This is a genomic window from Vibrio sp. 10N.237.312.B06, from assembly GCF_041464685.1.
Lineage (GTDB): Bacteria > Pseudomonadota > Gammaproteobacteria > Enterobacterales > Vibrionaceae > Vibrio > Vibrio tasmaniensis_A.
In genome coordinates this window covers 1-52,411 of sequence record NZ_JBFSPI010000029.1, presented here as the reverse complement: position 1 = coordinate 52,411, position 52,411 = coordinate 1, and the positions used below count along the sequence as shown (strand labels likewise).

Here is a 52,411-nt window from a genome sequence, read left to right as displayed (position 1 = left end):
GCTACCGATGTATTGTTGAACGCGAAATGTACAGCAAAGATCAACACGCCCTAGTTACAACCAAAGAGCCAAAAGAATGTTACGCGTCTATTAGCAGTAAAATGTCTAGAAAAATAGCAGTAAACTGTTTAGAGAAACGACAATAAAAAACGCCGCCTTACACCTTCCCCTAAAGAGGGTAATGTAAGACAGCGTTTTAGAAATCGAATCTTGAGGTTTTGCTCTTTGTTACGTATCTAGCAAACTCAATTGATTGGCAAATTAACCGAAGATCTTGCTCCAAATGCTTGGATTACGCTTCTCATGGTACTCTTCACGAAGGCCGTCAATAGTACGAAGTTCCTGCTGTGCCGACTCTAAGTCACCTTGGTCTAGCTTCTGCTCAATGCTATCCAATGATGCACTGATCTTTTTGAAACCTTCCATGAAGTTATCTTCTTTCTCTATTGGGTAAACACCCGTTTTGAGCTCTGCCACTAGCGTATCTAAACGAACGATAGGCTTTTGCATCTCTTCAATGCTTTGAGCTTCTGCCGCTTGTTTGAACGCAAGCTTCATTTCTTGCATGTTTTTCTTAAGGTCAACATTAGCAAATGCGTTGCCAGACAATACTGAAGCAGCGATTAAGCCAGATAAAAGGATTGAGCGAGTTTTCATTATTTCTCCAAGTGAAGCGGTGTCTTTGAAGTTAGAGCCATCATTATTGTACTGTGGCACTTCGACTTTATTATTTTCGGCTAGTGTATACAAAAATCCGTCGGGCACAAAAATTGATTGTGTCGAAATGCAAACTAGCTAGCTAATTACTGACAAGTACCGGACAAACCATCACTCAAATACCGAAAACTCGGCAATCGATTGACGACCACGTAATACCAAAAAGGCTAGGAATTGCTGTGGTGAATGGGTAATCACTTTACTCGAATCCACGCCCACCTCACCAAGTAGTGAAGACACGAGATCCAACCCACCCACATCTATGCAGAAATGCGCATCGCTACCTGTCGTAATAAACGCACCTTTCGCTTTAGCAATTCTTGCGATCTCGTAACAACGATCAACACTGCCAACGCGGCTATTGCCTTTAAGCGTGGTGTTATTAATTTCGATTGCTACGTTATGTTCCGCCGCACATTGAATCACAACTTCAAAATCGAAATCAAAATTTGGGTTGCCTAAATGACCAAGTGCATCAACACGACCGCCTTTAATCACATTCAACAATGCTTCTGTATGAGTAGCAACATCCGACGGGCGAAAAACGGGCTCGTGGAAGCTGGCAATCACCCAATCTAGATTCTTATCCACACTCGGATGAATGTCGATTTCACCCTGTGTGTTCATGATGTTTGACTCGACACCTCGAATAATAGCGACATCTTCAATAAAACGAGGGAGCACACGTTGGTTACTGAAGAACCAATAGTGTGGCGCGCCCGGCATAGACTCGGAATGGTCGGTCGTACAAAACATAGCTAAACCGTTTTGTTTTGCCGATTTTGCATTCTCGATCAACGTGCTGTAAGCATGACCACTTGCGTATGTGTGGGTGTGGGTGTCTACTTTTAGTTCCATGAATCAATGCCCTCTTCGCTCGGTCAAAAAACGTGCTTAAGAAATGAGTGCTTAATAGCAACAATTCGACCAGTTTATCAGCTGAAAGTGACAATTAGCACCCAAACATAAAGGTTTATTGCTGGTTCATTTACACGACACGGGAATACGTGGCTAACCAGAAGACGCTGACACTTTTCTTATCTAAATAAAATCGAACAGACTCGGTAATTACGCCAATTTTTTGCAACCTACCCAAGTTCGTCAATACTTAAACCAGTCTACAAACTGGAGTGTTAGATGAGAAGAAGACGATATCCGCTGAGTATCCACATCACTAGCCTTTTCTTAATTTTGACCACTCTTGTCGGTACCGTACTGATTTCGATAAGTTATCGGCACTCTCAAGAACTGCTTTTAGGCACCGTGCGCGAAGTCAGTAATGAACATCGCGATAAGCTGGAATCGGTATTTAAACAAGCTATTGCCCCAGTCATCACAACCTTAAACGTGATGGCAGTGAGCCCGTTTGTTGCTCATCAAACCTCCTCCGTCGAAAAAGAATCTTGGCTTGCTTTGGTCGATATCATCTTCAAACAAAATACCAATTTAGTTGCTCTGTTCTATGGCTCTGAAGATGGCGATTTCCGAATCTTTCGTCCTCTGAGTTCCATTAAACAGAGAGCCGACAACAACGCTCCCGCGAAAGCGACCATGATGATCAGCAGCACCAATCTAGATGGTGAAAACTTTATTACCTTTCTCGATGGCGCACACCAAGTGATCAGTACCCGACAAGCCGAGAGTAAGTTCAACCCCACGACTCGACCTTGGTTTCGTAACGCAAAGCCTGACGGCTCAATACAACTCTCTGAGCCCTACCTGTTCTATTTCTTGCAAACCAATGGCATTACGCTTTCTAGACGTTCATTGGATGGCAAGCATGTCGTTGGTGCCGACTTCACGTTGAAATCTCTCTCTTCCCAGATCAGTGAATTGGCCTACTCTCCGCAAACCCGACTCGCCTTGTTCGATCAACATTTCAATCTTCTCGGCCAACATCAACTTGATCTATCGATTCCCAAGCTTACCTCCCAGCCTAACAACACAAGTAAAACTGAGAAAACGAATAACCAAACGACGGGGAAACTCTCTGGCAGTGAGCAAGACCAAAGCTTCTTTAATGTGCCCAAACGTGAACAGTTGGAAGCATTGAAAGCATCCGTCATAGCCCCACTTATCTCCGACGAGGAGAAATTAAACCTCAACCTAAAAAACGTTGAATACAACCTAAACACTTGGGCATTAACACTAACGCCTGTTGAGCTCACTCAGAATGTCACTTTATATTTGGCAGAGGCTACGCCACACAATGAGTTGCTCTCTGATCTTATCTCGATGCGTGACAAGCAAGTCGCCGTCGCGATTGGGATGTTGTTCATCTGCTTCGCTATCGTATGGTTTGTTGCTAATCGACTGTCTCAGCCGCTTAATACGCTGATGCAACTCACCGACAACATCGCTCGATTTGACTTCAGGCGTACTCATTATCCCAAAAGCATGATTCAAGAAGTGGCTAACCTCGCCCACTCGATTGAGCTGATGGAACACACGCTTCATGATCTTATTACGCTACTTCGAGACACGGCAGGTAATCAGGAGTTTTCGATCTTAGCTAAGAATATTGCTCATCAAAGCTATTTGATTACCAAAGCAGAAACCATCGTCCTCTTCACTCAATCAAAAGAGAAAGACGTGTTTGATACGGCAGCTAACCTTGCCATTCTCCCTTTTAAAGCCGACATCAATGACTTCATCAAACACACGCCTTGGTTGCTGTGTCAGCTTAAGTCTGGTGAGACGATCCATTTGAACCGAAAAGACAATGTTCTCAACTATTACCAAGATTCGATCTTCAATTCAGATCTGTACCTGTTTCCACTATTGAACCGTGAGAAGTTGTTGGTAGGTATTGTTGCAATTGGCTATGAAAGACCAATCACCAAGATGCAGGCAGACAAGCACGCCTTCTTACGAGAGCTGCTCAGTTTTGCGGAAATAGCCAAAGACAACATTGACCAAATGCAGCAACAGAAAGACATGCTTAATGCCTTTATCGAGTTGATTGCATCAGCGATTGATACCAAATCACCTTACACGGGCGGGCACTGCCAACGAGTGCCTGAACTGACCAAATGGTTAACTCAAGCCACCATAGACGACGGCCGTTATTACCCGCAATTCTCATTGGATAGTAAACAGTGGGAAGAGTTAATGCTCGCCGCTTGGCTTCATGACTGCGGCAAGGTAACCACACCCGAGTATGTCGTAGACAAAGCGACAAAACTTGAAACCATTTACGACCGAATCCACGAAGTACGAATGCGTTTCGAACTGTTAAAACAACAGGCTGAAACCGACTACTGGAAAGCTATAGCGAACGGAGCGCTTCAAGAGGATCAGCTTAAGATCCTCGAACAAAGCTTGTCAGAATTGGATGAAGAATTTGCCTTCGTTGCTGAATGCAATCTCGGTGGAGAGTCGATGACGGACGAACAACTAGAACGCTTAGACCGAATAGCCAAGCGCCAATGGAAACGCACACTCGACGATCAGCTAGGGTTATCTTGGTCTGAAAAAGAGAGATTCAATGAACAACAAGACACGACAAAGAAGAGTGAAGCTGAGCCAGCAAGAAAAGACCAAATACTACCGATTATGGAACCGCTACTTGCTGATAAACCCGAACATAAAATACCGTGGGATAATGGCTTTAGCCCTGCTGATGTATGGCAAGAAGCGTTTGTGCTTAAGCCAGGAGAAGTCAAATACAACCAAGGTGAACTGCACAATTTGAAAGTTCGTCGTGGCACGTTAAACGATGAAGAACGCTTCATGATAAACGACCATATCATTCAAACCTTCACCATGCTCAACAAGCTACCTTATCCATCTTATCTCAAGAACATTCCTGACATTGCCAGCGGACACCACGAACGTATCGATGGCAAGGGTTACCCGAGAGGCTTAAGCGAAGACCAGTTACCTTTGCCGTCTAGAGCGATGGCCATTGCCGATGTATTCGAAGCGCTCACCTCCAGTGATCGCCCATATAAGAAAGGCAAACTCCTAAGCGAATCACTCAATATCATGACCGACATGGCCACCAGCGGTCATATCGATCCAAAACTGTATTTGCTGTTTTTAGAAAACAAAATCTATGACAAATACGCTGAGCGATTCCTAGAGACTAAACAGCGTTGCGAGATTGAACCAAACGAACACATCGACCGAGTAAAAGAGTACATTCGTTCATTGTTCTAGGCTTTTGTCTGTAATCTTCAGCCTCAATGTTTAGCTTTTAACGGCAGAGTCCAAAACCGCAGCATCTGCTACAACCACAGCAGATCGAGGTGTTTGCTTGGCTTTTGCTTTGCTGTGTCTTTTAGCCAATAGAGTATTGGTTATGCTCGCCACGACTATCAAATTGATGCCGATTAACTGCTGAGATGAAAACACGTCATCAAAGAACAAGCTCTGCCATAACGCACTGAACAGCATGTTCGTGAAAATTAGGGGAGCCAACTGAGAACCGCTGTCTGCCAACTTGTACGCTTTCGAGCGGAAGATTTGCGTGTTAATAGTAAATAGAGCCAATCCAAAAGCGCCAAGCCCAATCCAGCGTAAGCCTTCAAAAGATAGCAGAGCCGAAAAGGTTCCATTGCCCGCAGCACTCTCAAGCATATCTGGATCCGCAGATACTGAAGTAAACACAACCATTGGTATCACAATGATTGCCGCGACCAAGAACGTCCACGCGTTAAGCTCTGCGGGTGTCAGGCTAGTCTTGGACGCTCGATACAAACTCACTTGTGAACCCGAATTAAACACACCCGCCAATAACCCTAGCAACAACGCTGGCCTAAAGAACTCTGAACCAAATTCAAACTGCGACCAGTCCCCAGCCATCATCGCTACGCCGACAAAGGTGACAACTAAACAAATCACTGTGGTTGTATGAATTTTGGTTCCAAACATTAATTTTTCTAACAAAGGAATGAACAGAGGGCCAGTGCTGAACAACACCACACCTTCAACCAGCGTTAGGGTTTGCAAAGACGTTAGGAAACACCACTGGCATGCCACCATAAAAATCGCACGCATCACTAAAGGTTTCCACATACCGAGTGAAGGTTTCGTGATTTTGTACAACATCAAAAATAGGAATAAAAACAGACTGGGTAACAAAAAACGCACGAAACTCAATAATGAAACGGGCATTGATACCGATAGATACTTGGCCATTAAGCCACTTAAAGACAAACTGAACGTCGACAACAACATGAAAGCCGTCGCCTTGGTAATATCAGACATAATTACCACCTCCTATGACAGTTATTTTAGAGGCGTGACGTGATGAAAAATAGCGAGTATTATTAACCACAACTGTAAGGAAAGCTTACCAATGAAGAAACTCGTTCCACTTAAATCCGTTTATGCTTTCATTGCTGTCGCCGAAACAGGCAGCATGACCGAAGCCGCTCGCGTGTTGTACGTCAGTCATTCAGCGGTAAGCCAAGCGATAAAATCATTAGAGCAACTGGTCAATAAGCCGCTGTTCCAACGTGTGGGTCGTCGTGTTGTTCTAAATGCCGCAGGTAAGCGATATTATCGAAAAGTCGCACCCGCACTGGAACAAGTAATAGAAGCCACAGAAGAACTCGCCAAAACGCCTAACGACCACCGCATCACCCTCAACATGGTGAACTCACTCGCCATGCACTGGTGGATCCCGCGAGTCTCGGAATTCCAAAGCTTTGCCCCCTCTCTTGATATTCGTATATCCACGCTAACGGGCACTTTCGACATAGAACAAGAAGGTGTGGACATCGCGCTGGTGCACGGTAAACCGAGCGAGTGGGACCGATATTACAGCGAAAAGCTCGGTGACGATGATCTGGTATTGGTGTGTAGCCCAGCACTATTGAAAAACCAAATGGGATTAAGCGTTGAACAACTGGTGAAACAAAACCCAACCATTGGTGTCTTCAACCCAAGAAGACAGCATGACTGGCAAGTGTGGTGCGATCATTACCAAATACCCATGCCGACGTTCCACAGTAACTTGACGTTCGATGTCTCGATTCAAGCCGTACAGGCTGCCATTCGTTCGCTTGGTGTATTAGTCACTCACCGCTTGTTTGTGAAAGATGACATCAGCCATGGCATGTTGGTCGAAATTAGTGAGCCAGTGGCTAACCCCCATCAAGATTTCTATTTCGTTTGTCCAAAAAACAAATTAAAACAAGAAAGTGTGCTAAAACTGAGAACATGGTTGAGGCATGAATTCACACGCTCAGAGACAAAACTCAGCGAGTAACTAATCATCAAGTAACAAACCAACTAGTAACAACTCATCTAGTAACCAACCATCTAACTTACAGAGGCCATTATGATTATTACCACCACTCAATCTGTTGAAGGCAAACGCATTGTCGACTACAAAGGGGTTATCGCCGGAGAAGCCATCCTAGGGGTTAACGTATTCAAGGATATGTTTTCAGGTATTCGCGACTTCGTCGGTGGACGTTCTGGCACCTATGAAAAGGAACTGGAGAAAGCACGTAACTACGCATTCAAAGAGCTGGAGCAGAAAGCGATTGAAGCGGGTGCAAACGCAGTGGTTGGTGTCGATATCGATTATGAAGTCTTAGGAACAGGTAATGGCATGTTGATGGTATCAGCCAGCGGCACAGCGGTTGTCGTCGCTTAATCGAATCTGAAATCATGTGATTCAATAAATGCTTATTCCAACGTTCGGTTTGTTTATCACCAGAAGGTTGGAATAAGGATAAGCCGTGGCTGAAGTGAATTTAACTCGTTCTGCCTTCTTGCTCAGAGATGATCTCATCAAAAGAGGCAATTCGAGCGAGGAACGCCCCCTTGTCTTTCGGTAATATAGAGCTTGCCAAAGGCAGGTCAGCCTTCATCGCGTCGACCGCCCTTCCACGTACCAACACTTCAAAATGTAAGTGAGGCCCTGTTAAACGGCCTGTTGCACCCGACAACGCAATTTCCTGCCCACGCTTAATCTGTTGCCCTTTCTTAACCAAGAATCGACTCAAATGCAGATAACGAGTTTTGTAAACACTGTTATGTTCTATCACTATGTATTTCCCTGCGTATGGATGGTCACGAAGTGCCACAACCCTACCGTCTCCCGTTGAATAAACGGGTGAACCCACAGGTGTGGCGAAATCAGTACCATTATGCGGCGATACACGTCCAGTCACAGGATGCTTTCGGAATGGGTTGAATGATGAAGTGATTCTTCGGAATTGTTTGTCTATTGGGTATCGATTGAAAGCTTGTTCAAGGCTATTTCCTTCTCGGTCATAGAAACGTCCATCCGCAGCAAGAAAAGCCGCCACTTCCCTATTTCGTAGCTTGATAGAAACCCCTTGCACTTCAGTCTTACCCGTTAAGTGATCTTCCGTGTATTGCTCTTTAACCAAAACATTAAAGCTGTCGCCAGCTCTGAGATCTTTGGAGAAGTTAATTTTATCTTTCAGCGTTCGAGTGATATTGGCTATCTGGGCACTGGTTAAACCGGCCTTGTAAGCTGACGTGGAAAAACTACCCTGCACCGCACCTGCGTACAGTTTTTCTTTCCATTCCCCAGGAGTCTCGATGAACTGATAACTAAAACTACCGTCATCATTTTCTGTATAGACAGCTTGTTCAACCAAGCTCTCATGGTAAATCAATTCGACTAGCTGTTTAGATTCACTATCCAACAACAACTCTAGATGATCACCAGGCTTGATCGTGTCCAGTTTCAGTGATTCTAGATCGGCCTCAAGTATCTTTTGAGCCGTTCCGTAAGGGAGTTTCCAAGAGGTAAATACATTACTGAGTGTATCCCCAACTTTGACAAAATAATGAACTCTTACCAGAGAACTTGGCTCAACGTTTGAATTCGATGGCTTCTCATCCGCTGAAACCGCACCTTGGTAAGGTGTAATTTTGATAGCGATGTCTTCTGGTGGTTCAGGAGAAATAGAAAGATATAAAGCAAGTGAAAATGCGCTGATAGCAGTAACAATCAGGCCAGTACGGAGGAACTTCATAAAAATACTTAACGGTTATTACAATGAATCTTTCAAACGTTATAACATAACAATTCATTCAATAAAATAAGCGAAATGTAAGAAACCGTTCCGTAAAAACGATTAAAAGCATAGTGAGCGTACGAAACTCACCATGCCATTAAATAATTACTCTTCACAAAGCGCTTCAAAACGATCTAAGCCGCGTAGCATCTCAAAATCTGGCTCTTCAGCTAGCAACTCTCGCATTGAGCCACTGGCTTCGATAGAGCGCTCTAAGTCGTCGATTGCCTGACCTTCAGCACCTAATCTTGCATACGAACAAGCTCGTTGGTACAAGGCGTGAGCATTTTGATCATCCACTTCCAATACACGGTTACATAAGCTCATTGCCCAATGGTATTCCTGCATGTCCATTGCGGCATCAGCTTTATAAGTGAGCGCCTCTAAATCACCAGGGCGGACTTTTAAGATCTCATCGTAAATTTCAATTTTTTGCTCGGCGGTTTGAGCATTTTGCGCTCTCAACCATAAGTTGTGTATTTCATTGATGATTTCAATTTCTCGGTTGTTCTCTGAGATAATTCGAGTCTTACGCTTTAGATCCCTTTCAAGAACGTTAAACTTCTTCTCGTACTCTTGAGCGATAGAATTCAATCGCTGGTCAGCCATCTCTTTGGTTGTGTGCTTGAGTTCTTTAAGCGATTGCCACCCAACTAATGCGATAAGTGAAGCGACACCCGCAATAATGTAGAAAAAATAGGTTACAGTCACGTTGGCGTAATTCAGCGATTTGTCCGCCACAGCGAGCTCACGGTCGGTCATCTGAATAGTCAAACGTCTTTCAAGATCTTGTTGGTCCATTCTTAGCTGCTTCAATTCATCCAAGATATAGCGTTCCATCAACGGTCGATCTAAATAGTCCAATTCTGAGTACTCAACCTCTTCGCTTGCAAAACTCATCGTGCTGAACACCGAGATAACTGCAATCAATAAGATTCGAAGCATTATACATTCCTTATATATTTTATCTTTAGGCTAACTGTATCTTGTAATAGTCATACAAGCTAGGAAGTCGACAAGTTTGGCTTATTCGTATTAGTTAATAGTTATTTATAACTCGATAGTCACTCACTTCTACAATCGACTCTTTCTACAATCGATTCCTCCAACCACCGACTCTTCCAACAATCCTGCATAAATTCCATTGTGTGCTATCAGCTGTCGATGGTTACCTTGTTCAACAATTTCACCCTTTTCCAACACAAGAATCGTGTCTGAGTGACGAACGGTACTCAAACGGTGTGCAATCGCAATCACGGTTTTTTCCTTAAACAGACGCTGCATTGCTTTTTGAATCAGGTCTTCGGTGATTGAATCCACCGAGCTAGTTGCTTCATCAAGCATCATCAGTTGTCCACCTTGTGCAACCGCTCTAGCGAACGAAATAAGCTGCGTTTGCCCCACAGATAGGTTGGATCCGTTCTTTTCTAAATGGAAGTCATAGCTTTGTGGCAATTGTTCAATAAACTTATCGGCGTACACATAGCGTGCTGCTTGTTCAACCTCAGTTCTAGATAGATGCGTTTTGCCCAGCGCGATATTGAATTGTATTGTCTCTTCAAACAAGTGCACATCTTGCATCATCATTGAGAACAAATGAGCAGAGTCTTCGCTTGAGATCTGCGACAGCTCTATTCCATTCAACAAAATGCTGCCTTCATAGTCTTGGTAGGTTTTAGAGGTCAGACGCAGAACCGTCGACTTACCCGACCCCGTCGAACCCACAAGCGCGATTTGATGCCCTTTCTCCAATACAAACGAGACATTCTTTAGAACATATGGAGAGCCGTCTTTGTAACGGAAGCTCACGTTCTTAAACTCTAGGCTCACAAACTGTTCGAGCTGTTTTTCAACCTTGTTAGATGGCAACAGGTTGCGTCCTTCCTCTTCAGTCGGCTCAACAAACAACTCTTCAATATGGTCAAACGCTGCAAATGAACTCTGAATCGAAGCGATCTGCGAAGTAAAGTCACGGATCGGCACAAACACTTTCTCTAAGGTGTTGATGAACGCAATCAGCACACCCAAGGTGAGAGCCCCTTCTATCACTTGCTCCGAGCCATACAAGATCATAATTGCGATGGTGATAGAGGTGATGCCGGAGATAAACGAGAACAAAATCGCATCGTATTTATTGATCTTCTTCTGCGCTCTTAAAAACTCATCAGTATAGCCCTGATAGCGTTGCTCGACTTGCTCTTCCGCTCGGTACATCTGAACGGTTTTCATGCCAAATAAGACTTCTTGTAAAAAGCCAATACCGCGAGCCAGCGAAGAACGAGTCACCTTATACAAAGCACGAAGTCGGTTTCTCACATACACCGTCAAATACATCACCGGCGGCATTATAATCAAAACAATCATCGTTAATTGCCAATCAATGAAGAACATCATTACCAACAGAGCAATGGTGTTAATGCTGTCCTTCACTAGACCAACAACCGATTGAACAAACGTCTCGCCGATGGTTTCCAAGTCGCTGGTGAGTCGTGAAAGCGTGACGCCTATCGGTGTGTTATCAAAATAGCTGCGCGGTAGTTTAAGTACTCGATCAAACAACACTGAACGCATGTCAGTTATCGTGTATTGCCCGGTTTTACGCAGGTTGTACGAATAGGTGGTATCCACCACATAGCTCGCCACCAGCACGGCAACGAGATAGAAGACGTATTCGAGCAGACCATCCATATCCCCATGACTCAGGTGAACATCGATCACTTGAATGATCAGCCAAGGGAACAACAAGCTCGTGATGACAGAAAGAGGAAGCATAGCGATGCCCAGAATCGCAGAGCCTTTGTATTTCTTAGCAAACTTAAAAAAGTGCTTGAGGTACTTGAGATCAACACCTTTTAACATGCTGCTGCCTCCGTTTCATTCTGCTGTAACTGCCATGTATCGTAATAGTAATCGCACGTTTTCAATAACGTCGCGTGGTCGCCCTTCGCAATCACCTTACCTTCGTTCAACACGATAATTTCATCCATATATTCAAGGGCATTAACACGGTGTGAAACCACAAGTACCGATTGATTTTCCAAGCGCTTAAACAAGCCCTCTAAAATCTTACGTTCTGTTTCATAGTCGACAGCCGATAGAACGTTGTCCATGATGATCAGGTCGGTGGGTTGCAATAAAGATCGAGCAATGCTCAAGCGCTGTTTCTGACCACCCGACAACATGATCCCTTTCTCACCGACTAAGGTTTGGTCGCCATGCTCAAAACGTGTAACGTCATTGGCTAACTGACTCAGTTCTAAAACCTCATCAACCTGACTCTTTGCCAAGTCAGTATCTAAGCTACCGAAGCGGATATTGTCTTCGACGGTTGCAGAAAACAGATAAGGGTCTTGCGTCACGGTTTTCACGTAACGGCGCAAATCACTGCGTGAGAAGCTAGTGACATCTCTTTCGCCTAGGAAAACTGAATCTTCTGGTACATCCAAGTGATGGTTCAAGCAATTCACTAATGTCGTTTTACCCGCTCCGATTCCGCCTAGCACACCCACTTTCTTACCTGCTGGAATGTCAAAGCTGATGTCATCGAGAATCAGACGCTCTTCACCTGAATAGCTGAAGCTGAGGTTGCGAATAGAAAACGTTTTTCCCTTCAGAGATTCAACATCTAACTCAGTGAGCTTATCTTCATCAAGGTCTGGAATTTTTGCATTAAGAATGGTTTGTACACTTTGAATGCCGACCATGCCACGCTGATAAATGGTCGCGATTCTGCCAAGCTGCATCAATGGCATTGCGAGCAAAACCGAGTAAGTCAGAAAGGCAGTAATCTCACCAAGTGTGAGTTCCTGTCTCATTAACATGTAGCCACCGAGCCCAAGAATGATGATTTTCATCAGGTCATTGGCGTAGTCGAGTACTGGCATAAAGAAGACTTGAATACGTGTAATTTTAAGGCGGCATTCAAGTAATAACTGATTCAGCTTTTCAGTTTCAGCTTTCACCCAAGGTGACATCTGCTGGCTCTTAATCAAATCAATCCCAGACAGGTAACTCATTAGCTGAGCAGACAAGTTTTGTAGACGTTTCATGTGCTCTAAATGCAGCGTTTTCATACGCTTGAAGCCCACCCGAAAAATCACAAAAGCGATTGAGATAGGAATAATCGAATACAGTGTGAGTTCTGGCGATATACGCCACATATAAAGAGGTGTCAGCGATAGCGCGAGTAACGCATTGAAGAACTGAAGAAACCCCACACCAAACATCAGTCGGATGCCGCTAAGGTCATTATTCATGATTGAAATTAGTCGACCAGATGCAAAGCGTTCATGAAAGCTGCTCGGTAAGCGATTCAGCTTTTGTAGAAGTGTACTCTTTAGTGCTGCTTCTGTAATTCGCCCCGGATTAAGCGCATAGATACGAGACAGAATTCTCACCACCACCATGGCAACCGACATGCCGACCACGATCCAAACATAGGTTTGAAGCTGCTGATGGCCCGCTGTTGAAGCATCCTCAATAAGATCGATGGCAAGTTGGATATAACGAGGGATCTCTACCTGTAACCAGTTAACGAGAAAAATGAACACAATCGCCAGTAAGTACGAGGTGTGATTCATGCGTAAATAGTGGGCAACAAACTGTCTTTTATTCATAGTCTTCTTTGTTTAGGGCAGGCTCACCGAGTTTTGGTGATTTCGTAAAGCTAGAAACGAGCGTCACTTAAGTAAAGATACACCTAAAACACCGGATTGATAATATCACTCCATTCATTTTATACAGGTTATCTCAGGTCTCGATGTTAGAAAAATTCACAACAAAAGCGCCTAAAACAACGTTACCGCCTAAATAGCGGTAACGTTGTTTGGTAGAAGATAAAGATTAAAGAATCACGTCTACATTATCGTCCTCAATATTTACAAGGAGTTTCACTTCACTTCCCATTGCCGACGGATACCAGACTTCAACCCATACTTTATCTACATGATTGGGTAAAAGGAGAGTTGCAGAGAACTCAATATCTTGATTGATTGGGCTCCTCAGCACTTGTGAGGTGTAATCGACAACATCACCATTGAACTCTGTATAAATACTCATAAAACCTCGAGAACTTTGCGAGCTTGCTACGTCAACGTTTACAGACACTTCTCTCTCCGTAGAAAAATCAAAACCTTCCGGTATAGATAACTCAGATGATTTAATAGACTGCGGTATCACTACTGGAGCAGGTGTCACCACGTTATTGCTACCAACGGTCGAATTACTCGGAGGAGTGACGGAGACCGGAGCCGTAGTATTGCTCGGAGGAGCGACAGTACTTGGAGATGAAGCGGTACTATCACCTCCACCTCCGCCGCCACAAGCTGAAAGGAATACAAAGCCTACACCACTCAAAATTAGTTTGATTGTTTTCATAAATCCTCCTGATTAATCTTCCGTTGACCAAGTTTTGTTGGCGTTAGGGTTTTGGTACCACGTTGGTTTTGAAGCACCGCCTGATGTAGCCCACTCAGCAAACTCGGGGTACACCTCACTAACATCAATGTATTCTGATGGATGATTCCAAGGTGATGAAATTAAGATACCCCAAGGCATGTTTTGTGTCGTTCGGTAGTATTTATCACTAGACGGGTCTGAATCATCTTGTGCAATACCATAGAAATCACTCACTAACGTGCCACGCGACGTTGGTGGGAAGTCCGCAGTATGGATTTCTAAGTCTTTCCCCGGCGATGTAGAGAAACTGTCACCATGGTAATAACCCGCGCCCGCACCAAAGATGAATGGGTCGAAGCCACTTAATGGCATCAGTGAACTCGCTGTGGGCTCGCTTCCAGAAGCAAACGGCAGAGAAATACTGAACGTCATTTGGTCAGCTTCTAAAGTCGGACTACAAGAAGGATTAGTACGGTGGAACATACACTCACTGTTAATCGGCAGATCATTTTTTAGGTTCAACGACGCGACAACAACGAGGTCTCCTCCTGGCGATGCAACACTTTTGTCTTCACCCGTAAACGGCGAAATATTTACCCGAGTCGCGCCATTCTTTTGCACTCGAGCCGTTTGAAGATCGACATCTGACTCATCGAAGCCATCAAGCTTCCATCCCAGTCCATTACCATAAGAAGCACCGTAGGCCATTATGGTTCCCGTAATATCCATTCGAAGCACTGCGTCCTCTTTACTTAAAATGGTGGTGCGGTAGTAAACCACAACGTCATTTAAGTCGAAGTCACCAACTTCTGGCCAATTATCTTCGAAGGCCGCTGTATAGTAATTCGAATGTTGAACCGTTGTGCCAGGATCCGTAACGTTAAACACGTAGTCCTCAACTTCACCATCACCAACATAACCGTCACTCGGAATGTTAGGGCTACTCGCTAAACGGAATCGAGTTTGTACGCTCCCAACGACAGCATCATCACCCACTCGAATAGGGACGACTTGGCTTCCATCTACAACAGAATGATTTTTTAATATCTGCTCGTCATCCTCAAAAGATCCATTCATATCCCAGTCAGCCCAAGCTTGCAGATAACCACTCCCCACAATGTTGACATTAATTAAACTGTCTAAGCCGACTTCAAGGTTCGTCAACAGTGCAATCCCGTCATCATCATTTCCGCCAACGTCCAAATCATCGCCGTTGGATGATGTGCCAGGTTGGCCATCTGTATCGGCATCAACACTAGCACCTAAGTACAGCGTGGAAGATATCGCATGCTCAGCACCGTTACTCGCCTGCAACGTTCCATAACTATCAGGAGCGTCACCAAAATCAGATTCATCTGAACTTTCTATTGGCGTAGTAAATCCAGATAAGTCCCAGTTACCGTCAAATGCCGAGAAAATCGGGTTGGGGAAACTACTGCTACTGCTCGTAACCGTTTCAAATTGTAGAGTTACAATCGAGGTATTCTTGTAGGTGAATTTTACAGCACCGGAGGTGTCGGTTTCCGAATAGTTCGTACCTGGCCCGGTGAATAGAACCGACGTTCCATCGGCACTCTCTTCCGCCGTCAAACTCGCGCTAGCACTACCAAGTTGATAACTGTAGAAACCTTCACTTTTAAACACTCTTACTTGCTCCGACTGCACGGGTTCGCCATCAATGTCATAGCCAATCATGTCAAATTCGGGAAGTGTATAAGGCACTGAGAACGTACCTGAGAGGCCATCCGTACCATCATAAAATTCAAAGGTATAGGTTAGACCTGCAGAGCCCGCAGAGTTAGTTTGCTAGAGAAAACCAATATCTCCTGAGGGTTGTGTTGCACCTACTTTGTAGTTGGGAGCATGAAACAAAAATGTCGCATCACCGAACACACTACTAGACACTTTGGCATCTATTGTTTTTCCATCATGTGTACCAACATTGAGGAAGTGCATCGAAGATCCATCATAGGTTGGCCCAGCCCACGAACTGCTGCCGTTCGTCGACTCTACATGATTTGAAAAGTCCAGGTCTACCGTCGTTGCATAGACAGGGGCACTGGCAACTGCCGTCATAAGATAAATAACTTGCTTGTATTTCATAGTAAACCTCGACTTCTTCTTCGCATGAGCGATTTCCTTGAAAAGTGTGTGAACTCTGAACGGCAAGTTAAAGAAGCGTCTCAGTTAACTCTGAAACAAACTATTCGCATCTTTGTTGATTATGTTGATGCCGATAAAGCGAGCTGCTTAATACAAAGAAGCAAAAGAGAAGCCAAGTTTCCGATCGTTTTAAAACCACCGTATAGTATTGAAAAATAAGACTTATTTTTCTAAATTAAAATTACAGTCTGAATGAAACGATCTTTTCTTCAAAATAAGAATCAATTTGATGAGAGGTTAGTCAACTTGAAAGTCTGTTAGATAAGGAAACGTTCTATGCTGGTTGGAAACGGATAGGTTGTTTACGGACTGGAGGCGTTTTGCTTAAAACTAAAATTACGATGGGTTAGCTCAACTAAAGGAGGGAGGAATTATTGTTGGTTCATGATGAGCAAAACTGTTTAAAAACATTCTACTTTTAAACAGTTTTGATTTATTAAAAGGGTTACAGCATTTCCTTTGCGATTAGATGCAGTAAAAAGGTTTCGCGTTCAATACTCATTCCCTTTTTAGGGCTCTCGGCCATGGTCTTTTCGTTGTGAGCGATCGCTTCATGGATATTCATCCACACCGGTTTCATCCCGTTTTTCACTTCGTAGTCTTCGTAAGCTGTTTCGCCAAGCTCACGATCAATCTTGCATGAGTAGCAGTAAGAAATCATGTGCATTATATCCGCGTCATCTTTATACCAAGGACGAAACTCTTCAAAAATACCGAACGGTTTAATACTGTGAATGTTCTTCGCACCCGTTTCTTCTTCAAGCTCACGGACCATACCTGCGATCACATCCTCACCGTCATCCAAACCACCACCAGGAATGGTGTAGTCGTGATAACGCTCTGTATAAAGCATCAAAATGTCTTCGCCATCTAACACAATCGCACGTGCAGCATTGCGCTTATATACCGTCTTATTGTCTAGGTGATCGATATCAGGGTGAATAGTGGTTTTTAGGTGTCTCATGATTCTGACTGCTCTACTGAATTTGGCGGCATCATATCATAATCATCAATAGATTCGACGCTCTCCGTCCCCTGAAAGAACACATCACCTCTGCTTTTGATCGCTGTTCACCCACGGCTATCTAGTAGAAATAACCATCAAGTAGCGCCTTATTGACGGAGGCCGTTCCTGTCAGAGCACCAGCTATGCCAGCATGATCAAACACTCAAAAAGCAGTTAAAAATAGCGAAATATCAACCTATTTCAATATCTTGACCAAATTAGAACAACCTTTTCTGAAATCTAAAATATACTAGTTTCATAGAGCTTCTAATCTGGTTCTGTAGAACTTAACGCATTCGATTATAGAGTTATCACGTAGGAGATAAACATGAAGAAAATTGGTTTGATGGCTATATTTGCCGTTGTGTTGGGCGGTTGTGCAAACGACTATGCAGAATATAGCGAAGGCCAACGTGTTTCAGTGGCTAACCCTGCTGCGGTTTATTGTGTTCAACAAGATGGTGAATTAGACACCGTAACTGAAAACAATCAACGCACTACTTATTGTGTATTTGATGACGGTGAGCGTATCGAGCAGTGGGAATACTACCGCAACAACCATGAGCAAAAAGAAGAAAGCTAAGCTGCGACATCGTGAACTATTGACGTCACACCTATACACGACGTTAACCCTTCACGAATGCCACCCAATCAAATCACATGACATTAGGTAAACTGTTCGCTATCGAGCGGTCGGTTTACCTTACTATACACATCAACTTTACATACACATCACCTTTATACACAAAGCACCTTTTGGCTACCTACCTGTATGACTAATATTGGTGTTTTCGCTATCTCCACCAGCGATGTGTGTGATCTGATTCTGGATCTAAATAACGATTCAATAAAGTCAGGTTGGTATCGAGCAATGCTAGGTACTCCCTAACTTTTTCTATGCCGATTCCGACTGGGGTATTTTGGATGCAGGTCTCCAACACTGGAAGCAAGCTTTCTACGATATCAAAATGAGATGAACGCCCAACTAACTCCTTTGCCGCTAACAAGGCTTCCAAAGACAACCTTTCTGGCTCTCGTCTTACTGAATCCAAATCCCTCTTAAATGCACCCACAGAGACACCTTCAAGATAGACTCGGTAGGTCGTCAGAGCATCCATTAACAGAAACAATTGCCCTTGCTCTGTTTGATGAGGGTATGGCACTGCGACATGAGCCTCTCGCTGAGGATCTATTTGTAGTTTCACCCCAAGTGCAGAGCACTTCTCGACCAAAACCTTAAGCAAACCTTGCTCGTCCATCAGTGATTGAATCTCGAAGATACGTTGTATGTGGTAGTCATTAGAAACGAACGTCACCTTCACACGCTGCCCGCGTGTAAACAGCCCACTTTCAATCATATCTGAGGCCAAGTTTTGAATGTTCTCAACCGTATTTGTCGAATGCTGCTCAAGTAAAACCGCCCCTATGGGAAACGGATACTCACGTTGATTTTCAAGCTCTCGAAAATACTCGTGCATCACATCGGCTTCAGAAAGGGTTTGGCCTTGTGTCACCCCACCACAGAACGCCACAGCCGTTTGCTGGTTCGACTCTTCAGCCAAAGGCCCAGCCAGATACTCAACTAAAGCATCAACTCGACTGATTCCTTCATTAGTCAATTTATTCTCATTAAGTCGCTTACCTAGCACAATAAGGAGGTGAATAATGCTCATTTTATGTTCAAGTCTCGTTTTAGTGATTAGATGGAGTGAATTATGTATACAATACTTATTAACAAAAGTATTTTGAAATTCTTACATGTTGCTCTCAATAATGCTCACTATTGATAGCAACATCTCGGGTCATACAAGAATAGACGTGTCGCTTTAAAGCAAACATAGCACGCTCTTGTATTTCATCGCTCTATGCTTGCTCAACACGAGTTTCAATAAAAGAGACCTTTAAAGCAAAGAGCCAGCTCAATCGAATAACTGTTTCAGCCAAAGAACTGTTTCAGCCAAAGAACTGCTTCACCCAAAGAACAGGTTCACTCACAGAAGTGGAACTAACGAAATACAAATTTTACACAGAGTTCGTTCATCGAACCGTCTTCACAGGAAGTTACTATGCTGTCTATTTTTGATATCTACAAAATTGGGGTTGGACCGTCCAGCTCCCACACAAATGGACCAATGATCGCTGGGTTTAACTTTACCCAAAAAATTGATGCTCAGCTTACACAAGTAGAGCGTATTCAAATCGACTTATACGGCTCGTTATCATTAACGGGTATTGGTCACCATACAGACAGAGCAACCTTATTAGGTTTACTCGGCAACCGCCCCGACACCATTAAAATTACCAGTGCTAACAAAGCAATGCGTAAAGCAATTGAAGATAAGTCTCTACTGGTTAGCGGTAACCATGAAATTCACTTCGACGTAGAAAGCGACTTGCTGTTCCATAAAACCAACCTTCCGCTGCATGAAAATGGCATGACCATCTCTGCTTTTGACGCAAGCGGTAGTCTTTTAGAGATGGAAACCTATTACTCTATTGGTGGTGGCTTTATCGCAACCGCTGATGAGCTACAAAATGGCAAGCAAGAAGCGAAAACGCAAGTTGAGTTCCCTTTTACTTCTGCTGACCAGCTACTTGAATTATCAGAGCAACAAGGACTTAGCCTTGGAGGCTTAATCCTGCGTAATGAAGTGTCTTTCCAAGGTATGGATGCGATTGACCAGAAAGCCGACCAAATCTGGAAGGTGATGTCTCTGTGCATGCAGCGAGGCTTCGACACTGAAGGCATCCTTGATGGCGGTCTAGAAGTGACGCGTCGAGCCCCTGCTCTTTTGAAAAAGCTTGAGGCCAATGCTTCGATTGAAAACGATCCAATGGAGATCATGGATTGGATTAACCTATTTGCCTTTGCTGTTAGTGAAGAAAACGCTGCGGGTGGACAAGTCGTAACATCGCCAACTAACGGAGCGGCTGGCGTTATCCCTGCGGTACTAATGTACTACCACCGCTTCATCAAAGAGCTAGACACCAAGCAGTTGAAAGACTTTTTAGCAGTCTCTGGCGCTATTGGCATCTTGTACAAAGCCAACGCTTCGATTTCTGGTGCAGAAGTGGGTTGTCAGGGCGAAGTTGGCGTATCTTCATCAATGGCTGCAGCAGGCTTAACCGCCCTACGCGGTGGTAGCAACGAACAAATCTGCATCGCAGCTGAAATCGCTATGGAACACTCACTAGGTATGACATGTGATCCAATCGGCGGGCTTGTTCAAGTGCCATGTATCGAGCGCAATGCAATGGGCGCAATGAAAGCCATCAACGCATCACGTATGGCGCTGAAACGCACCAGTAAGTGTCTTATCTCGTTAGACAAGGTTATCGCAACCATGTACCAAACAGGTAAAGACATGAACAAAAAGTACCGTGAAACGTCCTTAGGTGGCTTGGCCGTGATCCACATGGCTCCTCCTTGTGAATAACCGCGAATACCAATCACAGTAAGTAAGTGATCATAAATAGCGCAGGAAAAAGGCTCAAGAACAAGGCGGCTCTTCTCGATAAGAAGTTTCGATAAGTAGTTATTGAGCGTTTTAACAAGCTAGGATGACCAGCTATTTACTACGATTGGTATAAAACACGAGTCGAGAAAGCCGCTGTAGAGACGGCATTCTCGTAAACGTCGTTTTCGATACCCAAACATAGCCAGCCACCAAGCTGGCTTTTTTATTGGCTAAAATCCAACAGCTAATTGAAAGTGATACTCACTTGAATATTTTACAAGATTACCACCTGTAACTTTCCGTTCTTGGCTCGCGAATTAGCAACAAATAAATCTGACCGACATTTACATAACCATCCACTAGCAAAATCTAATATTGCACATTTAATGCATGAGAAAAATGAATCGCCCGATAAGAAAAGATATAGAGAGCAAAGTAACGAACACAGCAAATGTTTCATTTTATGTATTGCTATTAATGATATTATAATTGGGTAATTACACTACAAATCAACACAAATTTGAGAATAAAATAATGTGGAATAGATTAAACAAATCAATGATGTTCTGCCAAATGATGTTCGGACTTTCGTTCTATGGCGTCATGGTGATCTTGACTCGCTTCTTCCTTGAAGATCTGAACTACAACGAAGCCGACACCATGATGGTTGTTGGTGCTTTCTCTGCAATCGGACCGCTATTTGCTATCGCAGGCGGTTTCATCGCCGACAAATTTTTAGGCGCATACCGATCATTGACCATTGCCTTTCTCGGATTCGCAAGTGGTTATGGTCTACTGGTACTCGGTGCCGCAGCGACTAATGTTCCAATGGCTTTATGTGGTATTGCTTTAGCGAGTTATGCGCGTGGTTTGATGTCCCCTTCTTACCCAAGTCTTTACAAACGCACGTTCAAAACTCAAGAAGATTTCGAAAATTGCTACCCAATCAACTACTCAGTAAACAATATTGGTGCTCTATTAGGTCAATACCTGTTCCCAATGCTAGTGCTAGTTGTCGGTTTCCACGGTGGCTTCCTTCTCTCAGGTGTTCTAGCCGGTGCTGCACTTCTGATGATGCTCTTTGTTCGCAAAGGCCTTGTTGAAGCAAGTGCTGAAATCGACCAAAAACCAGTTAGCACGAAAAACTGGGCTGCGTTCCTCGGTCTTTCTGCTGCAATGATTGGCTTGGTATTTTTCATGTTCTCTAACATGGATATCGGCCAGAACATTGTGTACGCAATTGGTGGTGCAGCGATCATCTACTTTGTCTCTTTGATGATGAAATCGAAGAAATCAGACATGCTGAAAATGGGTACTATCTTAATCATCACATTCCTGACGACATGCTTCTTCGTGTACTACGGCCAAATGATGACGTCGATGACAATGGTAGCGATCAACACAATGCGTGGCGCTCTACTCGGCTTCATCCCTGTAGCCCCAGAAGCTTCAATGGCAATGAACCCACTTTGGTGTATGGTTGCAGGCCCTATTATTACGGGTATCTTCTCTAAGCTAGAAAAGAAAAACATTCACTTCTCTACCGCAACCAAAGTAGGTTTCTCTTTCATTCTGACGGCGATCGCTTTCGGTATCTTAACGATGGCAGTAACGACCGTAGGTGAGGATATTCTGATTCGCCCTGAAGTGTTCTTAGCAATCCACTTCTTCCTGGCATTTGGTGAAGTTATTGTTGGTTCTATGGTTGTAGCCTTCATTCTGTCTGTTGCACCTAAGCACATCGAGAACTTCTCAGTAAGCTTATTCTCTGTAGCAATCGCAATGTCAGGCATTGTTGGTGCTGTATTCTCAACGTCTATTGCACTTGAGAAAGGCCAAGAGATCACACAAGAGATCGTTCAAACGGTTTACGGTGATTACTTCCAAATGCTGACTGTTCTAGCGGTTGTAATGGTGGGTATCGCAATGGCAGCATCGTTCATTATTCGTAAGATGCTAGACGCAGCGAAAGCCGCAGATGAGACGATTGAACTAGAGCAAGCAAACAGCTAATTCTGCTCACGTTAAATAGCTATAACACTTCAAGCCCTCTAGTTTTCTAAAGGGCTTTTTTGTCGGTATGGATGCCAGGGTAAATAGATTGGTGATTCAAGTTACGTTGCGCTGTGTAAATCAAAGTAAATGATAACTATTAGTATTGAGTGTTTTTTAGTTCAGGATTATGATGTCGGAATCAAAACCTAAGAGAGCCTTATATGAGCAAGCCTAGCCCTATCACATTAACTGTTACTCAAACCTCAACCATTACACCGAACATGCAGCGTATAACGCTTAGCGGTGAAGGATTAAGTAAGTATCCAACCGAATGTGCCGGCGGCTACATCAAGCTTTTGTTCTCGCCACTCGGCACCACTGATTTGAGCCAACTGAACGAAGGTGAGCGCCCAACCATGCGCACTTACACCATTCGTCAGTACAACCCTTCAGAGAAGTTTATTGAGGTTGATTTCGTTCGCCACATCACTACAGATTTGCAGTGTGGTTTTGCAGCAAGGTGGGCAATGAGCGCGAAAGTGGGTGACACAGTTTCAGTGGCTGGCCCAGGTTTAATTCAAGGACTTAACCTAGAGTCAGACTGGTTCTTCTTAGTTGCAGATATGACATCCCTACCTGCGCTTTCTGCAAAAGTAAAATCGCTTCCAGAGCACGCCGTAGGTCACGCCGTCATCCAGATCAATTCAGCAGCAGATAAACAAACGCTTGAAGCACCTAAAGGTATAAAAGTCACTTGGTTGATTGAAGATGAAACTGAAGAAACACTTTCACAAACGGTTCGCAATTTAGAATGGTTAGACGGTCAGGTTTCAATTTGGGCAGCGTGTGAGTTTGAAAGCATGCGCGAGCTGAGACAATACTTCCGCAACGAAAAAGAAGTCGCGAAAGAGAACATCTACATCAGCAGCTACTGGAAACGTGGCGTCACTGAAGACGGCCACAAAGTGTTGAAGCAACAAGATGCTCAAGCTTTAGCGGGTTAAGTCTGTTACTACATACATCTTTTTGCCAGATAAATAAAAACGCCCTTAGCGAAGTTCATCTCGTTAAGGGCGTTTTAGTTTGAATCCAATGAAGAGCAAAGCCGAAGTGTAAGATTAAATACTCTCTCCCACTTCAATCTCGTAACCGAGATCCAGCTTCGCCACCCATTCTTTGTTGCCTTGTAGACGCGCTACAACTTGCTGTGCAGCGACTTTACCGATCTGCTCCCTTGGTGTTACTACAGTCGCTAAACGCGGCGTCATCGCCACTGTGATGTCGTGTCCGTGGAAACCCGCAATCGCCATCTTCTCGGGAACTTGAATACCACGTCGTACGCATTCGTAAAAAGCACCAATCGCTAAATCATCGTTGGTACAGAAAATACCATTCACTTCAGGGTGCTTATCAAGTAACTCACCAATCAGTTTTGCGCCTAAAGTAAACGAGGACGCGTCTTCCGTTTGCAGCGTTACTGGCGTTTTGTCGGCTTCTTGCATCGCATGCTCATATCCCGCCATTTTCAAGCGAGTACGTTCATCCATTCGAGCAGCCAAATAAGCGATATTGGTACGCCCTCGATCGAGCATGGTTTTAGTCATCGCTCTAGCCGCTTCAAAGTTATCAAAGCCCACTGCTTGTTCAATACGGGGAGACACCGAATCCATAATTTCAATCACAGGGATAGAAACAGTCTGCAGCATTTTACGCGCTCTATCAGTGTGCACATTTTCTGAAAGGATAATCGCATCAACGTTGTAAGAAAGCAGTGAAGCGATGCTCTGCTCTTCCAGTTCAGCGCTATAGCCATAGTGGGCAATCATGGTTTGGTAGCCTGCGGGCGCTGTGACTTGTTCAATGCCACGGATAACTTCAGCAAAAACTTGGTTGGTTAACGAGGGAACCAAAACACCAATCGCATTGCTTTTTGCATTGGAAAGAATGTCTGGCGCACGATTAGGAATATAACCTAGCTCGTCTACTGCAGCGCTGATCTTATCGCGCAGAGCTTCTGATACCTGTGAAGAGTCTCTTAGGCAGCGACTGACGGTCATTTTGGTGACACCAACTAGGTTGGCAACATCTTGTAATGTGGGACGTTTTTTCTTACTTAGCATACTGACAGCATCATGGTTACGATTAATGTTACTGGTAACATAGTAACGAATTTCGACTACTTTAGAAGAACTAAACACCTAAAACTTGATATCAGATCATAAACACACACGTCGCTTTGCCACCAATAAAACTAACAATTCTTATTTTCGAAGACGATGGTCAATAAGTTCTCAACTTACACTTGATGTGTATATTACGTATTAAAAACCCCAACCTTGGATGATCAAGATTGGGGTTTCGTCTAACCCATTGCAATTGCGTACATAGCCAACCCCTATTAAGAGGCAGTAGCCTGTCTCTATTGGCTATCTAGTCTATTGGTTATCTAGCAACCGATGTCCATCAAGAATGCAAGATCGCTGTCCGCTGCGAACGTTTCAGCAAGTTGACCATGCTTAAAGAGCTTCATTGGCTTGCCTGTCGCGGTGTGGTACGTTAATTTTCCTTCACACACTTGCAGCATCGTCCCTTCAGGGATACCAACAACGACTTCACTTGGGTTCATGCACAAGAACTCTTCAATACGTTCATCACGTGTTTCGCCCATATGCCCAGAAATGGATGCTTCTATATAGTGAGGGTTAATCTGAAATGGCACAAAATTAAGCGCAGGCAAGATAGCAGCACTGACAATTGGCATATCATTAGTAGTACGGATCGTTGGGGTTGCGACATTTGTTCCCGCACTCCAACCAATAAACAGCTTACCTTTGTTGATCACAGCATCACGCATCGGTGTTACCAAGCCTAGGTCGTGAAGCATACGGTTAAGTACCCACGGATTACCGCCACTAATGATGATACCATCAACCTCTTTCAAGGCTTGCACTGGGTCTTCGGCTTCATGAATACTCACCACTTCGCAATCATATTCATCGAACACTTGCTGTAATTGCTGCGTGCGATCCGAGTATTGCCCTCGAATCATTGCGAATGGAATAAACAACATTTTTTTAGGCTGAGTCTTTTCCATCATTGGACGAATCCACTCTTTACCATACTCCAAAAGTGATGTGTCACCTGGTAACTTACCGTTACTAAATAGCATTACATTCATTACAACCTCACTACAATTTGCAAATTTACTATATATTATTTTGATATTCTCTTGAACTACAGCACTTGCCGCTTTCAAAGACTCTACGGGTAAGTATTCATAAATTGAGGGGAAGTAATGTGCGCCAGTAAACAAGTTCGGAAAAGGAATGACCTTTTGAGATAAAACAGTTCCGTCATAACCATAACGCGAAGGAAGTGTACGCATTTCTATTCCAGTATTATTGGAATAATCGAAATCATTAAACATCTTTTCAATTTGGGGAAAACTTTTCTAAAACAGCCATGAAGTAATCAAGGGAATCTCTTATCCCCACAACCAAAGGTGCGCAACCTATGATAGTCATGTTGAGATGATGGTCATACGTTATGGTGGCGTCAGTAGTCAATAGATTTATTCAACACTGTTGACATGTTTGTTTTGGTTTAAAACGAATAAAAATAACGCCCTCTTATTTGAGGGCGTTATTGATTGTTTAAACGTTCACTTTTACTTCAGTTCTTGGAGACTGACTCCAAGTCACGTGAAACTTTTCAGCTTCATCTCTATCGACTCGCGAATAAGTATGAGAACCAAAATAGTCACGTTGCGCTTGCAGCAGATTTGCAGGCAACACCTCACAACGTAATGAGTCGAAGTAACTCAGAGCAGAGCTGATTCCCGGCATCGGCACACCATACAGAGCTGAGTTCGCTACCGCGATGCGCCAAGCAAGCTCGCGCTCTTTCACTTGTTTGATGAAAGCCTCATCAAACAACAGGTTCGCTAGCTCACTATTTTGTTGGTAAGCCGATGTGATACTTTGCAAGAAAGCGGCACGAATAATACAACCAGCTCGCCAAATCTTAGCTATTTGAGTGAAATCGAGATTCCATCCCTCTTTGTCTGACGCTGTTTTCAGTAAATCAAAACCTTGCGCGTAAACAGACAACTTGGCGCAATATAGAGCATCGTGAAGCTCAGAAATAGCCTCTGTTTTATCCAGCTGACTGGCATCAGCAATACTGCCTTTTAGAAGCTGACTACCTTGAATACGTTGTGATTTTTGACCGCTCATCGCACGTGCATAAACCGCCTGTGCAATGGTTGGCGTTGGACAACCTTCTTGCAGGCTGTTAACTGCTGTCCACAAACCCGTGCCTTTCTGCCCTGCTTTATCAAGCACAACCTCAACGAACGGCTTACCCGTTACAACATCTTCTTGTTGAAGAATATCGGCACTGATTTCCATCAGGTAACTATTAAGTACACCGTTGTTCCATTGTTCAAAGACTTGTCCAATCTCTTGAGCTGGTATTTCAAGCACATCACGCATGAACTGGTACACTTCGCAAATAAGCTGCATGTCGGCATATTCAATACCATTATGTACCATTTTCACATAGTGCCCTGTACCAGAAGGACCAACATACGCCGCGCACGCTTCACCCGCTTCAAACTGAGCAACCGGTAGTCCATTCGCATCCACTTTAGCAGCAATCGCTTCCCACATCGGCTTTACATACTGCCAAGCTGATTGGTCGCCACTCGCCATCAGCGCAGGGCCAACACGAGCGCCTTCTTCACCACCAGAAACGGCGGTGCTAAAGAAGCGCAGTTTGCCTTTGTAGCTCACTTCACGCGCCTCGGTATCTGTCCAAAGGCTGTTGCCTGTATCGATAACAATGTCGTCATTTTCTAAGCCAGCATCAAGCAAGCTATTGACGACGATATCGACAGGTTTTCCAGCAGGAACCGACAAAGCGATTACACGCGGCTTCGCGAGCCCTTGCAGCACATGCTTAAGGCTAGTCCCTTTTGTGAACTGGCCTTTACCAGTAAACGATTCATTAAGCAGCTTTGCTTCTGAACTAGCGCGCTCAATGTTGTCTGTATTCAAATCAAAGCCAACAACGTTAAAACCGTTATCCAGTAGGTTGAGTGCGAGGCTTTTGCCCATCACTCCTAAACCAATCATCGCGATGTCGTTTTTTAACTGAGTCATGGTTTAGCCTATCTGCTTAATTTGTTTGAGTGCACTTTCTACTACCTGTTCGACATCTTGTGAGATATCAACAAACAACGCATCGGCTTCATTCGGTTCAACCAAGGTTGCGAATTGGCTTTTCAACATTTCTTGACCATTGAAGTAATGGTTCTCGCGCGCTTTATGGCGGTTCCAAATGGTGTCGAAGCTACCTTGTAGGTACACGATAACTAAGCCTTCATTGTTCTTTCGTAGAATGTCGCGATATTGAGGTTTCAATGCAGAGCATGCAATCACAGCACTTGGCTGCTCAATGTATTGCTTGTTGAGTGTTTCTAGCCATCCTTGACGATCTTCGTCAGTCAGCGGGATACCTTGACGCATTTTTTCTACATTGCTTTGCGGATGGAAGTCATCGCCATCAAAGAATTGAAGCTCTAAAGCCTGTGCGATACGGCTACCAATTAGGCTTTTTCCGCATCCAGATACGCCCATCACGAGTATTTTTTTGCTTTTCATAAGGCAAGCCTTCCCTAAGCCCCAACCAAAACAGGGGCTGACAATCAAATCTAATAGTTAAACTTGTGTTGCTATTGATAGGTTCCTGAACGTTAAACTCACTCAGGAACCTTCGCTGTTATTGCCACCAAAGCGCGAGCTGAGGGAAGATAATAACCAGTGCCAGAACCAATACTTGAAGTGCAATGAACGGCAGTAATGAAGAGAAAATCTCACCTAAGCTGATGTCTTTTGGTGCTACTGATTTCAAGTAGAATGCCGCAGGACCAAATGGTGGTGACAAGAACGACACCTGCATGTTTAGACAGAACACAACGCCGAACCATACTGGGTCAAAACCAAGGCCAGTGATGATTGGAACGAAGATTGGCATTGTTAGAAGTGCTACACCTACCCAGTCAAGGAACATGCCTAGTACCAACAAGATAGCCATCATGATTAATAGCGTTACTGTCGCGTTACCGCCACTGAGCGCAAGGATGGTTTCTTCAACAAAATCAATACCGCCCATCAGGTTGTAGATACCAACCAATGCGCTTGCACCGATACCAATCCACATGATCATGCCGCAATGGCACTCTCCTTCAACATGTTGAAGTTCAGTTCACCACGGATTAGCGCACTAATCATGATGCCAACTACACCCAAAGCAGACACTTCTGTTACTGATGCGATACCGGTGTAGATACTGCCCAAAACCGTTGCGACAGAAAGCAATGGGAAGAACAGAGCTTTGAAGTAGCTTGGCTGATTGGCAATGTCTTCTTCTGTCTCATCATCACTTGGAATTGGCGCAAGAGAAGGGTTTAGCTTACAACGAATCAGCACGTAGCCGATGTAACAGCCAGCAAGAATAAACGCTGGTAAGAATGACGCTTTAAACAGGTCGCCAATCGATACGCTGGCGGTCATACCGTAGATGATCAGTACGATACTTGGTGGAAGCATGGTACCAAGTGCGCCACCCGCACAGGTTGTACCGATAGCAAGCTTACGGTCATAACCCAAGCGAAGCATTTGTGGCAGAGCAAGAATACCCAGTAGTACCGTTTCACCACCGATAACACCTGACATCGAAGCCAATAGAACCGCTACTAATAGCGTTTGAACTGCAACACCACCACGAACCTTACGGCCGACAGATTTCATTGCATCAAACAGATCACGCGCGATACCCGAACGGTCTAATAAAGCCGCCATCAATACGAACATCGGAACAGCAAGGAAAACATAACCAGAAGCAAAGCTGTAGGTACGGCTTGCGATCAAAGGCAGGGCATCAGGACCAAACCAACACAGAGTGAAGAAAATCGCGACAAAGCCTGTTACGAACGCTAGCTGCATACCGGTCAGTAGCAAGCCAATCATCATAACCAGCATGAGCAAACTGCCCCATGCGATACCAATAGAAGATAAATCAAACATCGTCATTCTTCCTTAGACCCATCAACTCTTGGATTAGGTGCAATACAAACTGGACAACAAGAACACACAAAACGACAAAGATCAGGCCTTTCAGCAACGCTGGATAAGGCGCGTTTAACACTGAGCCTGATGTTTCAAGGCGGAATTCACCCCAAGGTGCAAACCACGCTTCTTCCGCAGTGAAATAAGCCGCGTAAGCGAGCATGCCAGCAAAGGCCAAACCAACAATGTGGTGAACAAGATTAAGATATTTGCGTGCTTGATTAGACACTGAATCGTAGATAAGAACCACACGCACATGCTTATTCGCAGCAAACGCGTAGATACCACCAATAATAAATAAAGAACCACCGATGAAAGAAGCTGTTTCATGTACCCATGTGGTCGGGGCATCGAATGCGTAACGCATCACAACTTCATAAAATGAAATCAATACAGTAAAAATAAACAACCAGCTAACGAGATTACTGAACTTTATAACAAAACGATCAAGCGCATTTCTTGGTTGCTCGTCGTTTTCAGCTGGGGCGTGGGGGATTTTATCGGTCATGAGCCAAATTTCCTGGGAGAATACGGGAGAGCAATGCCCTCCCCCGTCAGTTGCCTAAGTTTAAATTACAGTAAGCCGTTTTCTTCTAGGAACACTGTTACTGAAGTGTAAACTTTTCCTGCGTTATCAGAACGCTCGGCAAATACTTTCCATTGGCCTTTCGCGATTTCACGGAACTTCTTACGTTCTTCTTGTGACCAGTCGTGGATAGTAATTTCAGGATTCGCTTGAGCTTCTTTAAGCGCAGCTTGGTCAGCCATTTTCAGCTGAGTTGTCATGTCGTAAGAGAAGTCACGCACTGATGTTTGCAGCATTGTTTGTAGATCAGCTGGCATCTTGTCCCACTTCTTCTGAGATACAGAGATATCGATAAGCGGCAATGAGTGGAAGCCAGGTTGAACTGGATGTGTTGCAATATCGTTCATGCCCGCTTTTTGGTTGGTAGAAAATACCGTGTAGTCCGCAGCATCAATTACGCCTTTGCTTAGGCCAGTAAATACTTCAGAACCCGGCAGGTTTACTGGAGTCGCACCCGCCGCTGCAAATACTTGTTGAACTAGGCCCTCAGGCGCACGTAATTTCAGGCCTTTAAGATCCGCAACACCATCGATTGGCTTTTTAGAAATGAAAGATTCAACACCCGTCGTAGAAGCACCAACAAACTGAACGCCGTAAGGCTTGTACAGTTCGGTCATTAGCTCATTACCACCACCGTAGTTCATGTACTGAAGCAGTTGTGTTGTGTCTGACCATGCACCAACCATGTTACCGATAAGACCAAATGCTGGATCTTTACCAGAGAAGTAACCTGTTGCTGTGATGTGACCATCTAGGATGCCCATTTTGATCGCGCCTAGCGTTTCTGTGTGCTTAACCACAGCGCCTACAGGCAGAAGATCGATATCAATACGTCCGTTAGACATCGTCTCTACGCGCTCAGCCCACTTCTGCTGAACTTTGAAGTTCAAATCACCAGATGGATCTGAAGATTGGATTTTAAGTTTAAAGTCTGCAGCCATTGCTGAAGTAGCAAATAGACCAGTAAGGGAGGCAGCAATCAGCGTTTTAGTCAGAGCTTTCATTTGGGTATCCTTATGAGTTTCACAGAGTCCGGTTTGTAATTATATGTTACCGGTAACGTTGAGGTGGATGTTACCGGTAACTTTACAGCCTTGTCTATGAGAAGGGTCACATCTTTAACATTAGTAAAACGTTTGCTATCAATAAGAAAAATGCGACTGAAAAGTCACATTATAGGTTGGAGGTAGGATTTAATTTCTTTTTAAATCAGTGAGATAACTAAGCCAGTAATGATAAAAACGACGCCTACACCACGTGTAACGTGCCACTTTTCCTTTAAAAAGTAGATCCCCATCACTACGCCGAAGATGATACTTACTTGCCTAAGTGCAACAACCAAGCTGACGTTCTCTGTCATAGTCATCGCAAATAACACCAAACCATAAGTCGAAGCCATCATGATGCCAGCAAGTGTTGCTCTTTTACGCAATAACCAAGCATTATGAAATTCGATTCTTTGGTTGGTTACGAATAACCAAACACTCAGCGGAATCACAATCGCCCAAAACTGAATGCCTAGGTAGAAAATCGCGGTGTGCTTGTTTGTGATAATAGATGTGCTTAACGGTTCTAATAGTAGTAACGCTTCTTTATCAATGATGGAATAGCCTGTGGTACCAATAGCGGCGATCAACGCCCACAGCACGCCAAGGTTCAGATACGCTTTTAACCTAAGATCTGAAAACTGCTTAAGTGGTACAAACAAGCAGCCTAAGGTTATTAAAGTGAACCCAATCCATTGATTCGCTGACAATTCATAGCCGATCAACACCGTGCCTAAACCCACCATCAACACAGGCAGTGCTCGTGCCATTGGGTAAATCACACCAATATCAGCTTGTTTATAGGCCGCGCCTAACCCAATCAAATAGACGATTTGACAGATCCCACTCAAGAAAACCAGTTGCCAGAATGGAAGTGAGATATTTGATAGCCCTACACTGTGAACATACCAGAGCAAGTAAGGTGTCAATATCGCTGCGGCGGCAAAGCCAGAGGCTAGGAAGAAAGACGAACCCGATCCTTGATTAGATTTACCTAGAACGTTCCAACCCGCATGAAGCAAAGCCGAAATAATCACGATTACAATGGCAGAGAATTCCATTTCAATCCTAAATTATTGATCAATTAGCACAACGGCTGACAACAGGTGATAAAAAAGGCCTCCGAATAAGAGACCTTTGGTCGTTTCAATTGGGCGAACCTGCATAATTGCAGATATGCCAGCATTCTAAATGTATGACTAGCGCTCGAGCTGTGCTATCGACTCAATACTGATCGCATCATGACGCCAATACTCAATATCGCAGTCAATCAAATCGCCGTTCTGATTGTAGTTAACACGCTCAACCACCATAGCCGGAGAACCAGAAGTCGCGCGCAGGGCTTGCGCGGTTTCGCCAAGCAAAGACGTTGTGCTCACTCGGTAACGGATCTTCTGATACACCACACCAAAGTGCTCGCGGTAGATGTCCGTCAACGATTTCGACAAGTCATAATCAAGCAAATTAGGGAACAGCTCAGGTCGAATGTAGTTGGTCACATACACAACGGGCCTGTCTTCAAGATAACGAACTCTGTCTACTCGATAAACATCTGAGAACGGTTGTAGCTCAAGAAGCCTAGTCGCCTCCTTGGTTGCTAACATGCCTTTCGCTGCCACTAATTCTGTTTTCGGCTTACGATTCTGCGACAGAGCCATATTAGTGAAGTTCAGCGTTTGTGTTGGATCGTAGCGCAGCGGCGCTGGAGAGATAAACCAACCACGGCGGTCTTCTCGATAAATACGCCCTTCAGCTTCAAGTGAAGACAGCGCTTCACGCAACGTTACTCGTGTTGTATCAAACGATTCAGCCAGTTTGCGCTCCGCAGGCAGCTTCTGTCGTGGTGTTAACATGCCCGACTCTATCTGCTCTACGATGACATCTTTGATTTTTACGTACTGCACTTCATTTCCTTCTATTCTTGTTCTTGTCGTCAGCCACTCCTTGGCCAACTGCAATATAAAATGGTTCGCTAGCGTTTACGCCAAGCTTGGGTGCGCTTCTCGAATAACTTGTTGATTAACATATGAATCAACTTCGCGCTCGCTGCCGATATCATGATCATCACCGCCATGGCGGCGGCTGCACCGGTTTGCCCCGCATCGTCCATATTCAGTACTGAAACTGACGCAGGTATCGTATCGGTAGAATACAAGAATACTACCGCAGATGTCGTGGTAAGTGCATTAATAAACAGGTATGTCGCAATATCTAAAATCGCAGGCAAACAAACCGGAACCGTCACTTTAAAGAACAGCTTGTATTGCGGTAGGTTAACCGACGCCGCCGTCGCTTCTATTTCCTCAGGCAGCTGTTTTAATGCGGTTAACGCTGTCATGTGGCCGACTGTGTAGTAGTGAACCACGGTGTTAATCACCAAGAACGCCATCGTGCCATACAAGAAGTTGAGTGGGTTACTCAAATCATTGAAGTAAAAGATATACCCCAAGCCCAACACCATACCCGGAACAGCCATCGGTACCACACTGAGCATCTGCATTGCTTGACGAACAGGACCAAATGCTCTGCCTTTCTCAATGCAATATGCACCAAGGAAAATCAACACTGTACCGATAATAGCAGTCCATGCACCCAGCGTTAGAGAGTTGAAAAACGGCGTCCAACCATAAGTACTCATTTCTGCGAAGTTGTAGTTATTCAAGGTGAGTGCTTTGTTCCAAGGCCAGAACGTGACCATAGAACCGTATATCGCCATGCCTAGCACGATAACCACAGCAGCAGAGATGATGGTGCAATAGAGCAAACACACGCCATCACGTAGAGTGTTTGGTTCAGGTTGGTACGCGACGGATCGAGTATCAAACAAGCTCTTCTGTTTCTTTTGAACCCAGCGATCCACAGTAAACGCAAGCAACGCAGGCAATAGCAATAAAATACTGGTCACTGCACCCATAGAGAAATTCTGTTGCCCTACCACTTGTTTAAAGATGTCAGTCGATAGAACGTTATAACTGCCACCAATCACCTTTGGCACACCAAAGTCACAAACCACCAGCGTAAACACCACGATCAGAGTGCTGATCAAACCGTATTTTGCCGCAGGTAACGTCACCATGAAGAAGGTTTTTAGCGATGAGGTATTGAGTGCACGTGCCGCCTCATAAAGACGAGCGTCAGAGGTTCTCAATGAAGTAGTTAAAATCATTAAGGCATGTGGAAACGTCCAGAATATCAGGCCCAGTGAGATACCAATCAAGCCGTACACCGAATTGCCACCCAAGACTTCCTTTGCGATACCTTGGTTACCAAATAAGAAGATCAAACTGATGGCAGGAAGCAACGACGGAGCTAGAATCGGCGCTGAACCCAACACCTGAAAAAGCCCCTTAAAAGGCATGCATGAACGAGTCAAAGCATAGGCATAGCCAAACGCTAATACTCCCACGACAACCGTCACTAACAACCCAAGCGTGAACGTATTGCCTACCGACTGCCACAGGCTCTGCGAAGCAAAATACGTTGCGAAATTCTGTAATCCTACAAATTCTCCGTCTGCATTCTGAACGCTTTTTTTCAACATTGCCCACAGTGGCATCAGGATAAACAGCGTCATGACAACAGACAAAAAGGCCAACAGCCCAAATAGGATTACGTTGTCTTTACTTAATCGAGCAAGAAAAGGCTGTACTCGTCGTTGAATTAGCAGCTTAGATTGCATCATTTGAGTCGATTCCATGATTATTTACGCCGCCTCGTCTTTCATCACTTGCAGGCTTTCCGATGGGTAAGCTCTCAGGCCTTCTTGGTCAAACGCCACATAACGAATATCACTGCGACGCAGCTTCAATCGGTTGAACTCTTTGACTGATACATCAACGATGATCTCTTTCGCCGTTGAGTCATGTTGCAATTGACACTCAACACGATAAAACGCCCCTAAGAATTCGCTTGATACGATTCTCACTGGCAAGGATTCACTAAAACGATCAACAAACTGGATTTGCTCTGGACGAACGGCAATATCGAAAACATCACCCAGATTTGGCGTGAGGTTATCCAAACCCGGCAACGGTAGCATCGACTCAGCAATACGTATCTTGCCTTGCGCTGCGACAGAAGCTTGAATGAAGTTCATGCTGCCAACAAACTCAGCTACAAAACGACTGACGGGTTTTTGGTAGATCTCTTGTGGAGCACCGACCTGCTCGATAACACCATGATTCATCACGACAATACGGTCGGCCATCGTTAGGGCTTCATCTTGGTCGTGCGTCACCATAATAGTGGTGATACCCAGCTTACGTTGCAGTTGGCAGATCTCATCACGCAGGTGTGTTCTTACCTTCGCATCCAACGCAGAAAGCGGTTCATCGAGTAACAACAAGCCTGGAGACAACGCTAATGCGCGAGCCAGAGCAACACGCTGCTGTTGTCCACCAGATAGCTGATTGGGGAATTTCTGACCAGACGTTGGTAAGCCGATAGTCTCTAACCAAGACTCAACCGTCTCAAGGGCTTCTTTGGTCGACATCCCTTGATTCTTCAAACCAATTGCGATGTTTTCTTCCACAGTGAGATTTGGAAACAAAGCGTAAGATTGGAACACGATGCCAAAGTCGCGCTTTTCTGGTGGCAAGAAGGTCGTATCATTACCGTTCTGCTCAATAGAACCTGAAGTTGGCAAGTCTAGACCTGCAATCGCACGTAATAAGGTGGTTTTTCCACAGCCGGACGGGCCAAGAAAACAGACGAACTCGCCTTTATCTATCGATAGGGAGATGTCTTTTAACGCTGTAAATTGGCCAAATTGCTTTACAACGTTTTCAATATTCAAATAAGTTTGGTTGCTCATACTACAGCACTCTCTATGTGGTATATACCAAATTTAAACTGAGAATGTTGCAGTTGAGTGACAAATTTATAGTAGCTAAATGACAGTTATATTGCAGATATAATAAGCATTAAAGATTGCTATTTGTTCAGCATTAACAGTTCGTTCAACGTTGAAAGCCCTCAGTGACTTGCCCATAAATCACTGAGAGCCTAAATGTAAACTTCTAATTTAAACGCTAGATTAATCTATGATTCAACCTTGTCGGCTTTGCCCGCCGCACCTGCGAGTTTGGATAACTGTTTATCTAGCCACAATGGCGTGCTACCCGAATCTTCCGCGTTCTCTTTTCTTCGTACCGCATCACGCACTATCATCGCACCTACCCAGCGGAATGGCTCTGGCGGGAAGTGTCCTAGCGGGCCTTTGGTTAAACCGCTTCGTGTCCAAGCATTGTCGATATCGAGTACCATGGCTGACAAAATCTTCCCGCCCATACGGGTTTGAGCCACACCATTACCTGAGTAACCGAGCCCATAATAGATATTGCTTTGGCCTTTTAGATTACCGAAAAATGGCAGACCGGTGACCGAACGATCTGAGCCTCCTGACCAGTTGTAATCGAATTCACTTTGTTCCAATTTAGGGAACAATTTTTGGAACGATTGATTGAGAATCGGCAGGTAGTTGGTCGTTTGGTTAAACATGCTTTCAACTTGATTGGCAAACGAGAACTTATTACCGCCTTTACCCAACATGAGTCGTCCGTCCTGGGTATCTCGGTAGTAGTGGACAAAGATACGCGAATCCACCACCGCCGCCCCTTTCTCTGGGCCAAATTGCTTGAGCTTTTCAGGAATAGGCTTGGTCACTACCATATCTGAAGAGACAACCACAATGCTGCGTTTGAACTCTTTAAAGTGATCGAGCATCCACGCATTGAGTGCCAAGATCACTTTATCCGCAAATACTGACCCGCCTTGGGTTTGAATTCGAGCGGGAGAGCCATAGTCGAGTGATGTCATCTCTGTATTTTCGTAAATTTCGACACCCAATTCGATCGCAACGCGGCGTAAGCCTCTCGTCAATAACGCTGGCTGCACACTACCCGCAGCTTCTGAGTAGTAACCCTCTATGTGGCGATCAGATCCCGCTTTATCAGCCAAAGAATTGTCGCACTTCTTCCAGCTATTGATACCCTGCTTAACCAGCTCATTAACAACAGGCTCCATTCCACCCTTTTGAGCTTCATTAGTCGCCGTGTAGTAAGTACCGCTTCGATATAGATGCGCGTCAATCTTGTGTTCGTTACAGAAAGCTTCGATCTCGTAAATGACCTTTTCAGATTCCTTAACCAACCATTTGGCTTGCTCTCTTCCGTAGAGCTTTTTCAGCGTTGGATACTTTGTCGACCACGTCAGCATACACCCTCCGTTCGCGCCAGAAGCACCGCTGCCACACAAACCTTTTTCAATCACCACAACGTGCTTTTGAGGCTGTTGTTGTTTGATTAAAATCGCCGTCCATAAACCAGTGTAACCACCGCCGACAATGGCGATATCACAGTTAACGTCTTTTTGAAGCGGCTTAGCCGAATCTAGCCCCGCATTGATGTTGCCAAATTCTTGTTCTAACGCTTGCTTGAACCAATATGAGTAGTGCTTTTTCATTTGTTGTACCTTACTTAAAACCTAAAGGCGTAAAACTAAAAAAGGAAGACCGAAGCCTTCCTTTACTGATTTCTAACTTCTAATGAACTCAATAATTAATTAACTGAATAGCTCGTCAGATTAAGATTTTGGCTCTGATTTAGCGTCAAACTTCTCAGACCATGTTTTCAGAACATCTGCACGTTCACTGCCCATACGAGCGAAGTCCATTTTTGCCATGTTCTTCTCTACGTTCGGGAAGTTTTCTGCTTTACCTGTAACATCTTGGTGTCCAACAACTGGGTACATTTCGATGTAAAGTTCATTCGCTGCTTTAGAGATAGACCAATCGATAACACGTTGTGCTGCATCTGAAGGCTTAACAAGACCTACCGCTTCAGATTCCCAACCGATACCTTCAGGCGTAATCACAGAAAGTGGCGCGCCCTGAGTCTTCAGCTTCGCGCCGCGGCTCGCCATAGAAATACCGATAGCCACTTCACCCATACCCGCTTGAACACATGGCTTCGAACCGGAGTGCGTGTAATGAGCAATGTTTTGATCTAGCTTCTGCATGTAGTTCCAACCTTGGTCTTCACCCATGTTTTGTAACCAAGCCGAAACCTGCATGTAGCCCGTACCAGAAGACGCTGGGTTTGGCATTGCAATGTGGCCTTTGTAGATAGGCTTCGTTAGGTCATCCCAAGATTTAGGTGCAGGTAGGTTCAATTGCTTAGCAACTACTTCGTTGAAACAAACCGCATTGAAGAATGCGTCATTGCCATACCAAGCTTGAGTAGATTGCGGATCGTTGAGGTTTGAACGCAGTGCTTCTACACCTTGAGGTGTATAAGGCTTGAGAATGCCCTCTTCTTTAAGCAAAGCCATAGAAGAGCCCGCAAGACCCCATACTACTTCAGCACGAGGGTTGTTTTTCTCGGCCAATAATTTTGCCGTCATGATCCCAGTTGAATCACGAACCCATTTGATGTTGATGTCTGGGTTTTCACTTTCAAATGCGTTTTTGTATTTCGCTAAAATGTCAGTTTCAAAAGCGGTGTAAACCGTCACTTCCTGTGCTGCATAAGCATTACCAGCTAATAGAGTAATTAATGCTGCAAGTGATCCTTTCATAAAACGGTTTTTCATCATTTTCTCCAGTCAGGCCCGATGCCAAGGTTAGGAATTGCCAAGGTTAAAGTTGTTAAGGCTAGAAGCTCCATCTAGAGGCTTCTATATCCATAAATTCATTTAGGTTGTTAGCACACACCTTTAAATTGGTATGCACCAGATTTCGAGTATTAAGCTAACTGGCTTTTATGACGATTAAATGAACAAAAAATGGCAATTTCAAGATCGGAAAATTTCTCAACACAAGTGACAAATTTGAATATGAAGCTTTTGTGAAAATAACGTTTGGGCTATTTACGACCGTTTAAATTGGTTGTTAAAGTAACTGCAAATATTGGTATAGTCCAAAATACAAATCACGAGAATTAAACATGAGAAACGAATACTTACTGCTGACACCGGGTCCTCTATCTACTTCTGAAACCGTTCGCCAAGCGATGCTAAAAGATTGGTGTACTTGGGATGATGAATACAACAAAGACGTTGTTGAAGTGATTCGTAGCAAGCTTGTGACTTTGGCGACTAAGCAAACGGGTTACACGAGCGTACTAATGCAAGGTAGCGGCACCGCTTCAGTTGAAGCAACAATCGGTAGCGTTATTTCTAAAAGCGGTAAGCTTCTTGTTGTTGACAACGGTGCGTATGGGGCTCGGATTGCTCAAATCGCAGAATACTTAAACATTCCATGCCATGTCGTTTCCCCAGGTGAAACATCACAACCTGACTTGAACGAAATGGAAACGGCATTGGCCATGGATTCAGACATTACTCACGTGGCGATTGTCCACTGTGAAACCACCACTGGCATGCTGAATCCAATTGAAGAGATTGCCAAATTGGCAAAACAGCACAACAAAACCGTCATTCTTGATGCTATGTCGAGCTTTGGTGGCATCCCTATGGATATTGCTGACTTAGGCATCGACTACATGATCAGCTCTGCAAACAAGTGCATTCAAGGGGTACCGGGGTTCGGCTTTGTTATTGCTAAGCAATCAGATCTCGAGAAGTGTAAAGGCCAAGCTCGCTCATTAAGCCTTGATTTGTTTGACCAATGGCACTGTATGGAAAGCAACCATGGTAAATGGCGCTTCACCTCTCCGACTCATACAGTGCGCGCTTTCTACCAAGCTCTACTTGAATTGGAACAAGAAGGCGGCATTGAAGCTCGTTATAACCGCTACCAAACCAACCAAACCACATTGGTTGCAGGTATGCGCTCTCTTGGCTTTGAACCGCTGCTTAATGATGACGTTCATTCACCTATCATCACCTCTTTCTATTCTCCAACTCATAGTGATTACCAATTCAAGGAGTTCTATGACCGTTTGAAAGAACAAGGGTTTGTGATTTACCCGGGCAAGGTTTCAAACGCAGACTGCTTTCGAATCGGTAACATCGGTGAAGTTTACCCGTCAGACATTGAAGCTCTCATTGGCGCTGTAGAAAACGCTATGTACTGGGACATCAAATAATGACGACGACCAATCAAGATCCGATTCTAAAGGCGACACACTTTCGAAGCGAAGGCGATGTGAACACCACGCCAGCGCGTGAGAAATGGAACGAGTCGCTAAACGATGACGCAACTCAAGCTATGTTAAAACGTGACTCTGACGTATTTCTTCATCAAGCGATGTCAACACCTTGCCTAGACACACTTGAAGCGGCAGAAGGCATCTACATTCAAGATACGACTGGCAAAAAGTACATGGACTTTCACGGCAATAATGTTCATCAGCTAGGTTATGGCCACCCACACATCATCAATAAGGTGACTCAACAAATGGCGTCATTGCCGTTTTCACCGCGTCGCTTTACCAATCAAACTGCAGTTCAATGTGCTGAGAAGCTGACACAGATCTGTGGTGGTGACTTGAATCGTGTGTTGTTTGCTCCAGGTGGCACATCGGTGATTGGTATGGCACTCAAACTGGCTCGACATGTCACCAACAACTTCAAAGTCGTTTCATTGTGGGATTCCTTCCATGGCGCGTCACTCGATGCAATTTCAGTAGGTGGCGAAGCGTGTTTCCGCGAAGGCATGGGGCCATTAATGGCTGGCGTAGAACGCATTCCACCAGCGGTCTCTTATCGTGGTGCTTTCCCGCTTAATGACTCTTTATCGCTTCGCGGGCAAAACTCCGGCGATGCGAACGAGACCACATGTGATGTGCATTATGCGGATTACCTAGAGTACGTGATTGAAAAAGAAGGCGGTATTGGAGCCTTCATTGCAGAAGCGGTTCGTAACACAGACGTTCAAGTGCCAAGTAAGGCTTATTGGAAGCGCATTCGTGAGATCTGTGACAAACACAACGTCATATTGATCATTGACGACATCCCAAATGGCATGGGTCGTAGCGGCGAATGGTTTACTCACCAAGCGTTTGATATCGAACCTGACATCCTATGTATCGGTAAAGGCTTTGGCGGCGGCTTAGTACCAATCGCAGCCATAATCACAAAAGACAAATACAACACGGCAGCGCAAGTATCTCTTGGTCACTACACCCACGAAAAAAGCCCAATTTGTTGCGCGGCAGCACTCGCCACCATGGAAGTGATTGAGCAAGAAAACCTACTTGAAAAAGTACAAGCGGACAGCGCATTCGTGCGTGAACAGCTGCTTCAAATGAAAGAGAAGTACCCAGTCATTGGTGACGTTCGCGGCATCGGCCTGCTCTGGGGGGTGGAATTGGTCACAGATCATATCACCAAAACCCGAGCTTTTGATGAAGCAGAAGCAGTACTTTACCAGTGTCTAAACGATGGCCTGAGCTTTAAGGTGTCACAAGGTAACGTGATTCAGTTGAGCCCGCCATTAATCATCAGCCGAAGCGAACTAGAAGTCGCTCTGTCTGTATTCGAAAAAGCGATAGCAAAAGTCTGTAAAGGCTTTGAGTACCTTTAAACCACCTTTTAAAGCATGTCTTGAAGCAATAATTTCAAGCAACCAATAACCTAAGACAATCATTCATCCCCCAGTACTCTTGAACTGGCAATGACACAAAAATAGGACACTATTATGAACACAACATCACCTATCCAAGCGGTTATCTTTGACTGGGCTGGCACTATCGTTGATTTTGGATCATTTGCTCCAACCAGTATTTTCGTGGAAGCATTCAGACAAGGTTTCGACTTTGATATCGACTTAGCAGAAGCGCGTGAACCTATGGGGATCGGCAAATGGGACCACATCCAAGCAGTTGGTCGAATCCCAGCTGTTAACGCTCGTTGGAATGCTCAATTCGGACGCTCGATGACCAGTGAAGACGTTGATGCGATCTACGCGGCATTCATGCCTCTTCAGAAAGCAAAAGTAGCAGACCACGCAGCACCAATTTTAAACGCGATTGAAGTCGTGAATAACTTAAAAGAAAAGAACGTAAAAATCGGCTCTTGTTCTGGTTACCCACGAGAGGTGATGGACGTACTAATTCCAGCTGCAGCAGATTACGGTTATCTTCCTGACAACGTAGTTGCAACTGACGACTTACCGCAAGGCGGTCGCCCTGCTCCATTCATGGCACTTAAAAACGTCATTGACCTAGGTGTGACGAACGTCGCTGCGTGTGTGAAAGTGGATGACGCTGCACCGGGTATCGATGAAGGTCACAACGCAGGCATGTGGACAGTAGGCCTTGTACTATCAGGCAACGAAGCAGGCTTAACCTACCAAGAATATGTGGATGCCGACGAAGCGACACTTGCAGCTGCGCGAGAAAAAGCAAGCATTAAGCTAAACAAATCAAACCCGCACTACCTGATCGATACCATCGCCGACTTACCTAGAGTGATTGCAGATATCGAAAAGCGTTTGTTAGCCGGTGAGCGTCCGTAACAGCTAAGCCTCCGCTCCACCTTACAACTCAGGCTATGTAGCCAAATAATCCGTTCACACAAAAAGATGAAACCTCATATCGCCTTAAAATGATACGAGGTTTCATCGTTTCCAACATTTAAGACAACAATTGATCAACAAAAAAGCTATAAATAGCGCCTTGAAAACTATGAATACCAACAATCCGATTGACTATCATACGCAATCAGACTAACAATACATTAGTAGTTCCTTAAAAGTTCTACCTGAATCAACGCCTTGATTTATTTACGGTCGCAGTGTCTTAGCCAGTAAGTTATCGCTTTACAGGTCAGTTCAGATAACAATAAAAATTAATCCAAGGATAAGATTATGAAAAAACTTTCTAAAATCATGTGTGCTGTCGTCGCAGCTTCCGGCTTAGCGGCAGCTCCTTCTATTGCTGCAACCACTTATGTTGGTGCAAAAGTAGGCATGGGTTGGCTAGATAGCGCATGCGTAAGCGGTGAAAAGTGTGATGATGATGCAATTGGTGCAGGGATATACTCTGGCTATAACTTCACTGACAGACTAGGTATCGAGTTAAGTTCTGATTTCTTAGGTGACTACAATACAAGCTTTTCCAAAAATGGGGTTACAAGTAACTTTAGCGACCCTCTAATCGCTATCTCACTAACGCCAATGTACCGCCTACCAGTACAACAAGAATTCGATGTATTCTTCAAAGCTGGTCCTGCTTACATCTCGCACGGCGGTGAAACAGACGTTGTTCTTTCAGCCGGTATCGGTCTAGAGAAGCAACTTTCCTCAGATTGGGCTGTTCGTGTTGAGTACCAATACTTCGATGATTTCGATGACAACTATGTTCAAGACTTAAACTCTAACTTTGTTACCGTTGGCCTTAGCTACAACTTTGGTACAGGTAACACAACGGCTTCAGCAGCAGCCGCTTCTGCAGCCGTTGTAACACAGGCTCCTGCAGAGCCAATTGCCGAACCAGAAGTCGTTGTTGTTGAAGAAGAAGTTGTGGTTACTAAAGCTAAAACTGAAAGCTTCTCTCAAGGTATGTTTGAGACAAACAGCACTGAATTATCTTCAGAAGGCAAAACTGCATTAATGCCATTAGTTGAAGTACTGCAAGCTCACCCTCAATCATCAGTTAATGTTGTTGGTCACACTGATTCAACAGGTGCAGCAGAGTACAACATGATGATCTCTAAGAAGCGTGCTGCTGCTGTAGCCGCATACATTGAAGAGCAAGGCATTGCAGCTGACCGCATTGCAGCTTCAGGTGAAGGGGAAGAAAACCCTGTAGCATCAAACGCTACAGCTGAAGGTCGTGCGCAAAACCGTCGTGTTGACGCAACGATCCCAAGCTTCGAATACCAAGAAAAAGCGCAAATGGAAGAAGTTATCGTAGAAACTGCTGAATAATAGCACTCTACCTTAATTAAAATAATAAGGGCGGAGCACTTTCAAGTGCTCCGCCCTTTCCTTTATCAGGCTCTCCCCATATGCCGTCAGCTATAAGTAGAAGCCGTAAAAATCAGTCTACCGCCAAGCTGTACAATCAGAGACTAGACTATTTCCCAGCTGTGGGTCATCTCTACACCAGCACCCAGCATTAAGCATACTGAACAGTACTTTTCTAATGAATCCGCACAGACCTTAGCGACAAGCTCGGGATCAAGATCATCACCCGACACTTCAAAATGAATGTTAATCACAGTAAAGATTTTTGGTGCCGTTTCACGACGTGTCGTTTCAAGTTTTGCATTACAGCCTGTGATGCTTTGGCCTGCAGATTTCAAGCCATCAACCACATCAACAGAGCTACAACCGCCAGCAGCCATTAGCACCATTTCCATAGGGCTTGGCGCGGTAGCACCGCCACTGCCATCCAGAACGACAGAGTGACCTGATTGAGATTGACCTAGGAATTTAAAGCCTTCGACCCATTTAACTTCTGCTTGCATGTTGTTCCTTAGATGTACGGAAACCGCCATCATTATCTATTATATCAATAATGGACACCCTACTACTGGCAGCATTTATGAGCAAGATTTTCTGTTTGAGATATTTTTTTTATGAATAGTGTAATTTTTTCCATCTAAACCCTGTCTCTATTCGTACATTCAAAATCGAATGAGAAAAACGTCAAGATGAGGTATCTATGAATAAATTATCTAAAATATTGGTATCACTCGTGGTTGCACTACCACTGACTTCGCTATTTGTAAGCCAGACTGGCACTGCCAATACAATGGATAAAGCGATGGATTCAGGTAAAAGTGAAATCGCGACACTGGCTGGTGGTTGTTTTTGGTGTACAGAATCCGACCTAGAAAAACTGACCGGCGTCACCGACGTTATCTCTGGTTATTCCGGTGGGGAATTAGAAAATCCAACCTACAAACAAGTTTCCTCAGGTAAGTCTGGACACATCGAAGTGATCAACGTGACTTACAATCCAGATGTAGTTAGCTATGAGCAGGTACTTGACCAATTCTTCAGACACATCGATCCTACCGATGATAAAGGCTCATTCGTAGATAGAGGTCCTCAATATCGACCTGCTATTTTCTATCATAACCAAGAGCAAAAAGACGTTGCTCAGAATTTCATGATGGAAATAGACAAAGCTCAGATCTTTGGTGAGCCACTAAAAACAGAGCTGATCAAGTTTGAAAAATTCTGGCCAGCAGAAGAATACCATCAAGATTATTACAAGAAGAGTAAGGTTCGTTATAACTACTACCGCTACGCTTCTGGTCGTGATCAGTACCTAGATAAAATCTTCGGTGATGATAGAAAAGAAAATCCGAAAACGATCCGCCAAATCATCGATGGCAAAAATGCGACAGCTAATGCTAAAACATACACCAAGCCGTCTGATGCAGAGATCAAAGCATCTCTAACTTCACTGCAATACGATGTCACACAAGACGACGCAACAGAGCGCCCATTTGACAACAAATACTGGGATAACAAGCAAGAAGGTATTTACGTTGATATCGTAACGGGTGAGCCTTTGTTCTCTTCAAAAGACAAATACAAGTCAGGTACAGGTTGGCCGAGCTTTACACAACCAATCAGCGAAGCTTATGTGGTAACAACTACTGACTACAAGCTACTTTACCCAAGAACAGAGGTTCGCAGTAAATTTGGTGACTCTCACCTAGGGCATGTATTTAAAGATGGTCCAAAGCCAACAGGTTTACGCTACTGCATGAATTCAGCCGCTATGCGCTTTATCCCAGCAGATAAATTGGCTGAGGAAGGCTACGAAGAATATGTAGAAATGTTCGAAGGCTAAGAACTCAGAAACTGACTATAAACCTCTGAACCTCTAAAAAACAAAGCCAGCATATTCGCTGGCTTTGTTTTTCTAACGCACTAACAAGAAGGGTTAACTTAACCCGTTAACATTATTAGCCCGTCAACACCGTATCTTCTGGGTACTTCAACAAAGAAGTTTCTGGACGAGCTAACATGTACGCCAAAGTCAAAGGACCAATACGTCCGATTACCATCACCACAATCATAATGTATTTGCCCGGCTCAGTGAGATTTGCAGTGAGTCCAGCTGTTAGACCGACGGTTGCAAAAGCAGAAATCACCTCAAACATAACTCGATCAAACGCAGCCTTTTCAGTCAGCATTAACAAAAACATCGCGGTGGTTAATAGCGCTCCACTGACCACAATAATGGCCAATGACTTTGTTACCGCTTGCCAAGTCACGGTGCGCTTAAACATCACGACATGCTTTTTCTGACGCAAGAATGTCCAAGTTGCAACAAACGCAACCGCGAAAGTCGAGACCTTAATACCACCACCAGTGGAAGTCGAACCAGCACCAATCAACATCAGTACTATCATCACCAATAATGCCGGTTGCGTATATTGAGACAAATCGACACTATTGAAACCAGCGGTACGAGCACTCGCAGACTGGAAAAATGCCGCTAGCCATTGCCCTTGTGTCGACAAGCCCTCCATCGTCGCTGAGTTATTTCTCTCCAACAACCAAAACATCACCGTGCCCACCAACAATAACGTCGGTGTCGCAGTTAGCATAATCTTGCTATGTAAGTGCAGATGTTGGAAACCTTTACGCCAGTTACTCGATAAGTCGCCGACGACTGTAAAACCAAGTCCACCAAAGATGAACAAGCCCGCTAAGGTAAAGATCACCAAAGGATCATCAACAAAACTCATCATACTGTCTGAGAACAGCGCGAAACCTGCGTTATTGAATGCAGATATAGCGTGAAAGAGTGCATAAAAGCTTCCCGTTGCCCATCCCATTTCTGGAACCCAACGGAAACAGAGCAACACAAACCCAACAAACTCCGCCACCAATGCAAAGATGATGATCTTCTTCACTAACTTACGAAGGTTAATCTTACGATCTTGTCCAAGTGCTTCTTTTGCCAATGCTTGTTGTTTAAGGCTTAATCGGACACCAAACATATAGAGCAGTACCGCAGACAGGGTCATCTGCCCTAACCCACCAACTTGCATCAAGAACATCAGTAAGATTTTTCCTGCCAAGGTGAAGTGCTGACCAGTATCGACAACACCTAAACCTGTCACACTGATCGCTGACGTGGCAGTAAACAGTGCATCCGTAAAGCTTAGCCCTGTCACCGAGAACACAGGCAGCGTCAGCAAGATTGCTGAGGGGATAAGAACACCTAAGAAGCTCGTAAGGATAATCTTAGGTTCAGAGCCTTTGCGTGGCTTCTTATCACTTTTAAGGGTGTAGAAAGTACCTTTTCGTTTTACCGAATTCATACTGTTACCTTACTTACCAATTACCAATTACCAATTGCGTAGCTTTCTAGATAAAGTCTCTTTCGGCCCAGCGATGATCACCACATCCCCAATTTCTAAACTCACATCCAGTTCTGGTGCTTTCGTTAAGTTCGGGCCTCGCTTAAAGCCAAGTACCTCAACACCATTTTCTTTACACAGCTTAAGGTCACCAAGTTTCTTACCCAACAAATTAGAACCAATAACGATTTCCGTCATCGCTAAGCCACTGCCAAGGTCGATAAACTCAAGAACGCGTCTATCCAACATTTTACGCGCGACACGAATACCCATGTCTCGCTCGGGCATAATGATGTGGTCAGCACCAATCTTAGAGAGAATCTTGCCGTGGAACTTATCATTCGCCTTCACCCAGACTGCTTTTGCGCCTGATTCTTTAACGACCAACGTTGTGAGAATACTGGAATTAACGTCAGATCCAATCGACACCATCACCATGTCGTATTCATCGAGCCTTAACTCTTTAACTGTCTCTTCGCTTGTACAGTTCGCAACAATCGCTTGAGAAACAAAAGCCGCCGCATCTTTCACTCGCTCTTCATCAATATCAACGGCGAGTACCTGTGAGCCTGAACTTTGTAGCTCTTTACAAACAGAGAGACCAAAACGTCCCAAGCCAATAACTGCATATTGTTTGTCACTCATTTATTACTCCACTTACAAAGCTACGTAGCATCGAAAACAAATAATGAAATTGTCTTCATACAAAAAAACGACTATATATCCATATAGAGATACAATTGTCAGCTAATCGCTTGATTTATAAAGGTAGAGAACAAAAGTGATTTCTGCTAATTTCTAACCCACTATTTCTGCGGCAGTACACACAATGAATGAATTCATAACCCAAGTACAAACCTACATTAACCAGAGCCATAGTGATTGGGCAAACAGCGTCCTATTCATCACTATTGCGAGCTTTCTCGCTTGGGTCGCTTGGCGAATTATCCATAATCGCTTAGAAATTCTGGTTCAGAAAACCCCATTCCACTGGGATGACCTACTGCTAGAGGCGCTAAAAACACCTGTCAGTACATTACTCTGGTGTTGGCCTGCAACTGTCTCTGTGGGGTTAATCCTTCAAGACCAGTTTGGTAATGAAATTAATTGGTTAAAAACACTTAAGCACATATTAATTATCTGTACCTTCGTTTGGTTTACCTTGCGAATGATCACCAACACTGAAGCGTACGTCTTAGAACAAAAAACCAGAGACGAAACCACAGTACAAGCTATCGCTAAAGTCGCTCGCTTGTTCTTTATGGTGATGGGCGGCCTGACCATCATGCAGGCATTTGGTCTGAGCCTATCTGGCTTACTCACCTTCGGTGGTGTGGGTGGCTTAATCGTCGGTTTAGCAGCAAAGGATCTACTGTCGAATTTCTTTGGCGGCATGATGATTTACTTCGACCGTCCTTTTAAAGTCGGTGATTGGATACGCTCACCAGACCGCCAAATCGAAGGTACAGTCGAACGCATTGGTTGGCGCATGACCATCATTCGCACTTTTGATAAGCGACCTTTATACGTGCCAAATTCGGTATTCAGTAACATTGTGGTGGAGAACCCATCAAGAATGTTGAACCGCAGAATCAATGAAACCTTCGGTCTTCGTTATCAAGATGCAGACAAGCTAGCTCTAATTGTTGATGAAGTTAGATCCATGCTCGAAACACACCCTGACATTGATGCAAAACAGACGCTGATCGTTAACTTTGATAAGTTTGGTCCATCAACCCTAAATTTCTTTATCTACACCTTCACCAAAACGGTTAACTGGGTGAGATACCACGAAGTTAAGCAAGATGTCCTGCTGCAGGTGTTGGCGATTATTCATAAGCACAATGCTGATATCGCCTTCCCAACACAAACGCTCAAGATCAATCCTCAAGATTTTGGCGAAGCTCAAGGTATGGTCATTTCCAACTCAGAAGGTCATTAAGAAGCAATACCAATGACTTCTAGCTAGTAGTTAAGATCCACAAAAAAGCCCTTACTAGCGATTGCTAATAAGGGCTTTGAATTTTCAGCAGCTTAATCGCCGACTGTAATATGCAATAATCAGTCTATTTGTTACGACGTGCTTCAACAGCATCTGCTAGTTGGCGAAGTACTGTTTCAGTATCTTCCCAACCGATACATGCGTCAGTAACAGATTGGCCGTATGTCGCCGCTTTACCGTCAACTAAATCTTGGCGACCTTCAACAAGATGAGATTCAATCATCACACCAAAGATGGCTTTGTCACCGCCTGAGATCTGTGCACTTACGTCATCAGAAACGTTCATTTGGCGCTTGAACTGCTTTGAGCTGTTCGCGTGGCTGAAGTCAATCATCACCTTCTGTGGAAGACCTGAAGCTTCTAGCTCTTCTTTAATCTTACCAACGTGCTCTGCACTGTAGTTTGGCTCTTTACCACCGCGTAGGATGATATGACAGTCAGGGTTACCTGCTGTTTCAACGATAGCTGAGTGACCGTATTTAGTTACCGACAAGAAGTGGTGCGAAGCACTTGCAGAGCGAATTGCATCTGTTGCGATCTTGATGTTGCCATCCGTACCATTCTTGAAGCCAACTGGGCAAGATAGGCCTGAAGCCAGTTCACGGTGAACTTGAGATTCTGTCGTACGTGCGCCAATTGCGCCCCAGCTGATTAAGTCAGCAACGTATTGCGGCGTGATCATATCTAAGAATTCACTCGCAGTAGGCATTCCCATATCAGTTAGGTCAAGTAGTAACTTACGTCCTAGACGAAGACCGTCATTTAGTTTGAACGTGTCGTTCATGTACGGGTCATTGATTAGACCTTTCCAGCCAACAGTGGTACGTGGTTTTTCAAAGTAAACACGCATTACAATTTCAAGGTTATCGCCTAGTTCGTCGCGTAGCACTTTCAAACGTTTACCGTACTCAAGCGCAGCTTCTGTATCATGAATAGAACATGGGCCAACAATAACAAGTAAGCGATCATCGCTATCTTCTAAAATATTGTGGATCGCTTTGCGGCTTTCAAAGGTTGTAGAAGAAGCAATTTCTGTCGCTGGAAACTTTTCTAAAACAGCAACAGGGGGTAATAACTCTTTTACTTTGTTAATTCTTACATCATCAGTCTGGAACATTGCTTACTTCTTCCTATTTTCTATCCTTGAGGCTGAATGCACGTTATCTCACGTCACTTTCCATCAGCATTTATCTTCTTGTTCCCTGTAACTTAACGAGTAAAAACCACAGTTTCAATCACTAATTAAAAAAAAACGCAATTTATTTTGTGTTTTATATTTAAAACACCCCGTATAACATTATTTACACACTATCAATTGCGCAGTTATCAGACACAGTAAGAACACAGCTCTTCAAACTATCCTGGCTAGATAATGTCTTACGCAACGATAGATAAAAGCTCTTTACCACACTACAGCCTTTACAAAACGCATACACAAAAAATAGAGAGCTAAAGACTTTTCGTCACATAGAGAAAAATGGGAACTAGCACCACAACCTTGGTTTGGATGTTACTCATCGAAGAATAGAACCGATCAAATTTGGCAATTTCTGCGCAGGAACGGTATATGGAGAATTGTACAGGCGAAACAACAGAATATGTGACGACGAAAGAAACGAAGAACAGCTAACTGGTTGATAAGATTGCTATCGCGACCTTACCTTGGCCTCACCCGTCTTGAGAAGTACCTCAAAGCGATGAGCCCTTCAAATGCAATCGTACAATTTACTTAATAAAGTGGCTTCGGGGTTGTTCAACACTTGGGATTTAGTGTTGGCTGCGCAACACCTTAGCCCTTATTTGTTATAGCTCAGCGATGTGCGAAAGAGTTTCCGGATGACGCTGAACCAATTTTAGAAGGGTCACAGCTTGTCCATTTGGTGCACTACGCCCTTGTTCCCAGTTTTCTAATGTTCGGGATGATGTATGCAGTAAACGCGCAAACACACCACGAGACATATTGAACTGTTCACGGATACTCACGATTTCATTCGGTGAAATATCTAACTCACTAATATCGTTAACTTGATGAGTTTTAAGAGTGAGTTTACCCTCTGAATGCTCTTTAGCCTCAACAAGAGCAGAACTTAACTCTGCAAATAGATCACGATTGCTCATTACGCCACGCCTCCATAAAAGCCTTTAATTGTTTCTTTTGATCTGCAGCTAAATCGGACATTTCATTCTTGCCATAAATTGTCAGCAAGTAGAAACGACGCTTTTCATCGAGGAAGTAATAGATAACACGAGAGCCGCCACGCTTACCCTTACCTTTACTTGCAACTCGAATCTTTCGCAAACCACCTGTACCTTGAATCACGTCCCCCTGTTTTGGGTCAGACATCAACTCAGCTTGAAAAAGCCTAAACTCATCATCGCTGAGATATTCATTACGGTACTTTTCAAATATGGTCGATTCGACAAATACACTTTTCATACTCAGAGTATACGCAAGTGACGTACACATGGCAAAACTATACGTGATTAACGTAGTTATGACTTTTCAGAAGGTGAATCTGACCTGAGCTATAACGCCTGCATACCCACAGCCGACAACGAAACTTGCACCCACATCTGCACTGAGCTGTTTGTCGCGATACCTCTATCGCGGTGTGTTGGAGTAAGCCGACCCATGTAGCCGAAAGGCATTTGATAATAAGGAGAAT

The 52,411-nt window shown here is 44.3% G+C and carries 41 protein-coding genes and 3 pseudogenes; 13 read left to right on the top strand and 31 right to left on the bottom strand.

What is annotated here, in order from left to right; translation table 11 throughout:
• Positions 1 to 261: 261 nt before the first annotated feature.
• The gene (locus AB6C75_RS10275) at positions 262 to 657 is read right to left on the bottom strand and encodes a cytochrome b562 (protein ID WP_012600383.1); all 396 of its coding nucleotides are present in this window, start codon (positions 655 to 657) and stop codon (positions 262 to 264) included.
• Between the two features lie 171 nt (positions 658 to 828).
• Positions 829 to 1,575 carry a phosphatase gene (locus AB6C75_RS10270; protein WP_009845603.1) on the bottom strand — a complete coding sequence of 249 codons (747 nt, stop codon included), beginning with the start codon at positions 1,573 to 1,575 and terminating at the stop codon, positions 829 to 831.
• A 279-nt stretch (positions 1,576 to 1,854) separates the two neighbouring features.
• Here AB6C75_RS10270 and AB6C75_RS10265 point away from each other — a divergent pair, with 279 nt between their 5' ends.
• Complete coding sequence (locus AB6C75_RS10265) at positions 1,855 to 4,878, top strand: HD domain-containing phosphohydrolase (RefSeq protein WP_372107707.1); 3,024 nt, start codon at positions 1,855 to 1,857, stop codon at positions 4,876 to 4,878.
• Between the two features lie 30 nt (positions 4,879 to 4,908).
• Here the strand turns inward: AB6C75_RS10265 and AB6C75_RS10260 are convergent, their stop codons facing one another.
• Positions 4,909 to 5,928, bottom strand: a complete 1,020-nt coding sequence (locus tag AB6C75_RS10260) for a DMT family transporter (RefSeq protein ID WP_371727154.1) — start codon at positions 5,926 to 5,928, stop codon at positions 4,909 to 4,911.
• A 91-nt stretch (positions 5,929 to 6,019) separates the two neighbouring features.
• Between AB6C75_RS10260 and AB6C75_RS10255 the strand changes: the two genes are divergently transcribed.
• Together AB6C75_RS10255 and AB6C75_RS10250 are read left to right on the top strand one after the other, a co-directional pair.
• Positions 6,020 to 6,934, top strand: a complete 915-nt coding sequence (locus AB6C75_RS10255) for a LysR substrate-binding domain-containing protein (protein ID WP_076667939.1) — start codon at positions 6,020 to 6,022, stop codon at positions 6,932 to 6,934.
• Positions 6,935 to 7,006: 72 nt separating this feature from the next.
• Positions 7,007 to 7,327 (top strand): heavy metal-binding domain-containing protein, encoded by a 321-nt coding sequence (locus AB6C75_RS10250; protein ID WP_004730185.1) that lies wholly within the window; start codon positions 7,007 to 7,009, stop codon positions 7,325 to 7,327.
• 100 nt (positions 7,328 to 7,427) lie between these two features.
• Here AB6C75_RS10250 and AB6C75_RS10245 read toward each other — a convergent pair whose 3' ends face one another.
• The 7 genes and pseudogenes from AB6C75_RS10245 to AB6C75_RS10215 form a co-directional block, all read right to left on the bottom strand.
• Positions 7,428 to 8,684, bottom strand: a complete 1,257-nt coding sequence (locus AB6C75_RS10245; RefSeq protein WP_372107706.1) for a peptidoglycan DD-metalloendopeptidase family protein — start codon at positions 8,682 to 8,684, stop codon at positions 7,428 to 7,430.
• 147 nt (positions 8,685 to 8,831) lie between these two features.
• Positions 8,832 to 9,671 (bottom strand): tetratricopeptide repeat protein, encoded by an 840-nt coding sequence (locus tag AB6C75_RS10240; RefSeq protein ID WP_009845608.1) that lies wholly within the window; start codon positions 9,669 to 9,671, stop codon positions 8,832 to 8,834.
• Between the two features lie 129 nt (positions 9,672 to 9,800).
• On the bottom strand, positions 9,801 to 11,585 hold the full coding sequence (locus tag AB6C75_RS10235) for an ABC transporter ATP-binding protein (protein ID WP_372107705.1): 1,785 nt from the start codon (positions 11,583 to 11,585) through the stop codon (positions 9,801 to 9,803).
• Complete coding sequence (locus AB6C75_RS10230) at positions 11,579 to 13,342, bottom strand: ABC transporter ATP-binding protein (protein WP_372107704.1); 1,764 nt, start codon at positions 13,340 to 13,342, stop codon at positions 11,579 to 11,581. Before AB6C75_RS10230 ends, AB6C75_RS10235 begins: the two co-directional genes overlap by 7 nt.
• A gap of 226 nt (positions 13,343 to 13,568) precedes the next feature.
• Positions 13,569 to 14,102: a hypothetical protein gene (locus tag AB6C75_RS10225; protein ID WP_371727149.1), complete on the bottom strand. Its 534-nt coding sequence runs from the start codon at positions 14,100 to 14,102 to the stop codon at positions 13,569 to 13,571.
• Positions 14,103 to 14,114: 12 nt separating this feature from the next.
• Positions 14,115 to 16,226: pseudogene (locus AB6C75_RS10220) on the bottom strand (LruC domain-containing protein).
• Between the two features lie 505 nt (positions 16,227 to 16,731).
• Positions 16,732 to 17,250: an NUDIX hydrolase gene (locus AB6C75_RS10215; protein WP_009845614.1), complete on the bottom strand. Its 519-nt coding sequence runs from the start codon at positions 17,248 to 17,250 to the stop codon at positions 16,732 to 16,734.
• 370 nt (positions 17,251 to 17,620) lie between these two features.
• On the opposite strand from AB6C75_RS10215, the gene AB6C75_RS10210 reads away from it, so the two are divergent.
• Positions 17,621 to 17,875 (top strand): DUF333 domain-containing protein, encoded by a 255-nt coding sequence (locus AB6C75_RS10210; protein WP_372107703.1) that lies wholly within the window; start codon positions 17,621 to 17,623, stop codon positions 17,873 to 17,875.
• A gap of 211 nt (positions 17,876 to 18,086) precedes the next feature.
• On the opposite strand, the gene AB6C75_RS10205 is transcribed toward AB6C75_RS10210, so the two are convergent.
• Positions 18,087 to 18,965: a YdcF family protein gene (locus AB6C75_RS10205; protein WP_372107702.1), complete on the bottom strand. Its 879-nt coding sequence runs from the start codon at positions 18,963 to 18,965 to the stop codon at positions 18,087 to 18,089.
• Between the two features lie 393 nt (positions 18,966 to 19,358).
• On the opposite strand from AB6C75_RS10205, the gene AB6C75_RS10200 reads away from it, so the two are divergent.
• The 3 genes from AB6C75_RS10200 (at position 19,359) to AB6C75_RS10190 (ending at position 23,749) form a co-directional block, all read left to right on the top strand.
• Positions 19,359 to 20,729 (top strand): L-serine ammonia-lyase, encoded by a 1,371-nt coding sequence (locus tag AB6C75_RS10200; protein ID WP_372107701.1) that lies wholly within the window; start codon positions 19,359 to 19,361, stop codon positions 20,727 to 20,729.
• A 555-nt stretch (positions 20,730 to 21,284) separates the two neighbouring features.
• On the top strand, positions 21,285 to 22,763 hold the full coding sequence (locus AB6C75_RS10195; protein ID WP_372107700.1) for a peptide MFS transporter: 1,479 nt from the start codon (positions 21,285 to 21,287) through the stop codon (positions 22,761 to 22,763).
• 203 nt (positions 22,764 to 22,966) lie between these two features.
• On the top strand, positions 22,967 to 23,749 hold the full coding sequence (locus AB6C75_RS10190; RefSeq protein WP_372107699.1) for a siderophore-interacting protein: 783 nt from the start codon (positions 22,967 to 22,969) through the stop codon (positions 23,747 to 23,749).
• Between the two features lie 114 nt (positions 23,750 to 23,863).
• Here the strand turns inward: AB6C75_RS10190 and gntR are convergent, their stop codons facing one another.
• From gntR to AB6C75_RS10120, 14 genes and pseudogenes are all read right to left on the bottom strand, one after another.
• A complete protein-coding gene (gene gntR / locus AB6C75_RS10185) occupies positions 23,864 to 24,865 on the bottom strand; it encodes a gluconate operon transcriptional repressor GntR (protein ID WP_029222988.1) in 1,002 nt (333 codons plus the stop codon).
• A 326-nt stretch (positions 24,866 to 25,191) separates the two neighbouring features.
• A complete protein-coding gene (gene pepE, locus AB6C75_RS10180; protein WP_372107709.1) occupies positions 25,192 to 25,923 on the bottom strand; it encodes a dipeptidase PepE in 732 nt (243 codons plus the stop codon).
• A 24-nt stretch (positions 25,924 to 25,947) separates the two neighbouring features.
• A pseudogene (locus AB6C75_RS10175) lies at positions 25,948 to 26,154 on the bottom strand (peptidase T); the annotation flags it as partial.
• Between the two features lie 244 nt (positions 26,155 to 26,398).
• Positions 26,399 to 27,907: an NADP-dependent phosphogluconate dehydrogenase gene (gene gndA / locus AB6C75_RS10170; protein ID WP_372107698.1), complete on the bottom strand. Its 1,509-nt coding sequence runs from the start codon at positions 27,905 to 27,907 to the stop codon at positions 26,399 to 26,401.
• Positions 27,908 to 27,910: 3 nt separating this feature from the next.
• Positions 27,911 to 28,408 carry a gluconokinase gene (locus AB6C75_RS10165; protein ID WP_017059513.1) on the bottom strand — a complete coding sequence of 166 codons (498 nt, stop codon included), beginning with the start codon at positions 28,406 to 28,408 and terminating at the stop codon, positions 27,911 to 27,913.
• A gap of 118 nt (positions 28,409 to 28,526) precedes the next feature.
• Positions 28,527 to 29,833: pseudogene (locus tag AB6C75_RS10160) on the bottom strand (TRAP transporter large permease subunit).
• Positions 29,826 to 30,383 (bottom strand): TRAP transporter small permease subunit, encoded by a 558-nt coding sequence (locus AB6C75_RS10155; RefSeq protein ID WP_004730132.1) that lies wholly within the window; start codon positions 30,381 to 30,383, stop codon positions 29,826 to 29,828. Before AB6C75_RS10155 ends, AB6C75_RS10160 begins: the two are co-directional and overlap by 8 nt.
• 65 nt (positions 30,384 to 30,448) lie before the next feature.
• The gene (locus tag AB6C75_RS10150; RefSeq protein WP_135383707.1) at positions 30,449 to 31,465 is read right to left on the bottom strand and encodes a TRAP transporter substrate-binding protein; all 1,017 of its coding nucleotides are present in this window, start codon (positions 31,463 to 31,465) and stop codon (positions 30,449 to 30,451) included.
• A 200-nt stretch (positions 31,466 to 31,665) separates the two neighbouring features.
• Positions 31,666 to 32,568: a multidrug transporter gene (locus AB6C75_RS10145; RefSeq protein ID WP_372107697.1), complete on the bottom strand. Its 903-nt coding sequence runs from the start codon at positions 32,566 to 32,568 to the stop codon at positions 31,666 to 31,668.
• A 138-nt stretch (positions 32,569 to 32,706) separates the two neighbouring features.
• Positions 32,707 to 33,411 carry a phosphonate utilization transcriptional regulator PhnR gene (gene phnR / locus AB6C75_RS10140; RefSeq protein WP_004730140.1) on the bottom strand — a complete coding sequence of 235 codons (705 nt, stop codon included), beginning with the start codon at positions 33,409 to 33,411 and terminating at the stop codon, positions 32,707 to 32,709.
• 68 nt (positions 33,412 to 33,479) lie between these two features.
• Positions 33,480 to 35,189, bottom strand: coding sequence for a putative 2-aminoethylphosphonate ABC transporter permease subunit (locus AB6C75_RS10135; protein WP_372107708.1), 1,710 nt, complete (start codon positions 35,187 to 35,189; stop codon positions 33,480 to 33,482).
• A gap of 21 nt (positions 35,190 to 35,210) precedes the next feature.
• Positions 35,211 to 36,320 carry a putative 2-aminoethylphosphonate ABC transporter ATP-binding protein gene (locus tag AB6C75_RS10130; protein WP_372107696.1) on the bottom strand — a complete coding sequence of 370 codons (1,110 nt, stop codon included), beginning with the start codon at positions 36,318 to 36,320 and terminating at the stop codon, positions 35,211 to 35,213.
• 227 nt (positions 36,321 to 36,547) lie between these two features.
• The gene (locus AB6C75_RS10125; RefSeq protein ID WP_372107695.1) at positions 36,548 to 37,969 is read right to left on the bottom strand and encodes an FAD-dependent oxidoreductase; all 1,422 of its coding nucleotides are present in this window, start codon (positions 37,967 to 37,969) and stop codon (positions 36,548 to 36,550) included.
• A 120-nt stretch (positions 37,970 to 38,089) separates the two neighbouring features.
• Entirely contained in the window at positions 38,090 to 39,100 is a 1,011-nt protein-coding gene (locus tag AB6C75_RS10120) for a putative 2-aminoethylphosphonate ABC transporter substrate-binding protein (RefSeq protein ID WP_135380809.1), read from the bottom strand.
• 350 nt (positions 39,101 to 39,450) lie between these two features.
• Between AB6C75_RS10120 and phnW the strand changes: the two genes are divergently transcribed.
• The 4 genes from phnW (at position 39,451) to AB6C75_RS10100 (ending at position 44,339) form a co-directional block, all read left to right on the top strand.
• Positions 39,451 to 40,554, top strand: coding sequence for a 2-aminoethylphosphonate--pyruvate transaminase (gene phnW, locus AB6C75_RS10115; protein WP_372107694.1), 1,104 nt, complete (start codon positions 39,451 to 39,453; stop codon positions 40,552 to 40,554).
• Positions 40,554 to 41,993, top strand: coding sequence for an aspartate aminotransferase family protein (locus tag AB6C75_RS10110; protein WP_372107693.1), 1,440 nt, complete (start codon positions 40,554 to 40,556; stop codon positions 41,991 to 41,993). The genes phnW and AB6C75_RS10110 overlap by 1 nt, the downstream gene beginning before the upstream one ends.
• A gap of 114 nt (positions 41,994 to 42,107) precedes the next feature.
• Positions 42,108 to 42,926, top strand: a complete 819-nt coding sequence (gene phnX, locus AB6C75_RS10105) for a phosphonoacetaldehyde hydrolase (RefSeq protein ID WP_012600354.1) — start codon at positions 42,108 to 42,110, stop codon at positions 42,924 to 42,926.
• A 351-nt stretch (positions 42,927 to 43,277) separates the two neighbouring features.
• Positions 43,278 to 44,339, top strand: a complete 1,062-nt coding sequence (locus AB6C75_RS10100; RefSeq protein WP_017104207.1) for an OmpA family protein — start codon at positions 43,278 to 43,280, stop codon at positions 44,337 to 44,339.
• A 143-nt stretch (positions 44,340 to 44,482) separates the two neighbouring features.
• Here AB6C75_RS10100 and AB6C75_RS10095 read toward each other — a convergent pair whose 3' ends face one another.
• Positions 44,483 to 44,881: an OsmC family protein gene (locus tag AB6C75_RS10095; protein ID WP_372107692.1), complete on the bottom strand. Its 399-nt coding sequence runs from the start codon at positions 44,879 to 44,881 to the stop codon at positions 44,483 to 44,485.
• A 197-nt stretch (positions 44,882 to 45,078) separates the two neighbouring features.
• Between AB6C75_RS10095 and msrB the strand changes: the two genes are divergently transcribed.
• Positions 45,079 to 46,221, top strand: a complete 1,143-nt coding sequence (msrB, locus tag AB6C75_RS10090; RefSeq protein ID WP_372045906.1) for a peptide-methionine (R)-S-oxide reductase MsrB — start codon at positions 45,079 to 45,081, stop codon at positions 46,219 to 46,221.
• A 115-nt stretch (positions 46,222 to 46,336) separates the two neighbouring features.
• On the opposite strand, the gene AB6C75_RS10085 is transcribed toward msrB, so the two are convergent.
• Both AB6C75_RS10085 and AB6C75_RS10080 read right to left on the bottom strand, forming a co-directional pair.
• Entirely contained in the window at positions 46,337 to 47,704 is a 1,368-nt protein-coding gene (locus tag AB6C75_RS10085) for a TrkH family potassium uptake protein (protein WP_372107691.1), read from the bottom strand.
• 27 nt (positions 47,705 to 47,731) lie between these two features.
• A complete protein-coding gene (locus AB6C75_RS10080; RefSeq protein WP_017098401.1) occupies positions 47,732 to 48,388 on the bottom strand; it encodes a TrkA family potassium uptake protein in 657 nt (218 codons plus the stop codon).
• Positions 48,389 to 48,572: 184 nt separating this feature from the next.
• Here AB6C75_RS10080 and AB6C75_RS10075 point away from each other — a divergent pair, with 184 nt between their 5' ends.
• Entirely contained in the window at positions 48,573 to 49,685 is a 1,113-nt protein-coding gene (locus tag AB6C75_RS10075; protein WP_372107690.1) for a mechanosensitive ion channel family protein, read from the top strand.
• 124 nt (positions 49,686 to 49,809) lie between these two features.
• On the opposite strand, the gene aroG is transcribed toward AB6C75_RS10075, so the two are convergent.
• The 3 genes from aroG to AB6C75_RS10060 form a co-directional block, all read right to left on the bottom strand.
• A complete protein-coding gene (gene aroG / locus AB6C75_RS10070; RefSeq protein ID WP_009845644.1) occupies positions 49,810 to 50,862 on the bottom strand; it encodes a 3-deoxy-7-phosphoheptulonate synthase AroG in 1,053 nt (350 codons plus the stop codon).
• A gap of 686 nt (positions 50,863 to 51,548) precedes the next feature.
• A complete protein-coding gene (locus AB6C75_RS10065) occupies positions 51,549 to 51,863 on the bottom strand; it encodes a DNA-binding transcriptional regulator (RefSeq protein WP_086050720.1) in 315 nt (104 codons plus the stop codon).
• Entirely contained in the window at positions 51,850 to 52,182 is a 333-nt protein-coding gene (locus AB6C75_RS10060; RefSeq protein ID WP_372107689.1) for a type II toxin-antitoxin system RelE/ParE family toxin, read from the bottom strand. The genes AB6C75_RS10065 and AB6C75_RS10060 overlap by 14 nt, the downstream gene beginning before the upstream one ends.
• Between the last annotated feature and the right edge of the window lie 229 nt (positions 52,183 to 52,411).

Bases quoted from the DNA above. Each gene is read 5' to 3' on its own strand.
- AB6C75_RS10275 (WP_012600383.1), bottom strand. From the start codon at position 657: ATGAAAACTCGCTCAATCCTTTTATCTGGCTTAATCGCTGCTTCAGTA.
- AB6C75_RS10270 (WP_009845603.1), bottom strand. From the start codon at position 1,575: ATGGAACTAAAAGTAGACACCCACACCCACACATACGCAAGTGGTCAT.
- AB6C75_RS10265 (WP_372107707.1), top strand. From the start codon at position 1,855: ATGAGAAGAAGACGATATCCGCTGAGTATCCACATCACTAGCCTTTTC.
- AB6C75_RS10260 (WP_371727154.1), bottom strand. From the start codon at position 5,928: ATGTCTGATATTACCAAGGCGACGGCTTTCATGTTGTTGTCGACGTTC.
- AB6C75_RS10255 (WP_076667939.1), top strand. From the start codon at position 6,020: ATGAAGAAACTCGTTCCACTTAAATCCGTTTATGCTTTCATTGCTGTC.
- AB6C75_RS10250 (WP_004730185.1), top strand. From the start codon at position 7,007: ATGATTATTACCACCACTCAATCTGTTGAAGGCAAACGCATTGTCGAC.
- AB6C75_RS10245 (WP_372107706.1), bottom strand. From the start codon at position 8,684: ATGAAGTTCCTCCGTACTGGCCTGATTGTTACTGCTATCAGCGCATTT.
- AB6C75_RS10240 (WP_009845608.1), bottom strand. From the start codon at position 9,671: ATGCTTCGAATCTTATTGATTGCAGTTATCTCGGTGTTCAGCACGATG.
- AB6C75_RS10235 (WP_372107705.1), bottom strand. From the start codon at position 11,585: ATGTTAAAAGGTGTTGATCTCAAGTACCTCAAGCACTTTTTTAAGTTT.
- AB6C75_RS10230 (WP_372107704.1), bottom strand. From the start codon at position 13,342: ATGAATAAAAGACAGTTTGTTGCCCACTATTTACGCATGAATCACACC.
- AB6C75_RS10225 (WP_371727149.1), bottom strand. From the start codon at position 14,102: ATGAAAACAATCAAACTAATTTTGAGTGGTGTAGGCTTTGTATTCCTT.
- AB6C75_RS10215 (WP_009845614.1), bottom strand. From the start codon at position 17,250: ATGAGACACCTAAAAACCACTATTCACCCTGATATCGATCACCTAGAC.
- AB6C75_RS10210 (WP_372107703.1), top strand. From the start codon at position 17,621: ATGAAGAAAATTGGTTTGATGGCTATATTTGCCGTTGTGTTGGGCGGT.
- AB6C75_RS10205 (WP_372107702.1), bottom strand. From the start codon at position 18,965: ATGAGCATTATTCACCTCCTTATTGTGCTAGGTAAGCGACTTAATGAG.
- AB6C75_RS10200 (WP_372107701.1), top strand. From the start codon at position 19,359: ATGCTGTCTATTTTTGATATCTACAAAATTGGGGTTGGACCGTCCAGC.
- AB6C75_RS10195 (WP_372107700.1), top strand. From the start codon at position 21,285: ATGTGGAATAGATTAAACAAATCAATGATGTTCTGCCAAATGATGTTC.
- AB6C75_RS10190 (WP_372107699.1), top strand. From the start codon at position 22,967: ATGAGCAAGCCTAGCCCTATCACATTAACTGTTACTCAAACCTCAACC.
- gntR (WP_029222988.1), bottom strand. From the start codon at position 24,865: ATGCTAAGTAAGAAAAAACGTCCCACATTACAAGATGTTGCCAACCTA.
- pepE (WP_372107709.1), bottom strand. From the start codon at position 25,923: ATGAATGTAATGCTATTTAGTAACGGTAAGTTACCAGGTGACACATCA.
- gndA (WP_372107698.1), bottom strand. From the start codon at position 27,907: ATGACTCAGTTAAAAAACGACATCGCGATGATTGGTTTAGGAGTGATG.
- AB6C75_RS10165 (WP_017059513.1), bottom strand. From the start codon at position 28,408: ATGAAAAGCAAAAAAATACTCGTGATGGGCGTATCTGGATGCGGAAAA.
- AB6C75_RS10155 (WP_004730132.1), bottom strand. From the start codon at position 30,383: ATGACCGATAAAATCCCCCACGCCCCAGCTGAAAACGACGAGCAACCA.
- AB6C75_RS10150 (WP_135383707.1), bottom strand. From the start codon at position 31,465: ATGAAAGCTCTGACTAAAACGCTGATTGCTGCCTCCCTTACTGGTCTA.
- AB6C75_RS10145 (WP_372107697.1), bottom strand. From the start codon at position 32,568: ATGGAATTCTCTGCCATTGTAATCGTGATTATTTCGGCTTTGCTTCAT.
- AB6C75_RS10135 (WP_372107708.1), bottom strand. From the start codon at position 35,189: ATGATGCAATCTAAGCTGCTAATTCAACGACGAGTACAGCCTTTTCTT.
- AB6C75_RS10130 (WP_372107696.1), bottom strand. From the start codon at position 36,320: ATGAGCAACCAAACTTATTTGAATATTGAAAACGTTGTAAAGCAATTT.
- AB6C75_RS10125 (WP_372107695.1), bottom strand. From the start codon at position 37,969: ATGAAAAAGCACTACTCATATTGGTTCAAGCAAGCGTTAGAACAAGAA.
- AB6C75_RS10120 (WP_135380809.1), bottom strand. From the start codon at position 39,100: ATGATGAAAAACCGTTTTATGAAAGGATCACTTGCAGCATTAATTACT.
- phnW (WP_372107694.1), top strand. From the start codon at position 39,451: ATGAGAAACGAATACTTACTGCTGACACCGGGTCCTCTATCTACTTCT.
- AB6C75_RS10110 (WP_372107693.1), top strand. From the start codon at position 40,554: ATGACGACGACCAATCAAGATCCGATTCTAAAGGCGACACACTTTCGA.
- phnX (WP_012600354.1), top strand. From the start codon at position 42,108: ATGAACACAACATCACCTATCCAAGCGGTTATCTTTGACTGGGCTGGC.
- AB6C75_RS10100 (WP_017104207.1), top strand. From the start codon at position 43,278: ATGAAAAAACTTTCTAAAATCATGTGTGCTGTCGTCGCAGCTTCCGGC.
- AB6C75_RS10095 (WP_372107692.1), bottom strand. From the start codon at position 44,881: ATGCAAGCAGAAGTTAAATGGGTCGAAGGCTTTAAATTCCTAGGTCAA.
- msrB (WP_372045906.1), top strand. From the start codon at position 45,079: ATGAATAAATTATCTAAAATATTGGTATCACTCGTGGTTGCACTACCA.
- AB6C75_RS10085 (WP_372107691.1), bottom strand. From the start codon at position 47,704: ATGAATTCGGTAAAACGAAAAGGTACTTTCTACACCCTTAAAAGTGAT.
- AB6C75_RS10080 (WP_017098401.1), bottom strand. From the start codon at position 48,388: ATGAGTGACAAACAATATGCAGTTATTGGCTTGGGACGTTTTGGTCTC.
- AB6C75_RS10075 (WP_372107690.1), top strand. From the start codon at position 48,573: ATGAATGAATTCATAACCCAAGTACAAACCTACATTAACCAGAGCCAT.
- aroG (WP_009845644.1), bottom strand. From the start codon at position 50,862: ATGTTCCAGACTGATGATGTAAGAATTAACAAAGTAAAAGAGTTATTA.
- AB6C75_RS10065 (WP_086050720.1), bottom strand. From the start codon at position 51,863: ATGAGCAATCGTGATCTATTTGCAGAGTTAAGTTCTGCTCTTGTTGAG.
- AB6C75_RS10060 (WP_372107689.1), bottom strand. From the start codon at position 52,182: ATGAAAAGTGTATTTGTCGAATCGACCATATTTGAAAAGTACCGTAAT.